At 68.5% G+C, this 55372-nt stretch carries 51 protein-coding genes and 1 pseudogene (1 of these 52 cut by a window edge); 29 read left to right on the top strand and 23 right to left on the bottom strand.

Annotation, left to right across the window (positions count from 1 at the left end; all coding sequences use genetic code 11):
- Positions 1-615: the 3' portion of an amino acid aminotransferase gene (locus AC1DK4_RS14280; protein WP_441618785.1), read on the top strand. Its footprint begins 582 nt before the window's first position; only the last 615 of its 1197 coding nucleotides appear in the window; the start codon falls outside the window, past its left edge; the stop codon is at positions 613-615.
- A 309-nt stretch (positions 616-924) separates the two neighbouring features.
- Positions 925-2166, top strand: coding sequence for a polyhydroxyalkanoate depolymerase (locus tag AC1DK4_RS14275; RefSeq protein WP_441618783.1), 1242 nt, complete (start codon positions 925-927; stop codon positions 2164-2166).
- Between the two features lie 97 nt (positions 2167-2263).
- Here AC1DK4_RS14275 and AC1DK4_RS14270 read toward each other — a convergent pair whose 3' ends face one another.
- On the bottom strand, positions 2264-2899 hold the full coding sequence (locus AC1DK4_RS14270; RefSeq protein WP_441618781.1) for a TetR/AcrR family transcriptional regulator: 636 nt from the start codon (positions 2897-2899) through the stop codon (positions 2264-2266).
- A gap of 204 nt (positions 2900-3103) precedes the next feature.
- On the opposite strand from AC1DK4_RS14270, the gene rsxB reads away from it, so the two are divergent.
- On the top strand, positions 3104-3925 hold the full coding sequence (rsxB, locus tag AC1DK4_RS14265) for an electron transport complex subunit RsxB (protein ID WP_441618779.1): 822 nt from the start codon (positions 3104-3106) through the stop codon (positions 3923-3925).
- The gene (gene nth, locus AC1DK4_RS14260) at positions 3922-4566 is read left to right on the top strand and encodes an endonuclease III (protein ID WP_441618777.1); all 645 of its coding nucleotides are present in this window, start codon (positions 3922-3924) and stop codon (positions 4564-4566) included. Before rsxB ends, nth begins: the two co-directional genes overlap by 4 nt.
- Before the next feature lie 64 nt (positions 4567-4630).
- Here nth and AC1DK4_RS14255 read toward each other — a convergent pair whose 3' ends face one another.
- Together AC1DK4_RS14255 and AC1DK4_RS14250 are read right to left on the bottom strand one after the other, a co-directional pair.
- The gene (locus AC1DK4_RS14255; protein WP_441618776.1) at positions 4631-5218 is read right to left on the bottom strand and encodes a malonic semialdehyde reductase; all 588 of its coding nucleotides are present in this window, start codon (positions 5216-5218) and stop codon (positions 4631-4633) included.
- An 82-nt stretch (positions 5219-5300) separates the two neighbouring features.
- On the bottom strand, positions 5301-6242 hold the full coding sequence (locus AC1DK4_RS14250) for a DMT family transporter (RefSeq protein ID WP_441618774.1): 942 nt from the start codon (positions 6240-6242) through the stop codon (positions 5301-5303).
- Positions 6243-6411: 169 nt separating this feature from the next.
- Between AC1DK4_RS14250 and AC1DK4_RS14245 the strand changes: the two genes are divergently transcribed.
- Together AC1DK4_RS14245 and AC1DK4_RS14240 are read left to right on the top strand one after the other, a co-directional pair.
- Entirely contained in the window at positions 6412-6843 is a 432-nt protein-coding gene (locus AC1DK4_RS14245; protein WP_441618772.1) for a DUF1841 family protein, read from the top strand.
- Positions 6844-7001: 158 nt separating this feature from the next.
- Entirely contained in the window at positions 7002-8333 is a 1332-nt protein-coding gene (locus tag AC1DK4_RS14240; RefSeq protein WP_441618770.1) for a phospholipase A, read from the top strand.
- A 37-nt stretch (positions 8334-8370) separates the two neighbouring features.
- Here AC1DK4_RS14240 and AC1DK4_RS14235 read toward each other — a convergent pair whose 3' ends face one another.
- Entirely contained in the window at positions 8371-8820 is a 450-nt protein-coding gene (locus AC1DK4_RS14235) for a thioredoxin family protein (protein WP_441618769.1), read from the bottom strand.
- A gap of 93 nt (positions 8821-8913) precedes the next feature.
- A complete protein-coding gene (gene grpE, locus AC1DK4_RS14230; protein ID WP_441643384.1) occupies positions 8914-9471 on the bottom strand; it encodes a nucleotide exchange factor GrpE in 558 nt (185 codons plus the stop codon).
- 274 nt (positions 9472-9745) lie between these two features.
- On the opposite strand from grpE, the gene AC1DK4_RS14225 reads away from it, so the two are divergent.
- Entirely contained in the window at positions 9746-9901 is a 156-nt protein-coding gene (locus tag AC1DK4_RS14225; protein ID WP_020201414.1) for a hypothetical protein, read from the top strand.
- 76 nt (positions 9902-9977) lie between these two features.
- Here the strand turns inward: AC1DK4_RS14225 and AC1DK4_RS14220 are convergent, their stop codons facing one another.
- The 3 genes from AC1DK4_RS14220 to hrcA form a co-directional block, all read right to left on the bottom strand.
- A complete protein-coding gene (locus tag AC1DK4_RS14220) occupies positions 9978-10373 on the bottom strand; it encodes an RNA-binding S4 domain-containing protein (RefSeq protein ID WP_441618765.1) in 396 nt (131 codons plus the stop codon).
- Positions 10374-10415: 42 nt separating this feature from the next.
- Positions 10416-11531 carry a ferrochelatase gene (hemH, locus tag AC1DK4_RS14215; RefSeq protein ID WP_441618763.1) on the bottom strand — a complete coding sequence of 372 codons (1116 nt, stop codon included), beginning with the start codon at positions 11529-11531 and terminating at the stop codon, positions 10416-10418.
- Positions 11532-11643: 112 nt separating this feature from the next.
- The gene (gene hrcA / locus AC1DK4_RS14210; protein WP_441618761.1) at positions 11644-12681 is read right to left on the bottom strand and encodes a heat-inducible transcriptional repressor HrcA; all 1038 of its coding nucleotides are present in this window, start codon (positions 12679-12681) and stop codon (positions 11644-11646) included.
- A 114-nt stretch (positions 12682-12795) separates the two neighbouring features.
- Here hrcA and AC1DK4_RS14205 point away from each other — a divergent pair, with 114 nt between their 5' ends.
- From AC1DK4_RS14205 to AC1DK4_RS14190, 4 genes are all read left to right on the top strand, one after another.
- Positions 12796-13713 (top strand): NAD kinase, encoded by a 918-nt coding sequence (locus AC1DK4_RS14205; protein ID WP_441618759.1) that lies wholly within the window; start codon positions 12796-12798, stop codon positions 13711-13713.
- 87 nt (positions 13714-13800) lie between these two features.
- Complete coding sequence (recN, locus tag AC1DK4_RS14200; protein ID WP_441618757.1) at positions 13801-15525, top strand: DNA repair protein RecN; 1725 nt, start codon at positions 13801-13803, stop codon at positions 15523-15525.
- A gap of 42 nt (positions 15526-15567) precedes the next feature.
- Entirely contained in the window at positions 15568-16011 is a 444-nt protein-coding gene (locus tag AC1DK4_RS14195; protein ID WP_441618755.1) for a hypothetical protein, read from the top strand.
- Positions 16012-16207: 196 nt separating this feature from the next.
- Positions 16208-17893, top strand: a complete 1686-nt coding sequence (locus AC1DK4_RS14190; protein WP_441618754.1) for a S8 family peptidase — start codon at positions 16208-16210, stop codon at positions 17891-17893.
- Positions 17894-17919: 26 nt separating this feature from the next.
- Here the strand turns inward: AC1DK4_RS14190 and rrtA are convergent, their stop codons facing one another.
- Positions 17920-18576 (bottom strand): rhombosortase, encoded by a 657-nt coding sequence (gene rrtA / locus AC1DK4_RS14185; protein ID WP_441618752.1) that lies wholly within the window; start codon positions 18574-18576, stop codon positions 17920-17922.
- Positions 18573-21413 (bottom strand): bifunctional [glutamate--ammonia ligase]-adenylyl-L-tyrosine phosphorylase/[glutamate--ammonia-ligase] adenylyltransferase, encoded by a 2841-nt coding sequence (gene glnE, locus AC1DK4_RS14180; protein ID WP_441618928.1) that lies wholly within the window; start codon positions 21411-21413, stop codon positions 18573-18575. Before glnE ends, rrtA begins: the two co-directional genes overlap by 4 nt.
- A 254-nt stretch (positions 21414-21667) precedes the next feature.
- Between glnE and AC1DK4_RS14175 the strand changes: the two genes are divergently transcribed.
- The 4 genes from AC1DK4_RS14175 (at position 21668) to aroG (ending at position 29929) form a co-directional block, all read left to right on the top strand.
- Positions 21668-26047 carry a YhdP family protein gene (locus AC1DK4_RS14175; RefSeq protein WP_441618750.1) on the top strand — a complete coding sequence of 1460 codons (4380 nt, stop codon included), beginning with the start codon at positions 21668-21670 and terminating at the stop codon, positions 26045-26047.
- A 70-nt stretch (positions 26048-26117) separates the two neighbouring features.
- Positions 26118-26894: a carbon-nitrogen hydrolase family protein gene (locus tag AC1DK4_RS14170; protein WP_477131600.1), complete on the top strand. Its 777-nt coding sequence runs from the start codon at positions 26118-26120 to the stop codon at positions 26892-26894.
- Between the two features lie 119 nt (positions 26895-27013).
- Positions 27014-28474 carry a metalloprotease TldD gene (gene tldD / locus AC1DK4_RS14165; RefSeq protein WP_441618746.1) on the top strand — a complete coding sequence of 487 codons (1461 nt, stop codon included), beginning with the start codon at positions 27014-27016 and terminating at the stop codon, positions 28472-28474.
- A 375-nt stretch (positions 28475-28849) separates the two neighbouring features.
- Entirely contained in the window at positions 28850-29929 is a 1080-nt protein-coding gene (gene aroG / locus AC1DK4_RS14160; protein WP_441618744.1) for a 3-deoxy-7-phosphoheptulonate synthase AroG, read from the top strand.
- A 99-nt stretch (positions 29930-30028) separates the two neighbouring features.
- On the opposite strand, the gene AC1DK4_RS14155 is transcribed toward aroG, so the two are convergent.
- Positions 30029-30427, bottom strand: a complete 399-nt coding sequence (locus tag AC1DK4_RS14155) for a c-type cytochrome (RefSeq protein ID WP_441618742.1) — start codon at positions 30425-30427, stop codon at positions 30029-30031.
- A gap of 11 nt (positions 30428-30438) precedes the next feature.
- Positions 30439-30786 carry a c-type cytochrome gene (locus tag AC1DK4_RS14150; RefSeq protein ID WP_441618740.1) on the bottom strand — a complete coding sequence of 116 codons (348 nt, stop codon included), beginning with the start codon at positions 30784-30786 and terminating at the stop codon, positions 30439-30441.
- Positions 30787-31189: 403 nt separating this feature from the next.
- Here AC1DK4_RS14150 and AC1DK4_RS14145 point away from each other — a divergent pair, with 403 nt between their 5' ends.
- From AC1DK4_RS14145 to AC1DK4_RS14135, 3 genes are read left to right on the top strand one after another with little or no spacing between them, the layout of a single operon-like run.
- Positions 31190-32068: an AAA family ATPase gene (locus AC1DK4_RS14145; protein WP_020201397.1), complete on the top strand. Its 879-nt coding sequence runs from the start codon at positions 31190-31192 to the stop codon at positions 32066-32068.
- An 18-nt stretch (positions 32069-32086) separates the two neighbouring features.
- Complete coding sequence (locus AC1DK4_RS14140; RefSeq protein ID WP_441618738.1) at positions 32087-32701, top strand: GNAT family N-acetyltransferase; 615 nt, start codon at positions 32087-32089, stop codon at positions 32699-32701.
- Between the two features lie 46 nt (positions 32702-32747).
- Positions 32748-33923, top strand: a complete 1176-nt coding sequence (locus tag AC1DK4_RS14135; protein ID WP_441618736.1) for a vWA domain-containing protein — start codon at positions 32748-32750, stop codon at positions 33921-33923.
- 60 nt (positions 33924-33983) lie between these two features.
- Here AC1DK4_RS14135 and AC1DK4_RS14130 read toward each other — a convergent pair whose 3' ends face one another.
- The 7 genes from AC1DK4_RS14130 to gcvA form a co-directional block, all read right to left on the bottom strand.
- Positions 33984-35141 carry a DUF1501 domain-containing protein gene (locus AC1DK4_RS14130; protein WP_441618734.1) on the bottom strand — a complete coding sequence of 386 codons (1158 nt, stop codon included), beginning with the start codon at positions 35139-35141 and terminating at the stop codon, positions 33984-33986.
- 4 nt (positions 35142-35145) lie between these two features.
- Positions 35146-36543: a DUF1800 domain-containing protein gene (locus AC1DK4_RS14125; protein ID WP_441618732.1), complete on the bottom strand. Its 1398-nt coding sequence runs from the start codon at positions 36541-36543 to the stop codon at positions 35146-35148.
- A gap of 58 nt (positions 36544-36601) precedes the next feature.
- A complete protein-coding gene (locus AC1DK4_RS14120; RefSeq protein ID WP_477131599.1) occupies positions 36602-37090 on the bottom strand; it encodes a periplasmic heavy metal sensor in 489 nt (162 codons plus the stop codon).
- Positions 37087-37494, bottom strand: a complete 408-nt coding sequence (locus AC1DK4_RS14115) for a hypothetical protein (RefSeq protein ID WP_441623969.1) — start codon at positions 37492-37494, stop codon at positions 37087-37089. The genes AC1DK4_RS14120 and AC1DK4_RS14115 overlap by 4 nt, the downstream gene beginning before the upstream one ends.
- Positions 37495-37506: 12 nt before the next feature.
- On the bottom strand, positions 37507-38061 hold the full coding sequence (locus AC1DK4_RS14110; protein WP_477131598.1) for an RNA polymerase sigma factor: 555 nt from the start codon (positions 38059-38061) through the stop codon (positions 37507-37509).
- An 80-nt stretch (positions 38062-38141) separates the two neighbouring features.
- Positions 38142-38249, bottom strand: coding sequence for a lipoprotein (locus tag AC1DK4_RS14105; RefSeq protein ID WP_441623973.1), 108 nt, complete (start codon positions 38247-38249; stop codon positions 38142-38144).
- A 171-nt stretch (positions 38250-38420) separates the two neighbouring features.
- Positions 38421-39323, bottom strand: coding sequence for a transcriptional regulator GcvA (gene gcvA, locus AC1DK4_RS14100; protein ID WP_441623975.1), 903 nt, complete (start codon positions 39321-39323; stop codon positions 38421-38423).
- Positions 39324-39490: 167 nt separating this feature from the next.
- Here gcvA and AC1DK4_RS14095 point away from each other — a divergent pair, with 167 nt between their 5' ends.
- The 3 genes from AC1DK4_RS14095 (at position 39491) to AC1DK4_RS14085 (ending at position 42424) form a co-directional block, all read left to right on the top strand.
- Positions 39491-40474, top strand: coding sequence for a Bug family tripartite tricarboxylate transporter substrate binding protein (locus AC1DK4_RS14095; protein WP_441623977.1), 984 nt, complete (start codon positions 39491-39493; stop codon positions 40472-40474).
- A gap of 12 nt (positions 40475-40486) precedes the next feature.
- The gene (locus AC1DK4_RS14090; RefSeq protein ID WP_441623979.1) at positions 40487-41368 is read left to right on the top strand and encodes an N-formylglutamate amidohydrolase; all 882 of its coding nucleotides are present in this window, start codon (positions 40487-40489) and stop codon (positions 41366-41368) included.
- Positions 41369-41617: 249 nt separating this feature from the next.
- A complete protein-coding gene (locus AC1DK4_RS14085) occupies positions 41618-42424 on the top strand; it encodes a BspC domain-containing protein (protein ID WP_441623981.1) in 807 nt (268 codons plus the stop codon).
- A 58-nt stretch (positions 42425-42482) separates the two neighbouring features.
- Here the strand turns inward: AC1DK4_RS14085 and AC1DK4_RS14080 are convergent, their stop codons facing one another.
- Both AC1DK4_RS14080 and yaaA read right to left on the bottom strand, forming a co-directional pair.
- Positions 42483-43625: a M14 family metallopeptidase gene (locus AC1DK4_RS14080; protein ID WP_441623983.1), complete on the bottom strand. Its 1143-nt coding sequence runs from the start codon at positions 43623-43625 to the stop codon at positions 42483-42485.
- Between the two features lie 72 nt (positions 43626-43697).
- Positions 43698-44483 (bottom strand): peroxide stress protein YaaA, encoded by a 786-nt coding sequence (yaaA, locus tag AC1DK4_RS14075; RefSeq protein ID WP_441623985.1) that lies wholly within the window; start codon positions 44481-44483, stop codon positions 43698-43700.
- Between the two features lie 39 nt (positions 44484-44522).
- Here yaaA and AC1DK4_RS14070 point away from each other — a divergent pair, with 39 nt between their 5' ends.
- Both AC1DK4_RS14070 and AC1DK4_RS14065 read left to right on the top strand, forming a co-directional pair.
- Complete coding sequence (locus AC1DK4_RS14070; RefSeq protein ID WP_441623987.1) at positions 44523-45038, top strand: putative toxin-antitoxin system toxin component, PIN family; 516 nt, start codon at positions 44523-44525, stop codon at positions 45036-45038.
- Positions 45039-45113: 75 nt separating this feature from the next.
- Positions 45114-46292 (top strand): pyridoxal phosphate-dependent aminotransferase, encoded by a 1179-nt coding sequence (locus tag AC1DK4_RS14065; RefSeq protein WP_477116721.1) that lies wholly within the window; start codon positions 45114-45116, stop codon positions 46290-46292.
- A gap of 89 nt (positions 46293-46381) precedes the next feature.
- On the opposite strand, the gene AC1DK4_RS14060 is transcribed toward AC1DK4_RS14065, so the two are convergent.
- On the bottom strand, positions 46382-47023 hold the full coding sequence (locus tag AC1DK4_RS14060; RefSeq protein WP_441623991.1) for a glutathione S-transferase: 642 nt from the start codon (positions 47021-47023) through the stop codon (positions 46382-46384).
- Positions 47024-47241: 218 nt separating this feature from the next.
- Here AC1DK4_RS14060 and AC1DK4_RS14055 point away from each other — a divergent pair, with 218 nt between their 5' ends.
- From AC1DK4_RS14055 to AC1DK4_RS14035, 5 genes are all read left to right on the top strand, one after another.
- On the top strand, positions 47242-48765 hold the full coding sequence (locus AC1DK4_RS14055; protein WP_441623993.1) for a 3-hydroxyacyl-CoA dehydrogenase: 1524 nt from the start codon (positions 47242-47244) through the stop codon (positions 48763-48765).
- A 100-nt stretch (positions 48766-48865) separates the two neighbouring features.
- Positions 48866-49645 carry an oxepin-CoA hydrolase, alternative type gene (locus tag AC1DK4_RS14050; protein WP_441623995.1) on the top strand — a complete coding sequence of 260 codons (780 nt, stop codon included), beginning with the start codon at positions 48866-48868 and terminating at the stop codon, positions 49643-49645.
- Positions 49646-49728: 83 nt separating this feature from the next.
- Positions 49729-50463, top strand: a complete 735-nt coding sequence (locus AC1DK4_RS14045; RefSeq protein ID WP_441623996.1) for a histidine phosphatase family protein — start codon at positions 49729-49731, stop codon at positions 50461-50463.
- Positions 50464-50579: 116 nt separating this feature from the next.
- On the top strand, positions 50580-51656 hold the full coding sequence (locus tag AC1DK4_RS14040) for a phosphotransferase (RefSeq protein ID WP_441623998.1): 1077 nt from the start codon (positions 50580-50582) through the stop codon (positions 51654-51656).
- Between the two features lie 287 nt (positions 51657-51943).
- A complete protein-coding gene (locus AC1DK4_RS14035) occupies positions 51944-52951 on the top strand; it encodes a Bug family tripartite tricarboxylate transporter substrate binding protein (RefSeq protein ID WP_441624000.1) in 1008 nt (335 codons plus the stop codon).
- A 104-nt stretch (positions 52952-53055) separates the two neighbouring features.
- Here AC1DK4_RS14035 and ggt read toward each other — a convergent pair whose 3' ends face one another.
- Positions 53056-54927, bottom strand: a complete 1872-nt coding sequence (gene ggt, locus AC1DK4_RS14030; RefSeq protein WP_441624002.1) for a gamma-glutamyltransferase — start codon at positions 54925-54927, stop codon at positions 53056-53058.
- 231 nt (positions 54928-55158) lie between these two features.
- Between ggt and AC1DK4_RS14025 the strand changes: the two are divergent.
- Positions 55159-55372 (top strand): annotated as a pseudogene (locus tag AC1DK4_RS14025) (hypothetical protein); the annotation flags it as partial.

Raw genomic sequence — 55372 nt, 5'->3', positions numbered from 1 at the left:
CAATGGCAACAGGTGGTGGGCCTGATCAAGGACCGCAACCTGATTCCCTTCCTCGACATGGCCTACCAGGGCTTTGCCGAGGGCATCGAGCCGGACGGCGCTGCGGTGCGCCTGTTCGCGGACTCCGGCCTGCCCTTCTTCGTCTCCAGCTCCTTCTCGAAGAGCTTCTCGCTGTATGGCGAGCGCGTGGGCGCGCTGTCGATCGTGACCACGGGCAAGGAAGAAGCCCAGCGCGTGATGTCGCAGGTCAAGCGCGTCATCCGCACCAACTACTCCAACCCGCCCACGCACGGCGGCACCGTGGTCGCTACCGTGCTGAACAGCCCCGAACTGCGCGCCATGTGGGAGCAGGAGCTCGGCGAGATGCGCGACCGCATCAAGCTGATGCGCCATGCGCTGGTGGACAAGCTGGCCGCCAAGGGCGTGCCGGGCGACTTCTCCTTCGTCAAGGCCCAGCGCGGCATGTTCTCGTACTCGGGCCTGACCTCGGCCCAGGTGGACATCCTGCGCAACGAGCACGGTATCTACGCCGTCGGCACCGGCCGCATCTGCGTGGCGGCGCTGAATAGCCGCAACATCGATGCGGTGGTCGACGCGATCGCGGCTGTGTTGTAAGAAGGCCCGGCAAAAGCGACGAAAAGGCGACTTCGGTCGCCTTTTTTGCATCTGACGTCCAAAATTTGCGTTCTTTTACGTTTGTCAGCGAGATGTACAGTACTTGTCCTATTGTCTTTTCCCGTTGCAGGCGTACCTTAGCGTATATGCTGCAACGCACGATCGTTCGCAAACGCGCATAATCAGCCACAGTCGGTAACACGTTAGCAACGACAGCAACGTCAGCAGCGTGAATAGTATCTTTGCGTCACATTTTTAACGTCAAGGCGTTGAATTCCAGCTTCGCCCCCAGCCTGATAGGTATCCGTCATGCTTTACCAGCTGCATGAGTTCCAGCGCTCGATGCTGCACCCGCTTACCGCGTGGGCGCAGGCCACGGCCAAGACTTTCACCAATCCACTGAGCCCGCTCTCGCTGGTACCCGGCGCCACGCGCCTGGCAGCCGGCTATGAACTGCTGTACCGGCTCGGCAAGGAATACGAGAAGCCTGCATTCGACATCAAGTCGGTCCGCTCCAACGGGCGCGACATCCCGATCGTCGAGCAGACCATCGTCGAGAAGCCGTTCTGCAAGCTGGTGCGCTTCAAGCGCTATGCCGACGATCCCGAGACCATCAAGCTGCTCAAGGACGAGCCGGTGGTGCTGGTGTGCGCCCCGCTGTCGGGCCACCATGCCACGCTGCTGCGCGACACCGTGCGCACCCTGCTGCAAGACCACAAGGTCTACGTGACCGACTGGCTCGATGCACGCATGGTGCCGATCGACCAGGGCACCTTCCACCTGTCGGACTACATTCACTACATTCAGGACTTCATCCGCCATATCGGCGCGGAGAACCTGCATGTGATCTCGGTGTGCCAGCCGACGGTACCGGTGCTCGCGGCCATCTCCCTGCTGGCCTCGGCCGGCGAGAAGACGCCCAAGACCATGACCATGATGGGCGGCCCCATCGACGCGCGCCGCAGCCCGACCGCGGTGAATTCGCTGGCGACCAACAAGTCCTTCGAGTGGTTCGAGAACAACGTGATCTACACGGTGCCGGCGAACTACCCCGGCCATGGCCGCAAGGTCTATCCCGGCTTCCTCCAGCATGCCGGCTTCGTGGCGATGAACCCGGACCGCCACCTGTCCTCGCACTATGACTACTACCTGAACCTGGTCGAGGGCGACGCCGACGACGCGGAAGCCCATGTCCGCTTCTATGACGAGTACAACGCGGTGCTCGACATGGCCGCCGAGTATTACCTCGACACGATCCGCGAAGTGTTCCAGGAATTCCGCCTGGCCAACGGCACGTGGGAAATCGACGGCCAGCCAGTACGCCCGCAGGACATCAAGGGCACCGCGCTGCTGACCATCGAGGGCGAGCTGGACGATATCTCGGGTGCCGGCCAGACCGCCGCGGCGCACGAGCTGTGCGCCGGCATCCCCAAGGCCCGCAAGCAGCACATCAACGCGCTCAAGTGCGGCCACTACGGTATCTTCTCCGGCCGTCGCTGGCGCGAGGAGATCTACCCGGAACTGCGCGACTTCGTGCTCAAGTACCGTTGAGCCACCGCCCGGTCCCGCGCAAACAAGAACGCCCGCGTTTCACCGCGGGCGTTTTTCATTCGTTTCCGGTCCTCCGGACCGTGCCTGGCGCAAAGGCTCAGCGCCGTTCCAGGTAGGACAGCAGCATGTCGGTATGCAACTCGGCAAAACGCTCGTGTTCGTCCTGCGAGGCCACGTCCCGGCCAATCACCGCGCTGATCGTGTAGCGGTTGGACAGCACGTAGTAACCCAGCGCCGAGATCGTCAGGTAGAGCTGCGGCACGTCGACGTTATCGCGGAACACGCCCTGGCGCTGACCCCGCTTGACGATGTCCGCCAGCACATTGACCACCGGATTGATCAGCTGGTGCAGTTGCGTGGACTTCTTCAGGTGCCGGGCCTCATGGAGGTTCTCGCTGTTGACCAGCCGGATGAACTCCGGATTGCGGTAATACCAGTCCCAGACGAAGCGGGCCAGCGTGCGGACCGCCGCGACGGGATCCTCGTCGACGATGTGCAATTGCTCCTCGGCAGCGCGAAACTCTGCGTATTGCCGCTCCAGCACGGCAAGGAACAGGCCCTCTTTGCTGCCGTAGTAGTAATACAGCATGCGCTCATTGGTCTCCGCGCGACGGGCGATCTGGTCGACGCGCGCGCCGGCCAGCCCGCCCTTGGCGAACTCTTCTGTGGCGGCATCGAGGATGCGGCGGCGCGTTCCCTCCGGGTCCCGCTTTGTTCTGGTTTCGTTTTGCATGCGACGGCTGGTGAATCGTTGCGCGGGATTATGGCACAGGGCAACCTGCGCGCAGCGGCCCCCGCGGAGGGCGCATCATCGCGCGTTTCTGCGCTGCGGCGAAATCGGGGATAATCCCTGCCGCGCGCCCGCTCCAGCCGGCCAGACCACCGGCACGAAAAGAGAGCGGCGCCATGCCGCACCCGCAAACCCCAAAATGCTGTCGTGACCGCCACCCCCCTTACCCTCGCCGATCGCCTCGAAGCCCTGCTGCCGCAGACCCAGTGCACCAAGTGCGGCTTCGACGGTTGCCGTCCCTATGCCGAAGCCATGGCTGCCGGCGAAGCGGCGTGCAACCGCTGCCCGCCTGGCGGCGAAGAAGGCATCGGCCGCCTCGCGGCGCTGCTCGGCACGCCGGCGCTGCCGCTGGACCCGGAGCGCGGCGTGGAACAGCCGCGCGCGCTGGCGCTGATCGACGAAACCCTGTGCATCGGCTGCACACTGTGCATCCAGGCCTGCCCGGTCGACGCCATCGTGGGCGCGCCCAAGCAGATGCACACCGTGCTGGCGGACTGGTGCACCGGTTGCGATCTGTGCGTGGCGCCCTGCCCGGTCGACTGCATCGCCATGGTTCCCGTGACCGCGGAGCGCACCGGCTGGGCCGCGTGGTCGCAGGCGCAGGCCGACGAGGCCCACGCGCGCTACGTGGCGCGCCGCGCCCGCCTGGTGCGTGAGCAGGACGAGAACGATGCCCGCCTGGCGGCCAAGGCCGCCGCCAAGCTCGAAGCGCTGCAGGCCGAAAACGCCCAGAGCGAGCAAGAGCGCCAGGCCCAGGCACGCAAGCAGGCCATCATCCAGGCCGCCATCGAGCGCGCGCGCCTCAAGCAGCAGGCCGTCAAGCCCCGCAATACGGAGAATGTCCCGCCCGCCGTGCAGGCCCAGATCGATGCCGCCGAAGCCCGCCGCGCCAAGGCCGGCCTCGTCGCCCCGGACCAGACCGGCCCGGATGCCCCGCCCGGGACCAACCCAGCCACCAAGGACGAATGAACGCCGCCAAGTGCCGCGCCCTGTTCGAAACACTGCGCGAAGTCAACCCGACCCCTGCCACCGAGCTGGAATACAGCTCGCCGTTCGAGCTGCTGATCGCCGTGCTGCTGTCGGCGCAGGCCACCGACGTGGGCGTGAACAAGGCTACCCGCAAGCTCTACCCGGTTGCGCACACGCCGCAGCAGATGCTCGATCTCGGCGAGGACGGGCTGATCGAGTACATCAAGACCATCGGCCTCTACAAGACCAAGGCCAAGCACGTCATCGCGACCTGCCGCATCCTGGTCGAGCAGCATGGCGGCCAGGTGCCGCGCGACCGCGAAGCCCTGGAGGCACTGCCGGGGGTCGGCCGCAAGACCGCCAACGTGGTGCTCAACACCGCTTTTGGCGAAGCCACCATCGCAGTCGATACCCATATCTTCCGGGTGGCCAACCGCACCGGCCTGGCGCCCGGCAAGAACGTGCAGGTCGTGGAGCACAAGCTGCTCAAGGTGGTACCGCACGAGTTCCTGCACGATGCGCACCACTGGCTGATCCTGCACGGGCGCTATGTGTGCAAGGCGCGCAAGCCGGAATGCTGGCATTGCGCGATCGAACCGCTTTGCGAATTCCGGCCGAAGACCGAGGCACCCAAGGTCTAGCATCCCCGCGAGAATGCAAAAGGCCCCCGCAGGGGCCTTGATGCGAGCAGCCTGGGCGCGAGGCTCAGACCACGCGGCAAGCCTCGTCGAACGACAGGCGCGGGCTGCGCGGGAACAGCTTGTCTGCTTCGCCGTAGCCCAGGTTGCAGAGGAAGTTCGCCGACCACTTGCCGTCGGGGAAGAACGCCGCGTTGACCTTGGCCGCGTCGAAGCCCCCCATCGGGCCGCAATCCAGGCCGAGCGCACGTGCCGCCAGGATGAAATAACCGCCTTGCAGCGAGCTGTTCACCAGGGCATCGCGAGCGATCTTTTCCGGCTGGCCTGCGTACCACGAGCGGGCATCGGCATGCGGGAACAGCTTGGGCAGCTGGTCGTGGAAAGCGTTGTCGAAGGCGACGATGGCCGTTACCGGCGCGGAACGGGTCTTGTCGACGTTGCCGGGAGCGACGCATTCGACCAGGCGGGCCTTCTCCGCGGCGCTTTTCACGAAAACGATGCGGGCGGGCGAGCTGTTGGCGGCCGTCGGGCCAAACTTCATGGCGTCATAGATCTGATGAAGCGTGGCATCGTCCACCTTGCGGTCTTGCCACACGTTGTGGGTGCGGGCTTCGGTGAACAGCTGGGCGATGGCTGCCTGGTCGATCGATTTCATGCGTCGGTTCCTGAACGAGAGGTGAGAGCCGGATTGTATCGAAGACGCCGCCCCGTCCCTCCAAGCGATTTGAGCAAGGGATTCAATTCTGTTGTACTTGCTCGGCGCCGCTACCCTTGCGCGTCAGCCACAGCACGCCGGCCAGGATCAGCGCGCCGCCCAGCGCCTGGGTCAGCCCGACCTGCTCGCCCAGCAAAAGCGCCGCCAGCACCACCGTCACGACCGGCTCCAGCGTCGACAGCATGGAAGCGCGCGCTGCGCCAAGGCGCTGCAAGCCGGCAAAGAAGGTCAGGATGGCCAGCACGGTCGAGAGCAGCGCGATCGCCAGCAGCGCCAGCCAGCCCCCCGCGGTTTGCGGGAACTGCGGCGGCGCCCCGGCCCCGGCGCGCAGGATGCCGACGGCGATATAGACCAGTGCCGCAGCCGTGCACACCACGGTGGTGGTGGCGAGCGGGTTGACGCCAGCCGTGATGCGCGCGCCCACGATGATGTACACCGAGTAGATCACAGCCGAGGCCAGTCCGAGCGCGATCCCCAGCGCCGAACCCTGGCCGCCGCCGACCGTCAGGCCGGCGCCCACCGAACACAGCACCAGCGCGATCACCGACGCCGCGCCCAGGCGCTCCTTGAGGAACACCGCGGCGAGGATGGTGACGAAGAGCGGGTACAGGTAGAGCAGCAATGCCACCAGGCTTGCCTGGGCATGATTGAGCGCCGTGAAGAAGCAGAACGACTGGCCGACATAGCCGATGCCGCCCATCGCCGCGAGCGCCAGGACCTTGCGCCAGCCAGGCAGGCCGACTCCGCGCGCCCGCATGGCCAGCGCCAGCGCGCCGGCCGCCAGCGTGAAACGCACCGCCAGCAAGCCATAGACATCGGATCCGGCATCGTAGGCAAAGCGGGCGAAGATCGCCATGGCGCCAAAGGCGCTGGCCGAAAGCGCGATCAGCAGCACCCCGGCGAGCTGCTCGCGTACGTTGCGGCCGGCTTGGAGACTGTCGGGGGAGGAGCGGGAAACGGACATGTCGGCGTGTGGATTCGGTCTTCCGGCGGGCGCCGGGCAAGCCGCATTCTATGCCGTGCAAATGCCGCGCGGGGCCGGATCCATGCCGGCGGCAATCGGGCGGCAATCGGGCGGGCGGCGCCGGTGCCGCCCTGCGGCGGAGGCCGGCCTCGTTTACAATGACGCCATCATGTTCAATCCCTCCCGCGAAGAAGTCCGCCGTTTTTTCTGCGATGCATGGCAGAAGCAGCGCGCAGGCAGCGTCCTCACCCCGCTTGAAGCCATTGCCGTCGACTGGATCGGCGAGCATCCCGAGTATCAGAACCTGCTGACCGACACGGAAGGCGCGCTCACTCAGGACTACACCCCCGAAGGCGGCCAGACCAATCCTTTCCTGCACCTGGCCATGCATTTGTCGATCGCCGAACAGGTATCGATCGACCAGCCGCCCGGCATCCGTCGCGCCTACGAGGCGCTGGCCCAGCGCCTCGACTCGCCGCATGAGGCGCATCACCAGGTCATGGAATGCCTGGGCGAGATGCTCTGGGAGGCGCAACGCACCGGCCTGCCGCCCGACGGCGAGAATTACATTGCCTCGGTCCAGCGCCGCGCCATGCGGTAGCGCCAGCAGCGTCTTGCCATGCCGGGCTTCCCGGCGGCGTACAAATCATCACAAAGTCGGCGCGCCGGGCATGTTAGGCTTTACCGCGTCGCAATAGATCATGCCGCGCTTGCATCACCTTTCCCGGGACCCGGGAAAACGCGCGCCGCTTCAACCACATGCAGCTTTGCACGCATAATGCCCGGACCGGCTCCTCGCCTGCGGTCCGGCGCCGGCTCGCACCGGCGACCCCGGCCCTGCTTCTCTCCCTTGCCCTCGCTGCCGCCTGGCCGCTGCCCAGCCGGGCAGCCATCGCGCTGCTGCAGCCACCGAAGGTGGTCGACGGCACCAGGCCGCTGACCCTGACCCTGCTGGTCAGCGCCGACAAAGCCAACCGGACGTTCCTGGTGCCGGAGGCCATCGACGTGGTCGCATCGGCGGACCTGCAGGCGCCGGTGCGCCTGCACTTGGAGCGCACGGCGCCTGGTGCCGCCACGATCCGGCTGCGCCAGGGCGAGCACCGCATCATCGAATACAGCGCGACCATCCCGCCCGCGCTGCGCGGGACCGTACGGCTGGATCCCGTCGATATCGATGCGGCGCCGGTACTGGTCACCCTGAACCGGGCGCCGCGCCCGGACGACCCGCCCGCGGCGCAGGTGGCGCAGGCCACGGCCGCCCCGGCCGGAAGCACGGCCGCCGCACCGACGCAGGGCGACCGCACCGCCACGCCTGCCGTCCCGGTCGTGCCAGTGGCCGCGTCGGCCGAGCCCGCGCCCGTCCAGACCGATTTGCGCGACCAGGGCCGGCTGACCTTCAACGATCCGATGTACTTCCTGGTCGGCGCGCATGACGGCGCCAACGCCAAGTTCCAGCTCAGCTTCAAGTTCCGCATCTTCGAGGGCGAAAACCCGTCTTCGCGCAGCCTGCTGGACAACCTCTACTTCGGCTACACGCAGTTCTCGCTGTGGGACCTGGCCGGAGACTCCCACCCCTTCCGCGACACCAATTACCGGCCGAGCCTGTTCTACTACCTGTCGGATACCGGGGTGCATAACCGCACGATCAGCCGTCTTTCGCTCGCCGCGGGCCTGGAGCACGAGTCCAACGGCCGCGACGGCGACCAGTCGCGCAGCATCAATACCGTCTTCGTCAAGCCGACCCTCTACCTGGGCGACTTGAGCAGCTGGCACTGGAGCGTATCGCCCAAGCTCTATTACTACCTGGAGAAGAACGACAACACGGATATCGCCAGCTACCGCGGCTACATGGACCTGAAGCTGGCCTACGGCAAGCCGGATTCATGGGAATTCGCGGCCACCATGCGCAAGGGCACGCAGAAGTACTATGGCAGCGTCGACGCCTCGGTGACCTATCCGCTCGCGCGGCTGATCCCGGGCACCGCGGGCTATCTGATGGCGGGCTATTTCGTCGGCTATGGCGAGAGCATGCTGGACTACAACCACAAGCTGCCGTGGCAATTCCGCCTCGGCTATGCCTTGTCGCGCTAGTCCCGCCGGGCAGCCCGCCACGCGCGCGGGCCGCGCTTCAGCCCGCCAGGGGCTTGCCGCTGGCCTTCAGGCGGGCATTGGCCACCGCCGCGGCGAACTGGCCATGACCGTGCCAGCCGGTGGCACGGCCGAGTTTCTTGCCCTTGTGGAAGAACATGAACACGGGGATTCCATGCAGGCCGAAGCGCCTGCCCAGTTCGGGGTGCGCGTAGACGTTGGCATGCAGCCAGTGCAGCTCTAGCGCGCGCACCGGCTCGGGATTGGCCAGCATGGCTTTCTTCGCCATTTCGCAATTGAAGCAGTCCACGCCCCAGAAGAACACGCACACCAGAGCATCATCGGCAGCCGCAATGGCGGCGTCGATATCGTCGCCGTTCACCTCGCGCATGCCGAAAGTTTCGAAGGCATGGTGATCCAGGTGCGGCGCCGCGTCGGCGGCGGCTTCGGCCGGCGCGCCGGCAGCGGACTTGTCTGACGAGGTAGACATAGGCTTCTCCAGCAATGAAAAACGCCCGGGCCAGTGGCACCGGGCGTTGCTCGTGCCGCCGGACAGGCGGACAACGAAAGCGATGCGCCGCCGTTACTTCGGGGCGGACACCGTCACCAGCGCCGGACGCAGCACACGGTCGGCGATCGTGTAGCCGCGCTGCAGCACCGACACCACGGTATTGGGTTCCTGCGGCGCCGGCACCATCGAGATGGCCTGGTGGCGATGCGGGTCGAACTTTTCGCCGACCGGATTCAGCTCGACGATCTTGCCCTTCTCGAAGGCGCTGGTGAGCTGGCGCGCGGTCAGCTCCACCCCTTCGCGCAGCTTGGCGATGTCGCCGGAACCGTCGGCCAGCGCGGCCTGCAGGCTGTCCATCACCGGCAGCAGGTAGTCGGCGAAGCTCTCGATAGCGAACTTGTGCGCCTTGGCGACGTCTTCCTGGGCGCGGCGGCGGATATTCTCGCCCTCCGCGGTCGCCCGCAGGAACATGTCATAGTGCTCCTTGGCCTTGGCTTCGAGCGTGGCCAGCTGGGCGGTCACGTCCTCCGCGGCGGCGTTCTCGGCCTGGCCGGCCGGCGCGTTGTTCAGCTCCTCGCCGGCGGCCGCCGGCGGCGTCGTGGTGGATGGCGTCTGCTTCTGTTCTTCCATGTCGATCCGTATCAATACAAGGACGCGGCCGGCCTGGCGCTGGCCGCGGGTGGTAAATCGGCAAATGTATCCTGCAATTGGTGACAGGCATCCATTATTTCAAGAGTGCACCGCGCCGGGGCACTGAAACACACGGTTACAAAGAGGTGCACATGGAAATAGGGGCCATATTGCTTTGCTGCAGCGCACCCCCTAAGATGAAACCGTATAAAAATGACAAAAATACCGGGGTCGAAGATGCATCACAAGTCGGGCCACACTCGAAAGGTTAGCCATGCATAAGCTACCTGTTCTGACGGTCTTCCTTCTCGCCGCATTATCGGTGATGACAGTCTTTATCTGCCTCTCCGGCGCCTTCACGCCGCGAGACACCGAATACGGTAGTGGCAAGGCGGTCTTCAAACACTACATCGTTCCCTTCGTTCGCTGATCCAGGCCGGTGAGCCGCGGCGCCGCATGCGATGGCGCCGCTCGCCGCCTCCTGAGTCCTCTCGGCTCCCCGACTCTCAGCTCCCGAATCCGTCCAGCAGGCGGCGATCCCGCTTGGTCGGCCTGCCCTGCAGCCGCGAGGCCGGCTCCACGTTGAGCCGCCGGTTTTCCGCTTCCTCGCGTCGTCGCGCCTGGCTTGCCTGCGTCTCCGCATAGAGCGTCTGCGCCACCGTCGCCGACCCGCGCGCGCCGGCGATGCCCCTGACCAGCACTTCCCAGCGCTGCTGATGCGCCTCGAGCACGATGGTGTCGCCCGGCTTGACCTCGCGCGAGTTCTTGCAAGGCTGGCCGTTGACCTGCACCTTGCCACGCTCCACGGCCTCGGCCGCCAGCGAGCGGGTCTTGAAGAAGCGCGCGCACCACAGCCATTTGTCGATGCGCAGGCGCGCGTCAGCCTCGAAAGATACGTTCATTCTGTCATCTCCATGCCAGGGGCCGGCTTTGCCGCGCCCGTGTCACGCCGCAGCCCCGCGCATCTGGGCCTGGGTGCGGCGAGCCTCCAGTTCGTGCGGGTGCGGCAGCCGCAGCGGCCATCCCTGCAAGTGCTGCAAGCCGATCTCCGCCAGCCCGGCGATCCAGCTCTCGGCATCGTTGAGGCAGGGAATGTAATGGAACACCTTGCCGCCCGCCACCTGGAATTCGGAACGTCCTTCCATGCCGATCTCCTCCAGGGTCTCCAGGCAGTCGGCCGGGAATCCGGGGCAGAACACGTCGACCCGCCCGGTGCCGACCTTGCCCAACTCCTGCAGCGTGGGTGCCGTGTAGGGCTGCAGCCATTCCGCGCGGCCGAAGCGCGACTGGAAGGTAACCTGGTACTGGCCGGCTTGCAGGCCCAGCGCCTCGCCCAGCAGGCGGCCGGTCTTCAGGCATTCGCAATGGTAGGGATCGCCCAGTTCCAGGGTGCGCCGCGGCACCCCGTGGAACGACAGGATCAGCTTGTCCCCACGCCCGAAATCCGGCGTGCCGTGCTGCGCCCAGTATGCCCCCACCTGCTGGTGCAAGGCGGCAATATAGGCCGGATGGTCGTGAAAATGCTTGACCAGCCGCAATTCTGGCTGATTCCGCCAGGTCGCCAGCACGCGGAACGCTTCGTCGAACGCCGTGGCCGTGGTGGTGCCGGAGTACTGCGGATACAGGGGCAGCAGCAGGATGCGCTCGGTGCCCTGGCGGCGCAGCGCCTCCAGCACGGAAGCGATCGACGGGTTGCCATAGCGCATCGCGCACGCCACCGTCACTTCGTGGCCCTGCTGGCTGAGCAGCAATTGCAGGGCGTGGGCCTGGCGTTCGGTATGCACGAGCAGTGGCGAACCGGTCATCTGCGCCTCGCGCAGCCAGACCGACTCGTATTTCACCGCCGAGGCGCGCGAGCGCAACGGCAGGATGATGCCGTACAGGATCGGCAGCCAGGCAGCGCGCGGGATCTCCACCACGCGCGGATCGGACAGGAACTGCCTGAGATAGCTGCCGACGGCCTTCGGTGTCGGCGCATCGGGCGTGCCGAGGTTGATCAGCAGGATCGCCGTGCGCGGCGCCTGGCCATGCTGATAGGCCGGTTCGGGGGTAGTCGTCATGGTGTTTCCGGTGTGGCGGGGCGGGACGCGCCAAAGGCGCGCGGCCGCCGGGTCTCGCCGAGCAGACGGGAGGAGCGGAACAGGCAGTCGGTGAGACCGGCCCTGGCCAGCACTAGTTCTGGCTCAGCGCGCTGGACAATAGCCTCGCGGTGATGTCGACGATCGGGATCACCCGTTCGTAGGCCATGCGGGTGGGCCCGATCACCCCCAGCGTGCCGACGATCTGGCCGTCGACCTCGTAGGGCGCCGTGATGACCGCCATGTCTTCCAGCGGCACCAGCTTGCTCTCGCCGCCGATGAAGATCTGCACGCCCTGGGCGTGGCTGGAGACGTCGAGCAGCTTGAGCAGGCCGGTCTTGTGCTCGAACACGTCGAACAGCCGGCGCAGCTTTTCCATGCTGGAGGACAGGTCCTCCACCTCGAGCAGCTTGCGCTCGCCGGAAATGAAGACATGATTGTCTTCTTCCTCCGCCATGGCGCTGCTGCCCGCTTCCACCGCCGCCTGCATCAGCTGCGACATATCCATGCGCAAGGCCTGCAATTCCCCGCGCAGGTGGTCGCGCACATTGTCGAAGCTCATGCCGGCGTAGTGCGAGTTGATGAAATTCGCGGCCTCGACCAGTTGCGACGCCGTGTACGGCAGCTCGGTCTGGATGATGCGGTTCTGCACGTCTCCCTCGGGGGTGACGATGATCAGCAGGATGCGCTTGTCCGACAGCCGCATGAACTCGACCTGGCGAAACGCCTGCGCGCGCCGCGGGGTCATCACCACGCCGGCGAAATGCGACAGATTGGACAAGGTATGCGCCGCCGACGTGATCATCCGCTGCGGCCCGAGCTGCTGCCCGCGCAACTGGCCCAGGATCTTGCCGGTCAGCTCCGCCAGGTTGAGCGCGCTGTCCAGCGGCTGGGCGGTCAGCATGGTATCGACGAACAGCCGGTAGCCGCGCGGGGTCGGGATACGCCCCGCCGACGTGTGCGGACTGGTGATGAACCCCATTTCCTCCAGGTCCGACATCACATTGCGGATGGTGGCCGGGGACAGATCGAGACCGGAGTACTTCGACAAGGTCCGCGAACCCACGGGTTGCCCCTCGGCGATATAGCGCTCGATCAGGGTCTTGAGAAGCGTTTTCGCACGTTCATCCATGATGCACCCGATTTTACGCAGGTTTTACCCGTTCGGGCGGCTCGTGCACGCCCGCGCACGCCCGGACGTGCCGCCTTGCTGACAATGGTCGCGGCGGTATGGTCTAATCCGGGCATGTCTTCGCTCCCCACGCCCGGCGCCGCTCGCGCGCCCTTTCGCACCGTCGCCCTGATCGGCAGGTACGCCACCGCCGGCATCGAAGGCCCGCTGGAAGAGCTTGCCGCCTGCATCCTCAAGAACGGCCAGGATGTGGTGTTCGAGCGGGAAACCGCGCTGGCCACGGGCCTGACCGACTACCCGGCCCTGCCACCCGGCGAGATCGGCAAGCATGCCGACGTCGCCGTGGTGCTGGGCGGCGACGGTACCTTGCTGGGCCTGGCGCGCCAGCTGGCCGGCTTTCAGGTGCCGCTGATCGGCGTCAACCACGGGCGCCTTGGCTTCATGACCGACATCCCGCTGGAAGACGTGCATTCGGTGCTGCCCGACATGCTGGCCGGACGTTATGAATCCGAGACCCGCATGCTGCTGGAGTCGCAGGTGGTGCGCGACGACGGCGTGATCTTCTCCGCGCTGGCCTTCAACGACGTGGTGGTCAACCGCTCCGGCATCTCGGGCATGGTGGAGCTGGCGGTCTCGGTGGACGGCTACTTCATGTACAACCAGCGTTCGGACGGCCTGATCGTGTCCACGCCGACCGGCTCCACGGCCTACGCCCTATCCGCCGGCGGACCGATCCTGCACCCCACGCTGTCCGGCCTGGTGCTGGTGCCGATCGCCCCGCACGCGCTGTCCAACCGCCCGATCGTGCTGCCGCATGACGCCGAGGTGTCGATCGAGGTGGCCACCGCGCGCGACGCCAGCGTCAACTTCGACATGCAGTCGCTGACCTCGCTGCTGCCCGGCGACCGCATCGTGGTGCGGCGCTCGGCCAAGACCGTCCACCTGCTGCACCCGCTCGGCTACAACTATTACGCCACGCTGCGCAAGAAGCTGCACTGGCACGAGTACCCGAGCGAAGACAACCGGCTCTGATCCGGCGCGGTCGCAGCCCACCGCGACCATGCCGGCCGGCGCCTCCCGCAGACCGCCCCCCAACCTGACCCTGACCCGTCGCCCACGATGCTGCGCAGCCTGTCCATCCGCGATTTCGTCATCGTCGACACGCTCGACCTCGACTTTACCCCGGGCTTTACCGTGTTCACCGGCGAGACCGGCGCCGGCAAGTCGATCCTGATCGACGCGCTGGCGCTGGTGCTGGGCGAGCGCGCCGACGCCGGCGTGGTGCGCGAGGGCGCCGCCCGCGCCAGCATCAGTGCCACCTTCGCCACGCCGCCCGGGCTCGACGCCTGGCTGGCCGAGCATGACCTGACCGGCGACGACGGCACGGTGCTGCTGCGCCGCACGGTCGATGCCGGCGGACGCGGCAAGGCCTTTATCAACGGCGCCGCCGCTACGCTGGGCCAGCTGCGCGAGATCGGCGACCGCCTGGTCGACATCCACGGCCAGCATGCCCACCAGTTGCTGCTGCGCCCGGACGCCCAGCGCCTGCTGCTCGATGCCCACGCCGGCCTCACCGCGCAGGCCGGCGCGGTCGCCGAGGCGTGGCGTTCGTGGCGCGCCTGCGTGCGCCAGCGCGAGACAGTCGAGCACCATTCGCGCGAGATGGCGCTCGAGCGCGAGCGCCTCGAATGGCAGGTCGGCGAGCTGGAGAAGCTCGCGCCGCAGGCCGGCGAATGGGAAGACATCCAGGCCGAATACAACCGTCTTTCCCACGCCGCCGGCCTCATCGAAGGCAGCCGCGCCGCGCTGGAAGCGCTGTCCGAAGCCGACGGCTCGGTGCTCTCCACGCTCAACAGCGTGGTGCAGCGCCTGCGCCAGCTGGCCGACGTCGACCCGGCCCTGGGCGATGTGCTGGCGGCGCTGGACCCGGCCCAGGTCCAGGTCGAGGAAGCCGCGCACTCGCTCAACCGCTATGTCGACCGGCTCGATCTCGACCCGGAGCGCCTGCAGGTGGTGGAGGCGCGCATGCAGGCGCTGCACACCACCGCGCGCAAGTACCGCCTGCCGCCCGAGCAACTGCCCGACGAGCTGCAGGCCCGCCGCCAGCAGCTCGACGACCTGCAGTCCGCCCAGGACCTGAACAAGGTGATGGCGCGCGAGGCTGCCGCCCGCGCCGCCTACCTGACCATCGCCCAGCACCTCGGCGCGGCCCGCAAGGTGGCCGCCGAGAAACTCTCCGCCGCCGTAACGGAAGCCATGCAGGGCCTGTCGATGGCCGGCGGCAGTTTCGCCGTGTCCCTGCACCCGCTCGAGGAAGGCCAGAGCCACGGCCTGGAGCAGGTCGAGTTCCTGGTCGCGGGCCATGCCGGCGTCAGCGCGCGCCCGCTGGCCAAGGTGGCCTCCGGCGGCGAACTGGCCCGCATCAGCCTGGCAATCTCCGTCATCACCAGCGAAGCCGCGCCCACGCCGACCCTGATCTTCGACGAGGTCGACACCGGCATCGGCGGCGCGGTGGCCGAAGTGGTCGGCCGGCGCCTGCAGGAACTGGGCCGTGCGCGCCAGGTGCTGTGCGTGACCCACCTGCCGCAGGTGGCCGCGCAGGCCGGCGCCCATCTGCTGGTCAGCAAGGAAACCAGCGAGCGCGGCGCACAGGGATCGGTCACCCGCTCCCGCATCCGCGCGCTCGACGCCGCCGGCCGCGTAGTCGAGACCGCCCGCATGCTCGGCGGGTCCACCGTGACCGCTACCACCATGCAGCACGCCGAGGAAATGCTCGCGCAAGGCGCGCGCAGCAGCGCCGGCCCGGCCCGCGAAGCGCGCCGGTCACGCCGCGCCGCCAGCTGACGGCGCCCGTCCTCCGGCCCAGTAACCACACAGGAGTCTTCCATGTCCCTCGGCAAGCAGCCGCACTCCCGCAAACCGGCCCGTCCGCTGCGCCTGACCGCCGCCTGCGGCGCGCTGGCCCTGCTGGCGCTCGCCACGCTGAGCGCCTGCCAGGCCCAGCGCCCGTCCGCGCCGCCGGCCAACAGCATCAGCGCCGACCGTGCCGTGGGCGACATCATGGTGCGCTTCACCGCGCCGCCGGTGATCGCCTCCGAAGACGCCGGGCGCCTGCTCGAATCCATCGCCGGGCCGATCCGCTTCGTGGTCAAGCGCCCCATGTCGGGCGGCGTCTGGCTCGTCACGGCGATCTCCGCCTCGGCCGACGCCACGCTCGACCAGGCCGTGGCCACCCTGCGCACCGCGCCGCGCATCGAGACCGCCGAGCCCGACCGCGTGCTCAAGCCCAACCGCACCCAGCCCATCGGCCGCGACATGCAGCCGGGCTGACGCTGCCGGACGGCGCGTTTCATGCCATTGTCAGCTTGCCGTAGTCGAATGCGGGCACTCGGACGTTGAGCTATCTTGAAGTTTTGTCGCTGTAACCGAGGTTTCCGGCGCAATCGCGCAAATGTAGTTTCCGGGGTGCTCCGGCGGGGTGCTCCGCCGCGGTCGGTCCGACGCGGACAAACGGGAGGAGGCAGACATGCAGCAACCGTTTCAGCATCGGAATGGCAGGACCTCGCATCTGGCACGGCGCGCCACCGCGCTGCTGGCGCTGGGCGCCAGCCTCTGGCTTGGCGCACCGGTCACCGCCGGCGCGGCCCCTGACCCGGCGGCGCGCCCGGCGCCACGCTACAGCGGCAACTTCATCGTGCGCTGGCGCGATGGCGCCACCGCCACCGGCACTGCCAGCGACAGCGCCACCACCGGGTCGCAATCCGAGCGCATGCTGAGTGTGCGCCAGAGCACCGGCGTGGCGCTCTCCGTGAAGCGCCAGATGGGCGGCAGCCTGCAACTGCTGAGCGTCGGCGACGCCGACGCCGCCGACCCCGAGGCCACCGCGGCCCGCCTGCGGCAGGACCCGCGCATCGCCGAGGTGGTGCCTGACCGCTGGCTGCGCCTGCACGACACCACGCCCAACGATCCCCAGTTCGCCCTCAACCAGCCCTACCTCAACACGCCCGCCGTGGTCGTGGGCGGCGTCAACCTGCCGCCCGCGTGGGACCGCACCCGCGGCAGCAGCAACCTGGTGATCGCGGTGCTCGATACCGGCTACCTACCCCACCCGGATCTCGCCAGCCGCATCGTGCCGGGCTTTGACTTCATTACCGACCCGGCCATCGCCAACGACGGCGACGGCCGCGACGCGAATGCCATCGACTCGGGCGATGGCGTACCGGCCGGCTTCACCTGCCCCGGCACCTCCACACCGACCACTACCGCCACCAACAACAGCTGGCACGGCACCCGCGTGGCCGGCACGCTGGGCGCGCTCACCAACAACGGGCAGGATATCGCCGGCGTGGACTGGAACGCCCGCATCCAGCCGGTGCGCGTATCGGGGCGCTGCGGCGCGCTGCTGTCCGACACTGTCGACGGCATGCGCTGGGCCGGCGGCCTGACCGTGCCGAACATAGCCAACAACCCCACGCCGGCGCGCGTGATCAACGTCAGCCTGGGCGGCGGCACCTGCTCCAGCGTCGAGCAGCAGGCCGTGAACGACCTCGCCGCCAACGGCGTGGTCGTGGTCGCCGCCACCGGCAACAGCGCCGGCGCGGTCGAAGCGCCGGCCGACTGCAGCGGCGTGGTCGCCGTCACCGCGCACGTCAACGACGGCGAGAACGCCAGCTATGCGAATGTGGGGCCGAAGGTCTCGCTGAGCGCGCCGGGCGGCGGATGCGGCAACTCCAAGGTGGTCACCAATCCCAACACCGGCGTCGCCTCATGCACGGTCTCGCAGTCGTTCATCCGCACCATATCCAATGACGGCACCACCACGCTGGGCAACTACGTCCTGACCAATTCCCAGGGCACCAGCTTCGCCGCGCCGCTGGTGTCGGGCGTGGCCGCGCTGATGCTCTCGGTCAACCCGGCATTGACGCCCGCGCAGGTCCTCGCCGCGCTGAAGAGCTCGGCGCGCCCGCACCCCGCGAACACCTATTGCACGCTGCCCGCCAACACCGGTATTTGCGGCGCCGGCCTGCTCGACGCCAATGCCGCGGTGATCGCGGCCGCGCAGGTCACGGCGAGCCCCCCGCCCACGACCAGCACGCCTTCGGGCGGCGGTGGCGGCGGCGCGCTGTCGTGGCCGCTCGCGCTCGGGCTGTGCGGCCTGGGCCTGCTGGCAGGCTGGGCCGCACGCCGCCGCGGACAGGCCTCGCCGCGCTGACCGCACGGCGGGCGCATGCGCAAGAGTCAGGCGGCCGGCGTCGTGCCGCGCCGCCGCTGCCACCACTCCTGCGCCAGCCACAGCGCCAGGCCGGCCAGCGCGCCGGCGGCATGCGAGACGCGCACCACGCCGAAGCCCCATTGAGGATCGAATACCACCGGCGCCAGCCACGACTGTTCCAGCCAGGTCTTCACCAGCACGCCAAGGCAGAGCATCACGCCGATGCCGCGCGACCAGCCGTCGCCCTGTAGCAGGCGCAGGCCGCCCCACAGCGCCAGCCCGTGCAGCGCGCCGGACAGCCCGCCGTACCAGCCCACCGAAGGCACCCGGCAGAGCACCAGTTGCACCGCCACGCCGCAGGCCACCAGCACGGCAAGCATGGCGAGCGTGCGGGCCTCGCGCCCGACCAGCAGCAGCAGGCCCGCTGTCGCCAGCAGGTCTGCCAGCCAGTGGCGCCAGCCGAGATGGACCCACATTGCGGTCAACAGGCGCCACCATTGCCCGCTGGCGCCCTGCCCCATCACCGCATCGCGCAGGTAAAGCCCGTGGGCGTGCAGCCAGGGGATGAAGGTGAATGCCGCGCTGAGCGCGGCGACGGCGGCAATGGCCGCGATGGCGGCCAGCACGCCAGGCGTGCCCTGCCCGCCCGGCCGGTGCCCGGCGACGGCCGGAGCCGGCGTCAATTGCCGCCGGCTCCGGCCGGCTCGCCGAAGACCGCCTGCCACAGCGCGCGCACGTGCGCCACCGGCGCCGCCACGTCGCCCGATGCCACGCGCGCCTGGTCGTGCCCGTCGAGGCGCAGCTGATGCTGGCGGGCGCGGAAGATGCGGTAGGCATCGCCCACCTCGCGCGCCAGCGTGGCATCGATCAGGCCCAGCTCTCCCGCGGTGCGCAGCAGCGCGATATTGCCGGCGTTGCGCGTCAGCTCGGGATGGTCGTGGCTGTGCAGCAGCACCAGGTATTGCACGGTGAACTCGATGTCGACCATGCCGCCGCGGTCGTGCTTGAGATCGAACAGGCCGCCAGCGTTGGGATGGCCGTCCGCCACCTTGCGCCGCATCGCGGTGATCTCGCCGCCGAGCGTGGCGGCGTCGCGCGGCTGCCGCAGGACTTCGTCGCGCAGGCTCTCGAAATGCGCGCCGATCTCCGGCTCGCCCGCGCAGAAGCGCGCGCGCGTGAGCGCCTGGTGCTCCCACACCCAGGCGGTGTTGTCGCCTTCGCGCTGCTGGTAGCGGCGAAAGCCTTCGAAGCTCGTCACCAGCAGGCCCGCCTCGCCGTTGGGCCGCAGGCGCGTGTCCACGTCGAACAGCGTGCCGGCCGCGGTATGGCTGGTCAGCCAGGTGATCAGCCGGCGCGCGTAGGCGGTGTAGATGTCGGGCGCGCGCTCGTGTTCGTCCTCGTAGAGGAAGATGATGTCCAGGTCGGACGCATAGCCGAGCTCCTTGCCGCCCAGCTTGCCGTAGGCAATCACGGCAAAGCGCGGCTGCTCGCGGTGACGCGTGGCCAGCTGGCGCCATACCGCCTGCAGCGTGACCTCGAGCATGGCGTCGGCCAGGTCGGACAGGCGGTCCGCGATCTGCTCCACCGTCAGCATGCCCTGCAGGTCCTGCAGCAGGATGCGGAAGGTCTCGGCATGGTGTTCGCGGCGCAGGATGTCCATCTGCGCCTCGATCTGGCCGTCGGCGGCGTCGAGGCGCGCGGCCAGGCGGGCGCGGAATCCTTTCCAGTCCTGCGCGCCCGCCAGCGCGTCGCTGTCGAGCAGTTCGTCGAGCAGTTGCGGGTGGCGCGTCAGGTAGGCCGCGGCCCAGCTCGACGCGTGCAGCGTGTCGGCCACGCGCGCCATCGCTTGCGGATACTCCGACAGCAGCGAGAGATAGGATGCGCGCCGGCTGATGGCCTCGAGAAAATCGACAAAGCGCGCGATGGTGCTGTCGGCATCGCTCTGGCGCGCGGCCAGGTCCAGCGCCCGGTTGACCAGCAGGTCGAAGCGCACCCGGCTCTGCTCGGACAGCGCGCGGTAGCGCAGCGACGCGCCGGTCGCGCGCAGCCGGTCGAGCAGGCCGGTGCAATCGGTGAAGCCGGCCTTGGCCAGGCGCTCGCATGGCGGTTCGTCCTGCTCCTCCTGGATCAGCGCGGGCCACAGCGCCTCGCACGGCTCGTTGACCTGGTCGGGGTCGGAGAAGGTGGCCTCGAACTGCTGCGCCACCGGGTCCTGCAGCGAAGCCAGCCGCTCCAGCAAGGCCGGCCAGTCGGCGCAGCCCATCATGCCGGCCACGGCCTGCTGCTCTTCCTCGGTGGTGGGCAGGTGGTGGGTCTGCGCATCGTCCCGGTATTGCAGGCGGTGCTCGAGCTGGCGCAGGAAGCGGTAGGCGTTGGCCAACTGCTCGGCCTGGCCGGCCGGCAGCAGGCCATGCTCCACCGCCACCACCAGCACTTCCAGCGTGGGCCGTATGCGCAGCGCGGGATCCTGCCCGCCGCGGATCAGCTGGAATACCTGGGCCATGAACTCGATCTCGCGGATGCCGCCGCGGCCCAGCTTGATATTGAAGGCGCGCTGGTTGACGCGCTGCCCGCCGCCCGGCGCCGCGAGGCCGCCGCTGCGCTTGGCCGCCTCGGCGCGGATCTGCGCATGCAGCGAGCGGATGGCGGCAATCACGCCGTAGTCCAGGTAGCGGCGAAAGACGAAGGGGCCGGTCAGGCTGGCAAGCTGCGCCGCGGCGCGCCCGGCGTGCGGCGTGTCCTGCGCCGACACCACGCGCCCCTTGATCCAGGCATAGCGCTCCCATTCGCGCCCCTGCACCACCAGGTACTGCTCGAGCATGCCGAAGCTGCACGCCAGCGGGCCGGCGTCGCCGTTGGGACGCAGGCGCATGTCGACGCGAAACACATAGCCATCGGCGGTGACCTCGGCCAGCAAGTTGATCAGGCGGCGGCCGAGGCGGATGAAGTATTCATGGTTGGACAGGCTGCGCTGGCCGCCGCGCGTGTCGCCGTCCTCGTCGTAGAGGAAGATCAGGTCGATATCGGACGACACATTGAGCTCGCGCCCACCCAGCTTGCCCATGCCGACCACCACCAGCTCCTGCACCTCGCCGCTGGATTCGCCGACCGGACGGCCATAGGTGGGCGCCATGTCCGCCTCCAGCACGGACATGCCGTACTGGATGCCGAGTTCGGCCAGGTCCGTCATGGCGCCGGTGACCTCGCCCAGCGTGGACAGGCCGCGCAGGTCGCGCTCGATGACCACGCACATCACCTCGGCGCGCAGCCGGCGCAGCGCGCGCTTGACGGCGTCCTCCACATCGGCCGACGGCTCGTGCAGCACCTTCAGCCGTGCCGCCATCCAGGCGCGCGTGAGCGGCTGCGCGCTCGCGCCGGCGACGATTTCCGCCAGTTCCGGACGGGCCTGCACCATGCGGCGGGTGTAGTGCGAATAGGCGGGCGAGTACAATGCCGTGCCGGCGCAATCGACCGGCACGAGTGCGGCGGCGGCCACGACGGCGTAAGGCCCCGTGGCCATGTCGGCTACGGCCTGCCTGGCGGCGCTGGAAGTGTTGCCGGGAGCATGTTCGCCACCGGCGCCGACCGCGGCGGCCTCGCTGGCAGCATTGCTTGCGTCGGGCGTGGGCGCGGCCGTGGAACTCGTCGGATCAGTGGAAGTCATTCCTGTTACTTGGAAGCGCGTGAGCCGGCCCCTTTTGCCGGTGCGCGCATCGTGCACGGCCGGTCAGGCACCGAATTGGAGAGCGCCTAGTATTGTCGGATAATCTGCGCATGTCCAGCCGCGCCACCCCACCCGCCAAGCCCCCCGCCACGGCCACAGCCGCGGCCGTGGCGGGTCAAGACACGGCCGCCGGCCCCTCCTTCCCGCGGCAGGCCGCGCGCCGCGCGCTGGCGCTGGTGCGCGCGCTCGGCCGCGGCGTGCTGGCGGTGCTGCGCCATCCCGTGTGGCGCGGGCTTGGCCGCGTACTGGTGCGCCTGGCGCTGGCGCTGCTGCTGGTGGCGGCGCTGGGCGGGCTGCTGATCCGCTTCGTGCTGTGGCCGCAGGCATCCGCGGCACGCACCTGGCTGGAGCAGCGCGGCTCGGTCGCACTCTCCGCCAGCCTGAGCATCGGCCAGCTCGATACCTACTGGGACGGCTGGCATCCCGCCTTCCATGCCCGCGATGTCAAGGCCGTCGACGCCGGGCAGCGCGTCCTGCTGGCCGCCGGCGCGCTCGACGGCAAGCTCTCCTGGCGCTCGCTGTTCAGCATGGACCTGCTGTTCCAGCAGATTTCCGCCAGCCATACCGATCTGCTCGTGCACCGCACCGCCGACGGCAAGCTGGAGGTTGCCGGCCTGGCGGTCGACACCACCGGCGCGCAGCCGCAGGACAACCGGCTGTTCGACTGGCTGCTGGCGCAGGGCAAGATCGAACTCAGCGACGGCAGGCTGCGCTGGCTCGACGAGAAGAACAAGCTGCCGCAGCTCGAGGTGGGCAATATCCAGTTCAGCGCCAGGCGCCTCGGGTCGCGCCACGTCATCCGGCTCGAAGCCCAGCCGGCCGCGCTGGCGCCGCGCCCGCTCGTGATGCAAGCCGACTTCCGCCACGACTACCTGCGCCGCGCCGGCGACTGGCACAACTGGCACGGGCAGGCCAGCTGGGACCTCGGCCAGCTCGAGCTGCCCGTGCTGCAGCGCTACACCGCCATCTTCGACCGGGTGACGCGCGGCACCTTCAGCACCGACGGCACCATTGAATTCCGCGGCGGCGAGATCAGTCGCAGCCAGGCGCGCCTGCGCGCCGATGGCGTGGACCTGCAGCTGGCCGGCGCGCCCGAGCCGCTCAAGCTCGCCAGCGCGCAGGCCTTCGTCCTGCACCGGGCCGGCCGTGACCACGATAACCTGCTGACGATCGAAACCCTGCTGTGGCAGCCCGAGCCAGCCGAAGGCCCGGCCGTGCCGCCGGCCAGGCAAGCGCAGGCGGCAACCCCTCCTGTTGCCGGCGCGACCGGAACCCCGCCCGGTGCGACGAGCAGCGCGGCGACCGGGCCGTCAGCCAGCGCGCCCGCCACCGAAAACGCCTGGCGCGAAGGCATGCGCAAGGTGATAGTGGGCTGGGCCACCGACAACAAGGGAAAGCTGCGCAAGTTCACGCTGAAGGCGCCGACCTTCGACCTCAACACGGTGCGCGCGCTGGCCACCTCGATGCCGCTCGATACCGCCTTGTCGCGCCAGCTGCGCGCGCTGCAGCCGTCGGGCCACCTCGACAACCTGGAGGTCAGCTGGAACCGCGACCGCCCGGGCATGCTTACCCGCCGCGAAGGCCAGACCCACTTCAATGTGCAGGGCACGCTGCGCAATGTCTCGGTCCGCGGCCAGCCGGCCAGTCCCGCGGTGAGTGCAAACGGCAAGCCGCGCCTGGGCGTGCCCGGCTTCTCGCGGCTGTCCGGCAGCTTCAGCTTTGACGACCGCCATGGCAGCGCGCGCCTCGAAGGCAGCAACGCCGCGCTGATATTGCCCGGCCTGTTCGAAGATCCGCGCGTGGCGTTCGACCAGATCACCGGCGAAGTGACCTGGACCCGCGACAACGGCAAGCTGGCGGTACGCACCGAGGGCGTGCGCTTTGCCAACGCGGATACCGCGGGCGTCGTGCGCGGCACCTGGCAAGCCGGCGGCGACGGCCATGGCGGCATTGCCGATCTCTCCGGCGAACTGAGCCGCGCCCAGGTCAGCCGCGTGCCGCGCTACCTGCCCCTGGGCCTGCCCGCCGCGACGCGCCAGTACCTGGCCGGCGCGCTCGTCGCCGGCGACGCCAGCGATGTGAAGTTCCTGGTCAAGGGCGACCTGGAGCATTTCCCCTTCCACAGCCCGCACGAAGGCGCCGGCGATTTTCGCGTCGAGGTGCCGATCCAGCGCGTCAGCTACCAGATTGCGCCCCATGTGAGCGCGGCGCCCGGCAGCGCCGCCGCGGCCAGCAACGGCGGCAAGGCCTGGCCGAACTTCACCGACATCAGCGGGCGCGTGCTGTTCGAGCGCGGTGGCATGTCCTTCGTGGCCCAGCGCGCTGGCGTGCAAGGTGTGCAGGGCGTCACGCTGCAGGACGTCAACGGGCGGATCGCCGACCTGGGCGATCACGGCCACCTCATACTCGACGGCAGCGCCGCCGGTCCCATGTCGGGCTTCCTGCGCTTCGTCGGCGCCAGCCCGGTGCGCGACTGGACCGGCCAGGTGACCAGCGAGATGCGCGCCCAGGGCAATGGCGAGCTGCGCCTCAAGCTCGACCTGCCGCTCACCGAGGCGAATGCCACCAAGGTGGACGGGCAGTTCCGGCTGCCCGGCAACGATGTCACGCTGAACCCGCAGTTGCCGCCACTGGGGGGCGCCACCGGCGTCATCGCCTTCAATGAGCACGGCTTCCAGCTCAACGACCTGCGCGCCCGCCTGTTCGGCGGCGAGATCCGCGCCGGCGGGGGCAGCCAGCCCGACGGCACGGTGCGCGTGACGGCCAATGGCAACATCGGCGCGGCGGGCATCCGCGAAGTGCTGGCGGGCTCGCCGCTGGCCGGGCTGGCGCCGAAGATCGAGGGCGGCACCGCTTACAGCGCCGTGATCGGCGTGCGCGAGCACCAGCCGCAGATCATGGTGAGCTCGGAACTGGCCGGGCTGTCGCTCGCGCTGCCGGCGCCGCTGGGCAAGAGCGCGGCCCAGGCCGTGCCGCTGCGCGTGGAACTGCGCCCCGCCGCCGCGCGCGCCGGTGTCGAGGAGCTGCTGGTGCAATACGGCAATGCGCTCAATGCGCGCTACCTGCTGCGGCGCAATGCCGAAAGCACGGAAGTGGTGGCCGGCGGCATCGGCATCGAGCAGCCGGCGCCGCAACCCGCCAGCGGCGTGACCGCCGCGCTCAGCACCGGCCGCTTCGACCTGGACCCCTGGCGCGCCCTGCTGGACGACGGCACGAACCGAGGCAAGGCAAGCGGCGCCGGTGCGGCGCCCTCGCCCTTCGCGCCCGAGCGCGTCACCGCCCGCGCGCGCACGCTGACGGCGTTCGGCCGCGAGCTGAACGACGTGTCGCTGGAAGCCACCCGCGAAGGCGCGGGCTGGGCCGCGCAGCTGGATTCACGCCAGATCGCCGGGAGCCTGCGCTGGCGCAACGACGCCACCACCACCCCGGCGGGAGCGTTGACGATACGGCTTGCGCGGCTGAACATCCCGGACAGCAACGATGCCGGCAACATGGCGGATGCACTGTCGGGCAATGCCAGCGAGCTGCCGGCACTGGACCTGGTGGCGGACCACTTCGAGCTGCATGGGCGTGACTTCGGCAAGCTGGAGGTCAAGGCGCACGCGAACGACAGCGGCGGCGACCCGGTGTGGACGCTCGAGCGCCTGGTGATCGAGCAGCCCGGCGCCACCTTCACCGGCAGCGGCAGCTGGCGCATGCCGCGCCGGCTGCGCGAAGGCACCAGCCCCGAGCGCCGCACCCTGCTCGACTTCAAGCTCGAGGTGCGCAATGGCGGCCAGGTGCTCGAACGCATGGGCCTGCCACATATGCTGGCCGACGGCCATGGCACCTTCGAAGGCCGGGTAGCATGGCGTGGTTCGCCGCTGGCCATCGACTACCCCACCCTGTCCGGACGCATGAATCTCAAGCTCGAGAACGGCCAGATCCTCAGCGTGGACCCCGGCGCGGCCAAGCTGCTCGGCGTGCTCAGCCTGCAGGGCCTGATGCGGCTGGCCACGTTCGATTTCCGTGGCGTGGCGGGCGAGGGCATGGTGTTCGACGAGATCACCGGCACCGGCACGATCGAGAACGGCGTGGCCAGCACCAAGGACTTCGAGCTCAGGGGCGCCCAGCTGCGGGCCTCGATGACCGGCAGCGCCAACCTGCCGCGCGAGACCCAGGATCTCGAAGTCACGGTGATTCCGCGCATCAACGCCACTTCGGCCTCGGTGGCGGCGGCCTTCATCAATCCGGTGCTGGGCATCGGCACGCTGGCCGCGCAGCTCATCTTCGCCGACGAATTCTCCAAGGCCTTCAGCCGCCGGTACCACATCAGCGGCGGCTGGGCGAACCCGCAGATCAACAAAGTGGGGGAGAATAAGGCCGGCGCCAGACCCGAGCTGCCCTCGTCCATGCAAGGCACGTCCAACCGTGTCTATCCGGCCCCGTAGGCGTGCCGGAGATCAGCGGCGCGGAAGAAAACCAGCGATGGCGCCCGTTCCAACGCCAAGGAAACCTAATATGACCGCAAATGCATCCGCCCCAGGTGCAGCGCCCGCAGTGCTGATCGCGCAGGCCGCGCACGGCGGCGCGGAACTGGTGTTGTTGCCGGAATACTTCTGCATGATGGGCCAGCGCGAAGGCGACAAGGTCGGCATCCGCGAACGTGACGGGGACGGCCCGATCCAGGCTTTCCTGGCGGACGCGGCGCGGCGCCACCGCATCTGGCTGGTGGGCGGCACCTTGCCGCTGTGGTGCGAGGACGAGGCGCGCGTGTACAACACCTCGCTGGTCTACGATCCGCGCGGCGAACGCGTGGCGCGCTACGACAAGATCCACCTGTTCGGCTTCACCCGCGGCACCGAGAGCTACGACGAATCGCGCACCATCCTGGCCGGCGATACGCCGGTGAGCTTCGAGGCGCCGTGCGGCCGCGTCGCCATGTCGGTCTGCTACGACCTGCGCTTTCCCGAGCTGTACCGCCAGCTGGCGGCGGGCGGCAACACCAGCTTGATTCTGATGCCGGCCGCCTTCACCTACACCACGGGGCAGGCGCACTGGGAGATCCTGCTGCGCGCCCGCGCCATCGAAAACCAGTGCTATGTGCTGGCCGCGGCACAGGGCGGCAAGCACGAGAACGGCCGCCGCACCTGGGGCCACTCCATGCTGATCGACCCATGGGGCGAGATCATGGCGGTGCTGCCCGAAGGCGAAGGCGTGGTGAGCGGACGGATCGACCCCGCGCGCCTGGACGAAGTGCGGCAGAACCTGCCGGCGCTGCGCCATCGGGTGCTGTAGCATGTACGGCAATACGCCTCGCTGCGCCATGGTGATACGCCATGGCGAACAGCGCTGAAGGCAGAATTTTCACGCGGTGGCGCCAACCGGCCGCCGCGGCACGACGACAAAGGAAAACCATGAACGCCGGCGATCTCGGAATCCGCAACCTCGCCACCGCCCAGCAATTGCTGCTGGCCCCCTACGGGCTCGACGAAGCCAAGCTGCAGCGCGCGCTGGCCGACATCTTCACGCACAAGGTCGACTACGCCGACCTCTACTTCCAGTACACCCGCAACGAGGCGTGGAGCCTGGAAGAAGGCATCGTCAAGTCGGGCAGCTTCAGCATCGACCAGGGCGTGGGCGTGCGCGCCGTCTCGGGCGACAAGACCGCCTTCGCCTACTCGGACGACATCAGCATGGATGCGCTGCTGCAGGCCGGCGCCGCCACCCGCACCATCGGCCGCGCCGGCAGCGGCCGCGTCAAGGTGGCGGGCAAGCTGGCCTCCCAGGGCGGGCGCAACCTGTACTCGCCCAACGATCCGCTCGACTCCATGGCAGCGGCCGACAAGGTGGCGCTGCTCGAACGCGTGGAACGCATGGCGCGTGCCAAGGACCCGCGCGTGGTGCAGGTCATGGCGGGCCTGGCCGGCGAATACGACGTGGTGCTGGTGGCGCGCAGCGACGGCGTCATCGCCGCCGACGTGCGCCCGCTGGTGCGCGTCTCGGTCACGGTGATCGCCGAGCAGAACGGCCGGCGCGAGATCGGCTCCTCCGGCGGCGGCGGACGCTACGCCTACGGCTATTTCACCGACGACCTGCTGCGCAAGTACGTGGACGAGGCTGTCGCTTCGGCGCTGGTGAACCTGGAGGCGCGCCCCACCCCGGCCGGCGCCATGACCGTGGTGCTCGGGCCGGGCTGGCCCGGCGTGCTGCTGCACGAAGCCATCGGCCACGGCCTGGAAGGCGACTTCAACCGCAAGGGCTCGTCGGCCTTCGCCGGCCGCATGGGCGAGCGCGTGGCGGCCAAGGGCGTGACCGTGGTGGACGATGGCACGCTGGCCAACCGCCGCGGCTCGCTCAACCTCGACGACGAGGGCAACCCGACCCAGTGCACCACGCTGATCGAGGACGGCATCCTCAAGGGCTATATGCAGGACACGCTCAACGCGCGCCTGATGAAGATGCCGGTGACCGGCAATGCGCGCCGCGAGAGCTATGCTGCGCTGCCCATGCCGCGCATGACCAACACCTACATGCTCAACGGCAACCGCGACCCGCAAGAGATCATCGCCAGCGTCAAGCGCGGCCTCTATGCGGTGAATTTCGGCGGCGGCCAGGTCGACATCACCAACGGCAAGTTCGTGTTCTCCGCCAGCGAGGCCTACCTGATCGAGGACGGCAAGATCACCGCCCCGGTCAAGGGTGCCACGCTGGTCGGCAACGGTCCGGAATCGCTCAAGGACGTCACCATGATCGGCAATGACATGCGACTGGATTCCGGCGTGGGCGTGTGCGGCAAGGAAGGCCAGAGCGTGCCGGTGGGCGTCGGCCAGCCGACCCTGCGCATCGAGAACATGACCGTGGGCGGCACGGCCTGAACCCCGCGGGGCACTGCCGGCGCCCGCGCGGCGCTTGCCAAGCCCCGCAAAAAGCGCTATAAAGATGCTTCGTTGCGCGATGGTCAACCGCCGCTGCCGGCAGAATCGGCAGGTCCGGCGCAATTTAATGCCATCCTCTGACGCGTTGCCGCAAAGAACATACGACACCCGAGCCTGATCCAATCCATGTCCGCCAAGTTTTACTTTTACTTTTTTAGCGATCTCACACCGCTGGCGGATGGAGAGGGACGATCGTAAGCGCCCCCAGGATTCAAAAAAAGCCGCCAGCGAACCTGGCGGCTTTTTTTATCCCGGCCCGCACCCAAGCTCTAGCCCAGACACCCAAACTCACGACCCACAAAATCCGGAGCCATCATGCTGAAGAACACCGACGACCTGCGCATTCGCGAACTCAAGGAACTGCTGCCGCCGGCGCACCTGATCCGCGAGTTCGCGTGCTCCGAAAAGGCGTCCGACGTGATCTACGGCGCGCGCCAGGCCATGCACCGGATCCTGCACGGCATGGATGACCGCCTGATCGTCATCATCGGACCCTGCTCCATCCACGACACCCGCGCCGCGCTCGAATACGCCAAGCTGCTCAAGGTGCAGCGCGATCGTTTCGCCGGCGAGCTGGAAGTGGTGATGCGGGTGTATTTCGAGAAGCCGCGCACCACGGTGGGCTGGAAGGGCCTGATCAACGACCCGCACATGGACGGCAGCTTCAAGATCAACGACGGCCTGCGCACCGCGCGCGAGCTGCTGCTGAACATCAGCGAGCTCGGCGTGCCGACCGGCACCGAGTACCTCGACATGATCAGCCCGCAGTACATCGCCGACCTGGTCAGCTGGGGCGCCATCGGCGCGCGCACCACCGAAAGCCAGGTGCACCGCGAGCTGGCCTCGGGACTGTCGTGCCCGGTCGGCTTCAAGAACGGCACCGACGGCAACGTCAAGATTGCCGTGGACGCCATCAAGGCCGCCTCGCAGCCCCACCATTTCCTGTCGGTGACCAAGGGCGGCCACTCCGCCATCGTGTCGACCTCGGGCAACGAGGACTGCCACATCATCCTGCGCGGCGGCAAGGCGCCGAACTACGACGCCGCCAGCGTGCAGGAAGCCTGCGAAGCGATCTCCAAGGCAGGCCTCGCCGCGCGCCTGATGATCGATGCCTCGCATGCCAACAGCAGCAAGAAGCACGAGAACCAGATCCCCGTCTGCGAGGACATCGGCCGCCAGATGGCCGCGGGCGACGAGCGCATCGTCGGCGTGATGGTGGAATCGCATCTGGTGGCGGGCCGTCAGGACCATGCCCAGGGCACGCCGGTGGAGAACCTCACCTATGGCCAGTCGGTCACCGACGCCTGCATCGGCTGGGACGATTCGATCAATGTGCTGGAGACGCTGGCCAACGCCGTGAAGGCTCGCCGCCTGGCCAAGGGCACCGGCAACTGAGCCGCGCCGCCCGTCCCCGAATGAAAAAGCCGCTGATATGTTCAGCGGCTTTTTTCTCCCCTGGCGCGGCGCACGGCGGCGCCTGCGCGGCGGCGCTTCTTACTTCTTCAGCACCAGCCCGCCCGGCAGCGATTCGATGTAGGCGGCAATGTCCTTGAGTTCGTCGCGGGTGAACGGACGCGGCTTGCCGTCCTTGCCGGTCACGCCCGGGTTGGCGTTGACCTGGCCGGCCATGATGGCGTTGGAGCGGCCCACCTGCGGGTTGGTGGTGATCTGGTAGGCCGCCAGCGCGTGGTACAGGTAATCGGCGTGCTGGCCGGCCAGCTTCGGGTAGTCCGGGCTGATCGGCGCGTTCATGCCGGCACCATGGCAGGCCACGCAGTTGCCCTTCTCCACCAGCGCCTTGCCGGCGGCGAGATCGGCGGCCGAGGCGGACATGGCCGAGGCGCCCAGCACGAGTGCGCCGAGCGCGAACGAAAGCGTCTTAAGCGTATTCATGGCGGGTCTCCTCACTTCTGGTTGTTGTTTTGCGTGCTGGAGGTCTGCTGCGCATAGTAGGCAGCCACGTCGGCGATGTCCTGGTCGCTCAGGGTGGCGGCAATGCCGCGCATGGTCGGGTGCTTGCGGTCGCCCTTCTGGTATTCCTTGAGCGCATTCTCGATGTACTTGGCGTTCTGCCCTCCCAGCAGGGGCACCTGGTACACCTCGGGGAACGAGGCCCGGTATCCCGGAATCCCGTGGCAACCAATACACATTGCGACCTTGTTCTTGGCGGCATCCACGTTGCCCTTGACTTCCTGGGCTTGCGCAGCCATGGCGGCCGCGCCCAGCACCACCATCGTGAGGAGCTTTTTCATTGTCGTAGCTGATTGGAAGTGTAAAACCCTGGGAGACCTGCCCGACCGGTCAGAAATGGCTTCGGAATGGGTCCGGCGGGGAAGCCGCATCTGCCTGCGGCTCGATGTGGCGCTGCCAGCGGGTCGGCACACTGTCACGCCCGGTACCGCCAGGCGAGGTGAGCACGGACCGGCCTCATTCTGCAACCATCTCTTTGAACGCCGCCTCCCGGCAGGGGCCGCGCGCAAGACTAGGCGGACGAACCGGACGGTGGAGAATAGGACTTAGGGGGGCGCGTCAAACCGCCGCATTGTACAGCACGCTGCACGCGGCAGTCCAGCCTGCCGCAGGCAGCCGCACGCGAACGGGAAAGCTCTTTTATACTGGCCCATTCCGACACGCACAAACCCCTCAGGTTGCCTCATGTCCAACACCACCAACGCCAGCCCGAACCAGCAGACCCGCTTCGAAGGCAGCCAGCAATACGTTGCCACCGATGACCTCAAGCTGGCCGTCAACGCCGCCCGTGCGCTGCAGCGCCCGCTCCTGATCAAGGGCGAGCCCGGCACCGGCAAGACCATGCTGGCCGAGGAAGTGGCAGCCGCGCTCGGCATGCCGCTGCTGCAGTGGCATATCAAGTCGACCACCAAGGCGCAGCAGGGCCTGTACGAGTACGACGCGGTCTCGCGCCTGCGCGACTCGCAGCTCGGCGACGACCGCGTGCACGACATCCGCAACTACATCGTCAAGGGCGTGCTGTGGCAGGCCTTCGAGGCCGACCAGCAGGTGGTGCTGCTGATCGACGAGATCGACAAGGCCGACATCGAATTCCCCAACGACCTGCTGCGCGAAATCGACCGCATGGAATTCTATGTGTACGAGACGCGCGAACTGGTCAAGGCCAGGCACCGCCCGCTGGTGATCATCACCTCCAACAACGAGAAGGAACTGCCGGACGCCTTCCTGCGCCGCTGCTTCTTCCACTACATCAAGTTCCCCGACGCGGAAACGATGCAGCGCATCGTCGACGTGCACTACCCCGGCATCAAGCGCGAACTGGTGGCAGCCGCACTCGAATCGTTCTACGAGATGCGCAACCTGCCCGGCCTGAAGAAGAAGCCCTCCACCTCGGAGCTGATCGACTGGCTCAAGCTGCTGATGGCCGAGGACATCCCGCCCGAAGCGCTCAAGAGCCCGGACAAGAAGGCCGCGATCCCGCCGCTGCACGGCGCGCTGCTGAAGAACGAACAGGATGTGCACCTGTTCGAGCGCCTGGTATTCATGAACCGCGCCAACCGCTGAGCGGACGCACGAACCCCCATGGCACGCTTCATCGAACCCGTCGCCCTGCGCGGCCAGCATGCGCTGCTGGAGCCGCTGAGCCCGGCGCACGAAGCCGAGGTGCAGGCCGCCGTCGCCGACGGCGAACTGTGGAAACTCTGGTACACGTCGGTGCCCGCGCCAGACAAGGTGCGCGCGTGGACCGACATCGCGCTGGAGATGCGCGAGCAGCAAGGCGCGATGCCGTTCGTGATCCGCGAGATCCGCGACGGCGCGCCCGGCGCGGTGGTGGGCGCCACGCGCCTGTTCAATGTCGACGCGGCCAACCGCCGTCTCGAGATCGGCCACACCTGGCATGCCCAGCGCGTGCAGCGCAGCGCCGTCAACACCGAATGCAAGCTGATGCTGCTCACCCATGCCTTCGAGCAGCTGCAATGCATCGCGGTGGAATTCCGCACGCACTGGATGAACCAGCAGAGCCGCACCGCGATCGCGCGCCTCGGCGCCAAGCAGGACGGCGTGCTGCGCAATCACCAGCGCATGCCCGACGGCTCCCTGCGCGACACGGTGGTGTTCTCCATCATCGCCAGCGAATGGCCGACGGTGAAGCGCCACCTGCAATACCGCCTGGACCTGCCGGGTCGCGGCGCATGAGCCGCTGACCATGTCCCGGAAACACTAAGCATCAAGCGAGTCCACCATGCTGATCGATTTCTTCTTCTCGCTGCGCCACGCCAAGCTGCCGGTATCGGTCAAGGAATACCTGACCATGCTCGAAGCGCTCAAGGCCGAGGTCATCTCGCCGTCGATCGACGAGTTCTACTACTTGTCGCGCATGGCGCTGGTCAAGGACGAGAAGCACTTCGACAAGTTCGACCAGACCTTCGCTGCCTATTTCAAGGGCGTCGAGAACCTGGTCGACTGGAAGTCCGACATCCCGCTGGACTGGCTGCAGAAGACGCTGGAGCGCGAGCTCTCGGCCGAGGAAAAGGCCAAGATCGAGGCCATGGGCGGGCTCGACAAGCTCATGGAGCGGCTCAAGCAGCTGCTCGAGGAGCAGAAGGAAAAGCACGAAGGCGGCAACAAGTGGATCGGCACCGGCGGCACCTCGCCGTTCGGCCACGGCGGCTACAACCCCGAAGGCATCCGCATCGGCGGACCCTCCAAGGGCAACCGCACCGCCATCAAGGTGTGGGAGACGCGCGCCTACAAGGACTACGACGACCAGGTCGAACTCGGTACGCGCAACATCAAGGTGGCGCTGCGCCGCCTGCGGCGCTTCGCGCGCGAAGGCGCCGATACCGAACTGGATCTCGACGACACCATCCATTCGACCGCGGCCAACGCCGGCATGCTCGACATCAAGCTGCGCCCCGAGCGGCACAACAAGGTCAAGGTGCTGATGCTGCTCGACGTGGGCGGCTCGATGGACGACCACATCAAGCGCGTGGAGGAATTGTTCTCGGCCACCAAGACCGAGTTCAAGCACCTCGAGTACTACTACTTCCACAACTGCGTCTACGACTACGTGTGGAAGAACAACCGCCGCCGCCACGCCGAGAAGATCGCCACCTGGGACCTGATCCACAAGTACAGCTCGGACTACAAGGTGATCTTCGTCGGCGATGCCACCATGAGCCCGTACGAGATCCTGCAGCCCGGCGGCTCGGTGGAATACAACAACCCGGAGGCCGGCGCGGTCTGGCTCAACCGCCTGATCGAGCAGTTCCCGCGCTTCGTCTGGCTCAACCCCGAGCCCGAAGGCCTGTGGCAGTACCGCCAGTCCGTGACCGTGATCAACCAGATCATGAAGTCCCGCATGTATCCGGTCACGCTGGGTGGCCTCGAGCAAGCCATGCGGGTGTTGTCGAAGTAAGCTGCCCGCGCCGCCAGCGCACCCGCTGTTGCGCCGGTCCGGAACTGCCGCGCGCCTGTCTCAGGCGCGCAGCAGTCCGTCCAGCATCCCCCCCTGCCCGCCCCCGTTGCCGAACAGCGTGCGCCCGACGCGCTCGCTGTCCAGCCCGAAGCCTTGCGCCGCCGCCGCGGCGATCAATCCGTCCAGGTTCGTCGTGGGTGCCAGGTCGCGCCCCTGGTAAAGGGCGCCCTGCGCCAGCCCCGGCCAGTCGGCCAGCACCCTGCCGCCCTTGACCGCGCCGCCCAGCAGCATCGCCGCCGCAGCGGTGCCGTGGTCGGTGCCGCCGGTGCCGTTGGCCGCGGCGGTGCGGCCGAACTCGGTGGCCACCAGCACCGTGGTGCTCGACCAGGCCGGCCCCAGTCCGTCGCGCAGCGCCGCCAGCATGGCGTCGAGCGCCTTGAGCCGGGCCGCCAGGCGCGGCGCCTGCGCACTGTGCGTATCCCAGCCGCCGGTCTCGATCATGGCGATGCGCGGCCCGTCGGCGCGCGCCAGGAAGCCGGCGGCGAGCCGGCCCAGGCTGGCCGGGTCCTGACGTGCGCCGGCATCGCCGGCCAGCCCGCGCGCCTGCATTGCCGCGGTCCATAGCGGATGCAGCTGCGCATCCATCTCGTAGAGCTGGCCCACGCGTGCGAGCAGGTCGTCGGGCGCGGCCGGCAAGGCCGAGGGTGCGTACGAGCCGACCGCGGCCGCGCCACGCAGCGCGGCCGGCACCGTCGGCGCGAAGGCGATCGCATTGTCGTGGCGCGCCGGCAGCAGGCCCGCCAGCCGGTTCAACCAGCCGTCCTTGACCTGGTACGGCGCGCTGCCGCCGGTCTCGAGCACGTTCTGGCCGTCGAAGTGCGAGCGCTCGCGGTAGGGCGACGCCACCGCCTGCACGAACAGCGCCTGGCCAGCGGCGTACATGCGCGCCGTTTCCGCCAGCGATGGATGCAGGGCGAAGGTGCCGTCGAGCCTGCTGGCCTGCGCGGGGTCGATGGCCAGCGCGCCGCGCAGGCGCGCATAGCCCGGGTCGGCATAAGGGACCACCGTGTTCAGGCCATCGGCGGCGCCGCGCTGGATCACGAAGACAAAGCGGCGCTCGGTATCGGCGCCGGCCAGCGCCAGGCGCGGCAGGGTCAGCATGGCGCCCGCGCCGGCGGCGACGCGCAGGAAATCCCGGCGGGAAAATTGGGATGTCACGATGTCACCTCCGTTGGAAATCGGGCGAAACCAGCAGCAAGGCCAGCGCGGTCTGCGCACTCTCGGCGCGCGCGATGGCGCCGGCGGTGGATGCCGACAGCGTGCCGGCAAGCAGCTTCGGCCCGAGTTCGCGCGCGTCGATGCGGTCGCCCGCGCGCGCCGCGAAACGCTGCGCCAGCTCCACGCGCCGCACCAGCGCATCGGGCGCGGCCCAGCTCGCGGCGAGGTCGTCGTAACCGGCCGGCGAACCCGGCCGCCAGACCGGCTGGCCCAGCTGCGCCAGCACCGGGGCGAAATGCGCAACGCCCCCCTGCCCGCCCGCTTCGCGCAGGCCCAGGCCACGCAGCGAGGACACGGCCCACTCCCACGGCGACTTGAACTTGGCCGGCGCGCTGGCCCACGCTTCGGGCGACTGGACCAGCGCGCGGTACACCTCCGGCAACGCGCCGCCACTGCGCATGTACGCATCGGACAGCCGCGCGACCAGCGCGCTCGGCGGCGTATCGGCCACGAAATGGCGCGCCAGCTTGGTGGCGAGATGGCGCGCGGTGGCTTCCGACTGCGCCAGGTCGTGCAGCACCGCGAGCGCCTGCGCCTCGCCCTGCTGCGGGTAATCGCGGCCCAGCATGACGCGGGTGCCGGGTTCGTGCACGCGCGGCCGGAACAGGAAGCTGCCCGCCTCGCCGTCCTCGCGCGCGCCGAAGCCGCCCACGCTCCATCCCGTCAATGCGCGCGCGAACTCGGTCACGTCGGCCTGGCTGTAGCCGCTGCGCACGCCCAGCGTGTGCAACTCGAGGATTTCGCGCGCCAGGTTCTCGTTGAGGCCGAGCTGGCGCTGCGGCGCGCGCTGCGCGGCCACGCGCGCGGCCATGCTGTCGGGCCCGATCGAGCGCACCTGGTCCAGGAAGATCTGCATGGCGGGATGGCGCTCGACGGCCACCAGCATGTCCTCGAAGCGGCCCAGCACATGGGGGCGGATCGCCTCGGCCTCGAAGGCGCCGGCCAGCGCCGCCACCGCCGGCTTCTCCACCGACACCGCGAAGTGGTTCGACCAGAAATGGACCAGGCGCTCGACGAACGGCGCCGGCGTGACCAGCGCGCTGGCCACGCGCGCGTCGACCGCGTCGCGATAAGCTTCGCGGGTTTCGCGCTGCAACTGCTGGCGCGCCACGGCCTTGGCGTCGGAGCTGGCCTGGCGCACTTCACGCTGCTGGGCGCCGAACTCGCCGGCCAGCGCGGCGGTACCCGGCTGCGCGCGCCAGGCCGCGGGACGCGCCTCGTACTGCGCGAACTGGCCGATCAGCCAGCCGCGCGGATCGGCCGGCAGCGCCTCGTCCGGCCGCGCACCGAGCCCGAAGCGGTTGACCGCGATGGCGGCAGCGGCGATGGTGTTGTCGTTCATGCCTTGCTCCTCTCCAGGCCAGGCCCGCAAACGCGCGGCCATTGCTTGTCTTGCCTGCTCATGGCGCGCCCTTGGCGGGCCGTGCCGGCGCGCTGCGCAACGGGCCGCGCTGCACCAGCGCATCGGCCAGCTTCTGGCGCTCGTCGGCCGACAAGGTGGCAGCGAACGCCACCACGCTGTCTTCGAGCTTGCTGCGCGCCGCCGCATCGGCCTCGCGCGTGCGCGCCAGCGCGGCGGCCAGGGCCTGGCGCTCGAACTGCGGCTGGCGCAGCAACTGCTCCACTTCGCGGCGCCCGTCGCGCGCGGCCTCGAGCTGCGCCTGGGCGCCGCGCCGCGCCGCGCGCAGGCCCTGCAGGAACTCGCGGCGCTGCGCGGCATCGAGCCCGTCGGCGGCGAAGCGCAGCCCGCGCGGCTGCGTGGCCGCCGCCGCGCGCTCACCCGTGTACCAACGGTAGCCGCCACCGCCAATGGCGCCGAGCAGGAACACGTTGACCAGCACCGAGACCGCCAGCGCCACCTTGAACCGCTTCGGCATCCCCTCGCTCATTCGTCGCTCCCGCTATGTGCCATACCGCCGAAGGCGGTGGTCGCGTAAGGCAGGTCGATCGCCGCGGGTGCCGGCAAGGTGGCCAGCACGGCCGACACCAGCAATGCGCCCGCTACCGTGCCGGCCAGCCCCGCGCCGGCCAGGCCGAGGCCCGACCACCACCACGGCGCGCGCGCGGGGCGCGCCGCCGGCGCGCCGGCGGCGATGCGCCGCATCAACGCGGCATCGGGAGCGGCCACCACATGCCCGGCCAGCAGGGCGTCGAGCGCCGCGGCCTGCGCCAGTGCCGCGCGATGCTCGGGCAGCGCGGCCATGGCCTGGCCCGCGGCCCGTTCGCCGGCCGGCCAGTGCGCCGGATCGGCACCGTATGCCTCGGTCAGTGCGCGAAATCTCTCGGGTGTCATCGCATTTCCTCATCAGGGCCGCTGGCCGCCCGCTGCCAGCATCTCGCGCAGGCCGCGCCGCGCGCGCGCCAGCAGGCTTTCCAGCGCTTCGGTGCTGACGCCCATCAGTGCCGCCGCCTCCTCGGTGGACAACTCCTGGTAGTAATGCAGGACCAGTGCCTCGCGCTGACGCGCGGGCAGCCGCGCCAGCGCCGCGGCCACGCGCGAGCCCTGCATGGCCGCCTCCATCGCTTCTTCCGGACCGGCCTGCGGCGTGGCCTGTTCGGGCACGTCCTCGATGGCCTGCCCGCGCTCGCCGCGCAGGCGGTCGTAGCAGAGATTCAACGCGACCTTGTACAGCCAGGTGTCGAAGCGGGCCCGCCCCGGCTGCCAGCGCCCGGCCTGCTTCCACAGGCGCACGAACACTTCCTGGGCCACGTCTTCCGCCTCTGCCCGGTCGCCTAGCATGCGCGTGGCCAGCGCCAGCACGCGCGGCAGCTTGCGCGCGACCAGCTCGCGCACGGCGGCCGCGTCATGCCTGCCGACCCGCGCCAGCAGGACATCGTCGTCCGGATCCTTGTCGCTCAATGGGTGTGGTCTCGCTGGGGATCGTTGCGCCCGCCATGGTTGCCCGTGCCGCGCCGCCCCCGGGCAGGCGCGGCCCCTCCTCAGTAAACGTAGACCGGCGCGCGGTGATAGTAGGCCGGCCGTGCCGGCACGACCACGCAACCTGCCAGCGAAGCGGCAAGCAGTGCCGCGATCAGCACGCGTTTCATATCGTCCCCCCTCCTGTCATCGCCGGCGGCGGCGTGGGCTTGCGCATGAGCATCTCCAGTCGACCGCCGCGCGACAGGCGCGGCATGCCTTCTGTCATGTCTCTTAAACGTGCGCCGACAGGAAATCCGTCGGGCAAAAGCGTAAGAATTGATTACAGCGCGGGACGACCCTCACACGACCACGTCCACCCCTTCCATCACCCACTGGCGGAATGTCTGCAGCGCCGGCAGGTGCTGCTTCTGCTCCGGATAGCACAGGTAATAGCCCTTCTTGCTCAGCACGCGCGCGGGATGCGCCACGACCAGCGCGCCGGTGGCCAGTTCTTCCTCGATCAGGCAGCGCGGGATCAGTGCGATGCCCAGTCCCGACATGGCCGCCTGGGTGAGCAGCGAGAACTGGTCGAAACGCGCGCCGCTCCATGCCTTGCGCGTGGCCACGCCCAGCTCGGCGAACCAGTCCGGCCATGCCTCGGGCACGGTCGTGTGATGCAACAGCGGATAGCGCAGCAGGGCCGAAGGCGCGCGTGCCATGTCATCGGGCTCGCCCGTGAGCAGGCCGGGCCGGCACACCGGCAGCACTTCGCGTCCGGTCATGTAGTCGGCCAGGCTGCCCGGCCACACGCCGTCGCCGAAGCGGATGGCGGCGTCGAGATCGGGCTGGGAGAAATCGTAGCCCTGCGCATGCGGCACGAACTCCAGGCTGACATCGGGATGCTTCTCGAAGAACTGCGGCAGGCGCGGAATCAGCCACTTGGCGCCCAGGGTGGGCATGCTGGCGATATGAAGGGTGCCGCCGCGCCCCTGGCGGGCGATCAGTTCCACCGTGGCGGCTTCGATCTCGGTCAGGCTGGGGCGGATGCGGTCGAGGTAACGCTGGCCGGCATCGGTCAGCATCAGGCGCTGGCGCACGCGCTCGAACAATTCCACGCCGAGAAAGGCCTCCAGGCTGCGCACCTGCTTGCTGACGGCCCCTTGCGTCACATGAAGCTCGCGCGCCGCCACGGTGAAGCTGTTATAGCGCGCGGCGGCCTCGAAGGCCTGCAATTCAGTCAGCGACGGACACAAGCGTCGCATAGGTTACCCCTCACTTCACTACCAAATGGAATGATCACGCGATTTTATTTCGTTTGCGGCCTGCGTGCACGAACAAGCAGAATCGGGGCAGGCAGCTTTGACTTACTTCCAAGACCTTTCCGCCCTCCGCTTCTCTCCTCCTCGCCTTCTCCTTCAGGAACCCAACCATGCAACGCCGTAACATGCTCCGCCTCCTTGCCGCCACCGGCGCCGTCGCCGCCGGCCTGTCGCTGCCGGCAGCGGCCCAGGGTACCTACCCGACCAAGCCGATCACGCTGGTGGTGCCCTTCCCCGCTGGCGGCACCACGGACATCGTGGCGCGCATCGTGGCCGACAAGCTCGGCCAGCAGCTGGGCCAGGCGGTGGTGGTGGACAACCGCGGCGGCGCCGGCGGCAGCATCGGCACCGCATTCCTGGCCAAGGCCGCAGCGGATGGCTACACCCTGGGCATCGCCACGGCTTCCACGCACGGCATCAATCCGGCGGTGTACCCGCGCCTGGCCTATGACGCCACCAAGGACTTCACCACCATCACCAACCTGGCCTCCGTGCCCAACGTGATGAGCATCAACCCGGCAGTCAAGGCCAACGACATGAAGGCCTTCATCGCCCTGGCCAAGGCCCAGCCGAACAAGATGGCCTACGGCTCGGCGGGCAACGGCAGCGTGTCGCACATGATGGGCGAGCTGTTCAAGATGAGCAGCAAGACCGAGCTGCTGCACGTGCCTTACAAGGGCGTGGGCCCCGCGCTGAACGATGCGCTGGCCAACCAGGTGCAGGTGCTGTTCGACAACCTGCCGTCCTCGCTGCCCTTCATCGAAGGCGGCAAGCTGCGCGCCCTGGCGGTGGCTTCGCCCAAGCGCGTGCCGGCCCTGCCCAATGTGCCGACCTTCGCCGAACTCGGCCTGCCCGAAGTCAACGATGCATCGTGGTTCGGCCTGATCGCGCCGGCCAACCTGCCGGCCGACCTGCAGGCCAAGCTGCACGACGCCACCGTGAAGGTGCTTGCGCAACCGGAAGTCAAGGCTAAGCTTGAGAAGCTGGGCGCGGTGCCGGTCGGCAACACGCCGGCGCAGTTCGCCGCACAGATCAAGAGCGAAGTGGCGAAGAACAAGCGCATCGCCGGCGCAGCCAAGATCTCCCTGGATTAACCGAAGCTCATCATGACGGAAGCAGACCGAAAGACCGGGCTCACTCCCTACCTCCTGCAACTGCCGCAAGGTGAGAGCAGCCCGCTCTTTCTCGATTCGCCGCATAGCGCCACCACCTACCCGGCCGACTTCCGGCCGGCCGCCGGACTGCCCCTGCCGCTGCTGCGCCAGGCCGAGGACACCTTTGTCGACGAGTTGTACGCCGACGCCCCCGCACGCGGCATTGCGCTGCTGTGCGCGGGCTTCCCGCGCAGCTACCTCGATGCCAACCGCGGCATCGAGGAAATCGACGAAGCCGTGCTCGACGCGCCCTGGCCCGGCCCGCGCCAGGAAACCTCCAAGACCCGGCTCGGCAAGGGCCTGGTGTGGCGCGTGCTCGATACCGGCGAAGCCATCTACGACCGCAAGCTGAGCGTGGCCGAGGTGCAGGCACGCATCGCGCAGTACTACCTGCCCTACTACGCGCAGCTGCAGAAACTCGCGGACCAGGCCGTCGCGCAGCACGGCAGTGCGTGGCACATCAACTGCCATTCGATGCCGAGCGAAGCGGCGCAGTACGCCACGGAACACCCGGGCCTGCAGCATCCGGACTTCGTGGTCGGCGACCGCGACGGCACCACCTGCGACACGCGCTTCACCGACCGCGTCGAAGCCGTGCTGAAGGAACTGGGCTATGACGTCTGGCGCAACCACCCCTACAAGGGCGTGGAGATCGTGCGCGTGGTAGGCCAGCCGGCACAGCGCCGCCACAGCCTGCAGCTGGAGATCAACCGCAAGTTGTACATGGACGAAGTGGGTCTCGTGCACAACGCGGGCTTCGGCAAGCTCAAGGCGGATCTCAATCATCTGCTCGACGAGCTCAAGGCTTTCGTCACGACGACCCCGGCCCGCTGATCCCTGGCGCCTGCCACGCCCATGCGCGGCAGGCGGCGCGGCTGTGCAATGCAGCCGCGCAGACGTGCCCGGCAAGCGGCATGGCGCCCGCATTCATCGCCATCGCGATCGCGGCAATACCTCGGAGAACGCAGCGGAAGAACCTAGGGTAGTACCTAGGATCGGGAGATTTCGGAACTTTGGGGCATGGCTTTCCTCTATCATGGCAGACCTTTGCCAACCCCTTTTGCCTCAAAGCAAGACGATCCCGTGATCCGACGAATCTCCGACCTGATCGGCCGCCGCCTGTGCGCGCTCGCTGCCGCAGTGGCAGGTGCGATCGCCCTGGCGGGCTGCGCCGATACCCCGCTCAACGATAGCGATGCCGTGGCGAGCACGCCAGGCACCGCCACCGCGGCCGCCAAGGCCGCCACGCCGGCGCCGGCCGCCACCCGTTTGCCGCCTTCCCCGTCCGCCACGCCGCCCACCAAGACCGTGACCTTGCCCGCGCAAGGCCGCGTGAGCCTGGCCGAGTACCGCGCGCAGATGCGCCAGCAACTGATGCAGACCGAGAACGCCAGCGCCGACGTGGCCGACTGCGCGGCGCACGCCAGCTGGGTGGTGCCGCGCTCGGCCAGCTTCGATGCGCTGAAGATTCCCACCGGTGCGCTCGGCGCCGGCCAGGCCACGGTGGAACCGTGGGATGGACGCTTCTCGCAAGGCAAGCAAGCCGTGCCGGTAAGCTCCGTGGTGACCTTCGCCGCCACCGCGCACAAACGCAATGCCGAGGCGCAGTGGGAACCGGTCAAGGTGCGCTGCGGCTATGCCGAAGGCATGATGCTGGCCTACGAACTGCTCGATGGCAGCGGCACCGTCATCAGCGAGCCGGCGGCCGCGCCCGCGGTACACGGCAACACCCGCCAGGCCGCCAGCGCCAAGGGGCACAAAGGCAGCAAGGCGGCCAAGTCCGGCTCGGGCAAGGCTTCCGGCACCAAGTCCACCAAGGCGTCGAGCAGCAGCAGCAGCAAATCCACCACCAAGAGCACCAGCAAGTCCGGCAAGAAAGCGCAGCACTGACGTCGCCTGATGCCGGGGACAAGGCAGGCCGCGTCCGACGCGGCCTGCTGCCTTGCGCTCAGTCCAGCTGCGCGAGGATCGCCTGCAGCATGGCCGCGCCCAGCAGCGCGCTGCGCGCGCCGTTCCAGCCCACCGACGGATCAGGCTGGTCGGCATTGTCCTTGAACGGCATCTCCAGCGTCAGCGACAGGCAGCCGAAGGTATGGCCGATGTACTTCGAGGCCAGCTTGAGCGCATCCGCGTTGTACTTGCTCGCCGCATAGCCGTACACATCCTGGAAGTCCGGCGTGGCGCGCTTGAATGCTTCGATGAAGCGCTGCTGCTCGGCGCGTTGCGCCTCGGTGAAGCCCGGCAGCATCTCGCTGCCGGCGACGAAGTTATAGGGCAGGCCCTCGTCGCCGTGGATATCGAAGAACATGTCGCAGCCGGTCGCCTCGATGGCGCGGCGCACGTGGTACACCTCCGGGCTGGTCTGCGGGTCCGGCGCCATCCATTCGCGGTTCAGGTTGGCCCCGGCCGCGTTGGTGCGCAGATTGCCGCGCGCGGCGCCGTCCGGGTTCATGTTCGGCACGATATGGAACACGGCGCGCGCCAGCAGGCTGCGCGCGACCGGGTCGCCGGCCCACAAGCCGGTACCGGTCAGGCGCTGCAGCACGCCTTCGCAGAACCACTCGGCCATGGTTTCGCCGGGATGCTGGCGCGCGATCATCCAGATGGTCTTCTTGCCCTCGCCGGCCTTGCCGATGGTCACCGCGGTCATGTCGCGGCCGTCCACCGTGCTGCCCAGGTGCGACAGGCTGGCCAGCGGCGAGCGCTGGCAGGCGGCCAGCAGCGACAGGTGGCGATCTTCGGAATACGGCTCGAAGTACGCCAGCCAGACGCTGTCGTGCTCCGGCGTGAACGAGACCGTCATGGTGCTGCCGTCAAAGGCAGTGGGCACGCGGAACCAGTGCGCGCGGTCGTACGAGGCCACGGCCTGGTAGCCCCGCCAGCCATCCGGGTAAGTGCAGTCGCCCGCATTCAGGAACTGCAGGCTGCAGGCCTGGCCGGCCGCGCCCTGCAGGCGAAAATGGAACCACTGGCGGAATTCCGCGTGCGAGTCGGCGCGGATGCGCAGCCGGATATCGCTGGCCTGCGCGAGCGATTCGACCTCGATGGCGCCTGCGTCGAAGCTGGCGGAGATATGCAGGGCTGGTGTCATGGCTTGTGGATTCTCGAAAGCGTGTGCAGGAGCGCGTCGGCGCCGGTGCGTGAGCGGGCAGGCGGTTGCCGCTCAGTCCTCCAGGCGCCGGCGGAACACCCAGCGCGCATCGTCCGACGCCTCATTGTCGAAGGCATAGCCATCCTCGGCGAAGCGCTTGAGCTTGGCCGGCTCGGTGATCCGGTGGGTCACCGCGTAGCGCGTCATGGTGCCGCGGGCGCGCTTGGCATGGAAGGAAATGATCTTGTAGCGGCCACCCTTCCAGTCCTCGAACACCGGCGTGACGATGCGCGCGCCGAGCACCTTGGGGCGCACCACCTTGAAATACTCCTCGGAAGCGAGGTTCACCAGCACCGGCTGGCCTTCGGCCTTCTGCGCCTTGAAGTCTTCCTGCAGCAGCCTGGTGACGTCGTCGCCCCAGAAGGCGTAGAGGTCCTTGCCGGCAGCCGTATCCAGGCGCGTGCCCATCTCCAGGCGGTAGGGCTGCATCCAGTCCAGCGGGCGCAGCACGCCATACAGGCCGGAGAGGATGCGCACATGCTTCTGCGCAAACGCAAGGTCGTCGGTGGACAGGGACGGCGCGTTCAGGCCTTCGTACACATCGCCGTTGAAGGCCAGCACGGCCTGCTTGCTGTTGGCGGCCGAGAACTCGGGGGACCAGTCGCCGTAGCGCGTGGCGTTGAGCACGGCGAGCTTGTCGGAGATATCCATCAGCGCGCCGATATCCTGCGGGGCGAGCTTGCGCAAGCGCTCGATCAGCACCGCCGAGCGCTCGATGAAACGCGGCAGCGTATGGGTCTTCAGACGCGCGGGCGTCTCGTAGTCGAGCGACTTGGCAGGGGACAGGACGATGAGCATGGCAAAATCGCGGCAAACACAAAGACCAGATTGTAACGAATGCCATCACACTCCACCGAAGCCACCGCCGCCGCCGCGCCGCGGGTGGTGCTTGACTCCAATATCTGGGTTGACCTGCTGGTGTTCGCCGACCCGCATGCCGAGCCCATCCGGGCCGCGCTGCGCGCCGGCGCCATCGCCGCCGTGATCCGCCCGGACTGCCGCGAGGAACTGCGCCGGGTGCTGGCCTATCCGCAATTCGCCCATTTTGGCGTCGACATCCCCGCCGCCATGGCTACCGTGGACAGCCTCACCACCCTCATGGCGATTCCCGCCGAGGCCGACACGCTGGCGGCGCGCCTGCCGCGCTGCCGCGACACCGACGACCAGAAATTCATCGAACTGGCGCACTTTGCCGGGGCCGCCTGCCTGGTTTCCAAGGACAAGGCCGTGCTCAAGCTCAAGGGTCGCCTGCGCCGCCAGAGCGGCGTGGACATCCTGCTGCCGCAGGCCTTTCCGGCCTGGCTGGCGGCGCGCGCGGGTGACGCCCCGCAGGCGCCGGCCGATCCCCGCTAGAATGCCGGGATCGCTTCCTGCCCATTGACCATCCGGACCGTTCCTCCCGACCGTCCCAGCCTGACGCAGCTTCCCATGTCCAGCCAAGCCTCCTTCCTGCCGCCCCCGCTCACGCCGCCGCCTTCGCGCCTGCCCAAGGTCGGCACCACTATCTTCACCGTGATGTCGGCGCTGGCCGCCGAGCGCAATGCAGTCAACCTCGGCCAGGGTTTCCCGGACTTCGACTGCGACCCGAGGATCGTCGACGCCGTCGCGCATTCCATGCGCTCGGGCCTGAACCAGTACCCGCCGATGGCAGGCGTGCCCAAGCTGCGCCAGGCCATCGCCGACAAGATCGGCAAGCTCTATGGCCACGCCTACGACTGGGACAGCGAGATCACGGTCACGGCCGGCGCCACCCAGGGCATTCTCACCAGCATCCTGTGCGCGGTGCATCCGGGCGACGAAGTGATCGTGCTCGAGCCGTGCTACGACAGCTACATCCCGGCCATCGAGCTGGCCGGCGGCAAGGTGGTATCGGTCGCGCTCGACGCGCCGCATTTCCGCGTGCCCTTCGACCGCATCGCCGCGGCCATCACGCCGCGCACGCGCATGCTGATGATCAACACGCCGCACAATCCCACCGGCACCATCTGGCGCGCCGGCGACATGGAGCGCCTGACCGCGCTGCTGGCCGGCACCGACATCCTGCTGCTGTCCGACGAAGTCTATGAACACATGGTGTTCGACGGCCAGCCGCATGAATCGGTCTCGCGCCATCCGGAGCTGGCCCGCCGCAGCTTCGTGGTGTCGAGCTTCGGCAAGACCTACCACGTGACCGGCTGGAAGGTCGGCTACGTCGCCGCGCCGGCGGCGCTCTCGGCCGAATTCCGCAAGGTGCACCAGTTCAACGTATTCACGGTCAACACGCCCGTGCAGCACGGCCTGGCCGACTACATGGCCGACCCCGCGCCGTATCTCGGCCTGGCCGACTTCTACCAGGCCAAGCGGGACTTCTTCCGCGCCGGGCTGGCCACCACCCGCTTCAAGCTGCTGCCGTCCGACGGCACCTACTTCCAGTGCGTGGACTACTCGGCCGTCTCGAACATGAGCGAAGCCGATTTCTCGATGTGGCTGACGAAGGAAATCGGCGTCGCGGCGATCCCGGTGTCGGCCTTCTACTCGCAGCCGCGCGAATCCGCCGTGGTGCGGTTCTGCTTCGCCAAGAAGGAGCAGACGCTGGCGCTGGCGCTGGAGCGGCTGAAGAATCTGTAAGGGATTTCCGGGGATTTCCCGGTGTTTCCGGGGCCTCGGGGTCCACGCCTCAAGGCCCGCGGCGGCGCACGCGGGGAGCCGCGCCCCCCTTACTTCCTCCGGCTGAGCATCAGCTCCGTATTTGCCTTGCGCTCCGCATTCACCCTCTGCACCGAAGGGCGCTCCGACATGCGCTTGAGATAGTCCTTGACCGGCAGCTCGGCCAGCATGTCGTCGCCGTAGATGATTTTCGTGCACGACGAGATCAGCGGCAGGTGCACGATCGCCGCGCAGTCGGCCAGCGTGAAGGTGTCGCCGGCGATATACGGCGAGAACTTCGCCAGCCTGGCAAACCCCGGGATATAGCGTTCGAGCAGCTTGCGCTGCCGCTCCTTGGTGCCGTCGCTCACCTTGCCGCCGAAGAAGGCCTCGGGGTACAGCTCGCGCGCGGTCAGCTCCAGGTAGAGCTCCAGGAAGGTCACCAGTTCGCGCACCTTGCCGGCCTGGTACGGGTCCGCCGGCAGCAGCGGCAATTGCGGGTAGGTGGACTCGATATAGGCGTCCAGCACTTCGGACTCGCACAGCGGGCCGCGATCGGTGATCATGTAGGGCACCTTGCCCAGGGGCGATGCATCGTGATCGGTTTCGCCGAGCCAGGCCAGCACTTCCTCGAACGGCAGGTTCTTTTCCAGCAAGGCCAGCTTGACCTTGTTGTAGTAGTTGCTGGCGGAAAATCCGCAGAGCTTCAGCATGTCGTCTCTCTCCTCGTTATGGGTGGCCACGGCGTGGCCCCGCAATTCATCGTCATACACCGTCCGGCGCGCAAGGAACCGGCAGGCATGTGGGCCATGGCAGACTCTGGCGGCTGCCTGTGGCCGATCAGCGCACGCCGCTTGCACCCGGCGACTGTCGCGGATGATGCAGAAAACGTACGATCGTGCTAATTTAACCACAACTTTCTGGACGGACTATGAGCACTTTCACCATCGACACCCTCGGCATCGTGGGCACCGGCGCCATGGGCCGGGGCATCGCGCAGATCGCCGCGCAGGCCGGCCTGACCGTCAGCCTGTACGACACCAACCCGCAGGCCGTGGCGGCCGCGCGGCAGTACCTGCAGGATACCTTCGCCAAGCTGACCGAGAAGGGCAAGATGAGCGCCGAATCCAGCGCGGCCGCGCTGGCGCGCGTGCTGCCCTGCAATGCGCTCGAAGACCTGGCCGGCTGCGACATGGTGCTGGAAGCCATCGTCGAGCGCCTGGAAGTCAAGCGTGAGCTGGTGGCCAGGCTCGAAGCCATCCTGCGCCCGGATGCCGTGATCGCCTCCAACACCTCTTCGCTGTCGGTCACCGCGATCGCGGTCGGCGCGAAGCACCCGGGTCGCGTCGCCGGCTACCACTTCTTCAACCCGGTGCCGCTGATGAAGGTGGTCGAGGTGATCGACGGCCTGTCGGGCGACCCCGCCGTGGGCGATGCGCTGATGGCACTGTCGCGCCGCCTGGGTCATACCCCGGTGCGCTGCAAGGACATGCCCGGCTTCATCGTCAACCACGCCGGCCGCGGCATGAACATCGAAGGCCTGAAGGTTGCGCAGGAAGGCGTGGCCGGGTTCGCCGACATCGACGCCATCATGCGCGAGCAGGCAGGCTTCCGCATGGGCCCGTTCGAGCTGATGGACCTGACCGGGCTGGACGTGTCGCACCCGGTGATGGAATCGATCTACAACCAGTTCTACCAGGAACCGCGCTACCGTCCGTCGCCGATCACGGCGATCCGCTCGGTGGGCGGCCTGATCGGCCGCAAGGCCGGCGCCGGTTTCTACCGCTATGCCGACGGCCAGAAGCAGTTGCCCGCCACCACCGCGGCGCCCGCCACGCGCCCCGCCAGCGTGTGGGTGAGCCGTGCAGACGAACGCGGCCACGCCATGGCCGTCAAGCTGATCCACGCACTCGGCATGACGCCCGAAGCCGGCAACCTGCCGTCTGGCGAAGCCCTGATCGTAGTCACGCCGCTGGGCCTGGACGCCACCACCTGCGCGCTGCAGGAAGGCCTGGATCCCGCCCGCGTGGTCGCCATCGACACGCTGATGCCGTTCGAGGCCACCAAGCGCCGCACGCTGATGACCACGCCGGCCACCACCGCCGACATGCGCGAAGCCGCGCACGGCCTGTTCGCGGCCGACGGCGTGCCGGTCACGGTGATCCGTGACTCGGCCGGCTTCGTGGCCCAGCGCATCATCAGCTGCATCGTCAATATCGCCAGCGACATCGCGCAGCAGCGCATCGCCACGCCGGTCGACATCGACCTGGCCGTGAACCTGGGCCTGGGCTATCCCAAGGGCCCGCTGGCGCTGGGCGACGCGATCGGCCCGCACCTCGTGCTGACCGTGCTGCGCAACCTGGAGCGCCTGACCGGCGACATGCGCTACCGCCCCAGCCCGTGGCTGTGGCGCCGCGCCGGCCTCGGCCTGTCGCTGCTGGCCGAAGAGCAGTAATCCCGCGACCGCAAGCCCCCAGGGCTTGCGGTCGTTTCGCATCTGATTGCGCTGTCGCGGCCATGCTCCGCGCCAGCCCCGTTTCCGCCACCGAGCCGCCATGACCGCACAGCTGCTTTCCGAACGCGTCGACACCACCCTGGTGCTGACCATCTCGAACCCCGAGGCACGCAACGCACTGCACCCGGACATCTACGCGGCGTCGCAGGAAGCGCTGGAGCTGGCCTCGCGCGACGACGAAGTGCGCGCGGTGGTGATCACCGGCGCCGACGGCGTCTTCTGCGCCGGCGGCAACCTCAACCGCCTGCTCGGCAACCGCGCCAAGCCGCAGTCGGTGCAGGCCGAGAGCATCGAGGTCCTCAACCACTGGATCGAAACGCTGCACGCCTTTCCCAAGCCCATCATCGCGGCGGTGGAAGGCCCCGCGGCGGGCGCCGGCTTCTCGCTGGTGCTGGCCTGCGATTTCGTGGTGGCCGCCAGCGACGCCAAGTTCGTCATGGCCTATGTCAAGGTCGGCCTCACGCCAGACGGCGGTGGCTCCTACGAGCTGGCGCGCGCCCTGCCGCGCCAGCTGGCCTCCGAGCTGATGATGGAGGGCAAGCCCGCGGATGCCGCGCGCCTGGCCCATTTCGGCCTGGTCAACCGCGTGGTGGCGCCAGGCCAGGCGCTCACCGAGGCGCTGCGCCTGGGCGAATCGCTGGCCGCGCAGTCGCCGCACGCGGTGGGCCGCATCAAGGGACTGATCAACCATGCGGGCACCGCCAGCCTGACCGAGCACCTGGCCGAGGAGCGCGACAACTTCGTGGCCGCGCTGCACCACAAGGACGGCGGCGAAGGCATCGGCGCCTTCCTGGAGAAGCGCAAGCCGCGCTACCGCTAGGCACCCGGGCAGCAGCGCATCCGCGCACCGAGCCACGCATGCCCGCGCAGACGGGCAACAGCAAAACAGCACCGGAGACACGCATGGAAATGCCGCCCTCGCCCCGCCGCCGCGTCTACCTGATGCGGCATGGCGCGGTGACCTACTTCGACGAGACCGGCCGCCCCGCGCTGCCCGAACTCGTGCCGCTGAACGAAACCGGGCGCGCCCAGGCCAGCGCCGCCGGCCGCGCCTTTGCCGCCGAACAGGTGCGCTTCGACCGCATCATCGTCAGCGGCCTGCCGCGCACCGTGGAAACCTCCGAGCGCGTGCTGGCGGAAATCCCGGGCATGGCCGACGCCGCGCTCGAAACCTGGCCCGCGCTGCAGGAAATCCGCGGCGGCAAGCTGGCCGGCATCGGCGACGACAAGCTGCGCGATGCCTTCATCGGCGCCTTCGAAGGCGAAGTGCCCGAAGACAAGCGCTTTCTCGACGGCGAGAGCGTGGGCGAATTCCTCGACCGCGTGCTGCCGCAACTGCAACGCCTGCGCGACGACCCCGGCTGGGACACTGCCCTGCTGGTGCTGCACGGCGGCACCAACCGCGCCATCCTCTCCCACGCCATCGCCTGCGGGCGCCGCGTGTTCTACGGCAGCCTGATGCAGACCGCCGGCTGCATCAATGTGCTGGACGTGGGCGACGCGCCCGCGGACTGGGTGGTACGCATGCTGAACTATTCGCCGCCTACGCCGGTGCACAGCGGCACGCGCCACACCACGATGGAAGTGCTGCTGCACCAGTACCTGCGCTTTCGCGACCTGCAGGCGCCGCCACGCTAGGCATGCCCGCGCGGAAACCGAATCGCGCAACGCAATACACTCTGCTCACGCAGACCCGAATCCAAGAAGACCAGACGACGCGGCATACCCGGAAACACCGAAATAACGGAGACAGCATGAGCAACAACGTTTCGAACTTCGAAGGCACGCGGCCGGTGGCCGAGCAGCAACGCTTCGACCTGGCCGCGCTGGAAGCCTGGATGGGCGAGCACGTGGCCGGCTTTGCCGGCCCGCTGACCATCGAGCAGTTCAAGGGCGGGCAGTCCAACCCCACCTTCAAGCTGATCACGCCGGGACAGACCTACGTGATGCGCGCCAAGCCCGGCCCGAAGGCCAAGCTGCTGCCCTCGGCCCACGCCATCGAGCGCGAATACCGCGTGATGGCCGCGCTGGCCGGCACCGACGTGCCCGTGGCGAAGATGTACGCCATGTGCGAGGACGAGGGCGTGATCGGCCGCGCCTTCTACATCATGGAATTCGTCGCCGGCCGCGTGCTGTGGGACCAGTCCCTGCCCGGCATGACGACGGCCGAACGCGGGGCCATCTATGACGAGATGAACCGTGTCATCTCCGCGCTGCATACCGTCGACTACAAGGCCATCGGCCTGGGCGACTACGGCAAGCCGGGCAACTACTTCTCGCGCCAGATCGAGCGCTGGACCAAGCAGTACAAGCTGTCCGAGACCGAGAGCATTCCCGCCATGGATTCGCTCATGGCCTGGCTGCCCGACCACATCCCGCAGGAAGATGCCGACCTGACCTCGATCGTCCACGGCGACTACCGGCTCGACAATCTCATGTTCCACCCCACCGAGCCGCGCGTGCTGGCCGTGCTCGACTGGGAACTGTCCACGCTCGGCCATCCGATGGCCGACTTCGGCTACCACTGCATGAGCTGGCACATCGCCCCGGGCCAGTTCCGCGGCATCGCCGGGCTGGACTACACGAGCCTGGGCATCCCGGATGAAGCCGCGTACCGCCGCACCTACGAGAAGCGCACCGGCCGGCCGATCACCGGCGACTGGAATTTCTACCTGGCCTTCAGCATGTTCCGCATCGCCGGGATCCTGCAGGGCATCATGAAGCGCGTGGTGGACGGCACGGCGTCGTCGGCGCAGGCACTGGATGCCGGCAAGCGCGCGCGCCCGATGGCCGAAATGGGCTGGGAGTACGCGAAGAAGGCAAAGCAATAAGGCCAGGCAACGAAGAAAGCGCTCTCGCTGCTCTCGCTGCACTCCAGCGCTGCCTGTTGCCATGAAGAGCCTCTTCCCCGACGGGGAAGAGGCTCTTTTCTTTCCGCACCAGTTGTCATATCACACGATATGTGTGGCAGCCTGCCCGCAGCCGGAAAGGTGCGACCCGGGAGGCACAGCCCGACATTATTGTCATAAATCCGCCCCTAGACCTTCCCCGGACTTCAGGCTATCATCAAACAGATACGACAACATACAACACCCATACAATAACGGAGACAGCAGCAATGCCGACCAGCCGCCGTACGTTCCTCTCCCAGCTCTCCGCCCTGGGCGCCACCGCCGCTGCGGGCGGCCTGGGCACCGCAGGTACCCTCCTGTCCTCCGCCGCACAGGCAGCCGACTGGCCCACCCACCCCATCCGCATGGTCGTGCCCTACCCGGCTGGCGGCTCGTCGGACATCATCGCCCGCCTGATCAGCAAGCAGCTCGGCGAAGCGCTCGGCCAGCCCATCGTGGTGGACAACCGCCCCGGCGCCAACGGCAATATCGGCGCGGCAATGGTGGCGCAGGCCGGCACCGACAACCACACGCTGCTGCTGTGCGACGTCGGCGCGCTGGCCATCAGCCCATCCGTCTACACCAAGCTCACCTTCGATCCGGGCAAGGCCCTGAAGGGCGTGTCGATGCTGGCTTACTCGCCGCACCTGCTGGTGGTCCACCCCTCCGTGCAGGCCAACAACCTGAAGGAACTGGTGGAGCTTTCCAAGCGCACCCAGCTCAATTTCGCCGTCACCGCCATCGGCAGCGCGCCGCACCTGGCTGGCGTGGCGGTGGCGCAGGCCACCGGCGCCAAGTGGCAGTACGTGCCCTACAAGGGCGGCTCGCAGGCCGTGGCCGATACCGTGGGCGGCGTGGCGCAGGTGCTGATGAACGGGATGCTGGCAACGCTGCCGCAGGTGCAGGCCGGCAAGCTCAAGGTGCTGGCGGTGTCCAAGAAGACACGCATGCCGCTGGTCGGGCAGGTGCCGACCATCGCAGAACAGGGCGTGCCCGGCTTCGAGTCCGGCACCTGGCAAGGCGTGATGGCGCCGGCCGCGATGCCCGATGCGCTGGTGGCGCGCATCAGCGCCGAGCTGATCCGCATCATCCGCTTGCCCGAGGTACGGGCCCAGCTGGCCGGCCAGGGCGCCGAGGTGGTGACCATGACGCCGCAGGAGACCAACAAGTTCTTCGTGGCCGAGCGGGCGCGCTGGGCCGCGGTGGTGAAGCAGGCCGACGTGCGGCTGGACTGAGCGGCCCCGCCAGACCCGCGCCTTCCCGGCAAACAAAAAGGCCGACTCTCCGCGAGTCGGCCTTTTTGCATGGGGTGCGCCAGCCGCATGCGCCGGCGCTGCGCTCAGTCTCCCAGCGCCACCCCTTCACGCCGCGGGTCGGCACCGCCCGCCCACGCCCACTTCCCGTCCGGGCGCTGGCGCCGCATGATGGCCTGCGTGCCGCTGGTCATCTCGATCTGCGCCACCTGGTGCCCGCGTTCCGTCAGGCCCTGCGCCAGCGCCGGGCTGACCAGTCCGGCTTCCAGTTCGGTCGGGCCGTTACGGCTGCCGAAGTTGGGCAGGTTGATCGCGGCCTGCACGTCCATGTTCCAGTCCAGCAGGCCCACCAGCGTCTTGGAGACGTACTCGATGATCTGCGAACCGCCGGGCGAGCCTACCGTGGCCACCAGCTTGCCGGTCTCGCGGTCGAACACCAGCGTCGGCGCCATCGACGAGCGCGGGCGCTTGCCCGCCTGCACGCGGTTGGCGACCGGCTTGCCGTTCTCGCTCGGCACGAACGAGAAATCGGTGAGCTGGTTGTTCAGCACGAAGCCGCGCACCATCAGGTGCGAGCCGAAATAGCTCTCCACCGTGGTGGTCATGGAGATCGCGCCGCCGGCACTGTCCACGGCCACGATCTGCGAGGTGGACACACGCGGCGGCGAGCGGTCCGGCGCCAGCGCGACGCTGGTGCCGGGCGGCACGCCGGGCTCGGCCTTGCCCATGCTCTTGTCGCCGATCAGGCTGGCGCGCTGGGCCAGGTAGGCCGAGTTGATCAGGCCGGCCACGTTGACCGGCACGAAGTCCGCGTCGGCCACGTAGAGGCCGCGGTCGGCATAGGCCAGCCGCCCCGCTTCGGACACCACGTGCACGGCATCGACGGTGGGTTCCAGGCCGGCCGGCGAGTTCACCTGCCGGGGCGCCATCGCGGCCAGCGCATACCTCGGATCCTTGGCCTCCAGCGCCTGCAGCGTGCCGAGCATCTGCGCGATGGCGATGCCGCCCGACGACGGTGGCGGCATGCCGCAGACCTTCCAGCGCTTGTAGTCGCTGCAGACCGGCGCGCGCTCCTTGGCGCGGTAGTCGCGCAGGTCCGTCAGCGAGAGCGAGCCCGGGTTGGCGCTGCCATTGACCTGCTTGACGATCTCGCCGGCGATCGGCCCGGTGTACAGCGCATTGGGCCCGCGCCGCGCGATCTCGCGCAGGGTCCGGGCCAGCGCCGGGTTCTTCAGCATGGTGCCGACCGGCTTGGCCTTGCCATCCGGCGTGAGGAAGTAGGCCGCCATCTCGGGCGAGTTCGGCAGGAACTTGTCGGCGGCGATCTGCGTATAGAGGCGTGGCGAGATCGGGAAGCCCTTCTCGGCCAGGTCGATGGCGGGCTGGAACAGCTTGGCCCAGGCCAGCTTGCCGTGCTGGCGGTGCGCCAGCTCGAGCGCGCGCAGCACGCCAGGCGTGCCCACCGAACGGCCGCCGATCTGGCCTTCGCTGAAGCTCATCGGCTTGCCGTCGGCACGCATGAAGAGGTTCTCGTCGGCGCCGGCGGGCGCGGTCTCGCGGCCATCGTAGGACTGCACGCGCTTGCCGTCCCAGTACATGATGAACGCGCCGCCGCCGATGCCGGTGGCCTGCGGCTCGACCAGGGTCAGCACGGCCTGCATGGCGATCGCCGCATCGATGGCGGAGCCACCGTCGCGCAGGATCTTGCGGCCCGCCTCGGTAGCCAGCGGGTTGGCCGCCGCGGCCATATGCCTGTCGGCGAACGTGGTGGTCATGCCCTGCCGGTAGCCCGAGGCCACTTCCGGCGCCGGCGGCATGGCGGTGGCCGGCGCGGCGGGCGCGGTGCTTGCCGCAGGCGGCGCGCTGGTCGGGGTCGAGCAGGCGCCTAGCAGCGCAAGCGCCGCGGCCGCCGCGAGCGGGCCGCGCCAGAGCGCCGTTGAATATACCTGGATTGCCATGCCTACCTCCTCCGGGGGGAAAGCCGCCATTGTAGGGCGTCGGCACGCGTGCGACACCCGCAGCAAACTGCGGGACAGCCCCGATGGACCGCGCGCGGCAATCGTGGGCCATCGGGCGGCGACCGGGCCGAGCGATTTTTTTTTCGCCGCGCCAACCCCACCGGCAAGCCTGGCTCGTTTCACTGGCAGCGCCCTGCCGCCGGCACCGCCGGCGCGGCCCTTTCCGGAGAAATGAACATGCACAAGCGCCTGGTAGTCCTGGCCGTTGCCCTGGCAATGGCCGCGTGTGGCGGACCGTCCCCCAGCCCGCAGGCGAGCCCCGCCGGCGACGACAACGGCGCGGCCGCCCAGCCGCCGGCTTCGTTGCCCGGGCGCAGCGCCGCGCACACGGCGACGCCGCCCGCGCCCCCTGCCGCTACCACCACGCCCGCCACCCCCGCCACGC

It is taken from the genome of Cupriavidus sp. 05N38, assembly GCF_056397345.1.
This window is presented reverse-complemented; position numbering and strand designations above follow the sequence as displayed.

What these genes read in the sequence shown, in the direction of transcription:
- AC1DK4_RS14070 (WP_441623987.1), top strand. Translation starts at nt 44,523, where the DNA reads ATGCCATCACACTCCACCGAAGCCACCGCCGCCGCCGCGCCGCGGGTG.
- grpE (WP_441643384.1), bottom strand. Translation starts at nt 9,471, where the DNA reads ATGGAAGAACAGAAGCAGACGCCATCCACCACGACGCCGCCGGCGGCC.
- AC1DK4_RS14250 (WP_441618774.1), bottom strand. Translation starts at nt 6,242, where the DNA reads ATGTCCGTTTCCCGCTCCTCCCCCGACAGTCTCCAAGCCGGCCGCAAC.
- AC1DK4_RS14220 (WP_441618765.1), bottom strand. Translation starts at nt 10,373, where the DNA reads ATGAACGTATCTTTCGAGGCTGACGCGCGCCTGCGCATCGACAAATGG.
- AC1DK4_RS14035 (WP_441624000.1), top strand. Translation starts at nt 51,944, where the DNA reads ATGCCGACCAGCCGCCGTACGTTCCTCTCCCAGCTCTCCGCCCTGGGC.
- AC1DK4_RS14060 (WP_441623991.1), bottom strand. Translation starts at nt 47,023, where the DNA reads ATGCTGAAGCTCTGCGGATTTTCCGCCAGCAACTACTACAACAAGGTC.
- hemH (WP_441618763.1), bottom strand. Translation starts at nt 11,531, where the DNA reads ATGACGACTACCCCCGAACCGGCCTATCAGCATGGCCAGGCGCCGCGC.
- AC1DK4_RS14040 (WP_441623998.1), top strand. Translation starts at nt 50,580, where the DNA reads ATGAGCAACAACGTTTCGAACTTCGAAGGCACGCGGCCGGTGGCCGAG.
- tldD (WP_441618746.1), top strand. Translation starts at nt 27,014, where the DNA reads ATGAACGCCGGCGATCTCGGAATCCGCAACCTCGCCACCGCCCAGCAA.
- AC1DK4_RS14135 (WP_441618736.1), top strand. Translation starts at nt 32,748, where the DNA reads ATGCTGATCGATTTCTTCTTCTCGCTGCGCCACGCCAAGCTGCCGGTA.
- AC1DK4_RS14240 (WP_441618770.1), top strand. Translation starts at nt 7,002, where the DNA reads ATGCAGCTTTGCACGCATAATGCCCGGACCGGCTCCTCGCCTGCGGTC.
- AC1DK4_RS14245 (WP_441618772.1), top strand. Translation starts at nt 6,412, where the DNA reads ATGTTCAATCCCTCCCGCGAAGAAGTCCGCCGTTTTTTCTGCGATGCA.
- AC1DK4_RS14090 (WP_441623979.1), top strand. Translation starts at nt 40,487, where the DNA reads ATGACGGAAGCAGACCGAAAGACCGGGCTCACTCCCTACCTCCTGCAA.
- AC1DK4_RS14235 (WP_441618769.1), bottom strand. Translation starts at nt 8,820, where the DNA reads ATGTCTACCTCGTCAGACAAGTCCGCTGCCGGCGCGCCGGCCGAAGCC.
- AC1DK4_RS14175 (WP_441618750.1), top strand. Translation starts at nt 21,668, where the DNA reads ATGTCCAGCCGCGCCACCCCACCCGCCAAGCCCCCCGCCACGGCCACA.
- AC1DK4_RS14115 (WP_441623969.1), bottom strand. Translation starts at nt 37,494, where the DNA reads ATGACACCCGAGAGATTTCGCGCACTGACCGAGGCATACGGTGCCGAT.
- AC1DK4_RS14155 (WP_441618742.1), bottom strand. Translation starts at nt 30,427, where the DNA reads ATGAATACGCTTAAGACGCTTTCGTTCGCGCTCGGCGCACTCGTGCTG.
- AC1DK4_RS14125 (WP_441618732.1), bottom strand. Translation starts at nt 36,543, where the DNA reads ATGAACGACAACACCATCGCCGCTGCCGCCATCGCGGTCAACCGCTTC.
- AC1DK4_RS14225 (WP_020201414.1), top strand. Translation starts at nt 9,746, where the DNA reads ATGCATAAGCTACCTGTTCTGACGGTCTTCCTTCTCGCCGCATTATCG.
- AC1DK4_RS14080 (WP_441623983.1), bottom strand. Translation starts at nt 43,625, where the DNA reads ATGACACCAGCCCTGCATATCTCCGCCAGCTTCGACGCAGGCGCCATC.
- AC1DK4_RS14170 (WP_477131600.1), top strand. Translation starts at nt 26,118, where the DNA reads ATGACCGCAAATGCATCCGCCCCAGGTGCAGCGCCCGCAGTGCTGATC.
- AC1DK4_RS14045 (WP_441623996.1), top strand. Translation starts at nt 49,729, where the DNA reads ATGGAAATGCCGCCCTCGCCCCGCCGCCGCGTCTACCTGATGCGGCAT.
- aroG (WP_441618744.1), top strand. Translation starts at nt 28,850, where the DNA reads ATGCTGAAGAACACCGACGACCTGCGCATTCGCGAACTCAAGGAACTG.
- AC1DK4_RS14095 (WP_441623977.1), top strand. Translation starts at nt 39,491, where the DNA reads ATGCAACGCCGTAACATGCTCCGCCTCCTTGCCGCCACCGGCGCCGTC.
- AC1DK4_RS14145 (WP_020201397.1), top strand. Translation starts at nt 31,190, where the DNA reads ATGTCCAACACCACCAACGCCAGCCCGAACCAGCAGACCCGCTTCGAA.
- AC1DK4_RS14255 (WP_441618776.1), bottom strand. Translation starts at nt 5,218, where the DNA reads ATGAAATCGATCGACCAGGCAGCCATCGCCCAGCTGTTCACCGAAGCC.
- AC1DK4_RS14275 (WP_441618783.1), top strand. Translation starts at nt 925, where the DNA reads ATGCTTTACCAGCTGCATGAGTTCCAGCGCTCGATGCTGCACCCGCTT.
- nth (WP_441618777.1), top strand. Translation starts at nt 3,922, where the DNA reads ATGAACGCCGCCAAGTGCCGCGCCCTGTTCGAAACACTGCGCGAAGTC.
- hrcA (WP_441618761.1), bottom strand. Translation starts at nt 12,681, where the DNA reads ATGGATGAACGTGCGAAAACGCTTCTCAAGACCCTGATCGAGCGCTAT.
- AC1DK4_RS14120 (WP_477131599.1), bottom strand. Translation starts at nt 37,090, where the DNA reads ATGAGCGAGGGGATGCCGAAGCGGTTCAAGGTGGCGCTGGCGGTCTCG.
- yaaA (WP_441623985.1), bottom strand. Translation starts at nt 44,483, where the DNA reads ATGCTCATCGTCCTGTCCCCTGCCAAGTCGCTCGACTACGAGACGCCC.
- recN (WP_441618757.1), top strand. Translation starts at nt 13,801, where the DNA reads ATGCTGCGCAGCCTGTCCATCCGCGATTTCGTCATCGTCGACACGCTC.
- AC1DK4_RS14065 (WP_477116721.1), top strand. Translation starts at nt 45,114, where the DNA reads ATGTCCAGCCAAGCCTCCTTCCTGCCGCCCCCGCTCACGCCGCCGCCT.
- AC1DK4_RS14055 (WP_441623993.1), top strand. Translation starts at nt 47,242, where the DNA reads ATGAGCACTTTCACCATCGACACCCTCGGCATCGTGGGCACCGGCGCC.
- ggt (WP_441624002.1), bottom strand. Translation starts at nt 54,927, where the DNA reads ATGGCAATCCAGGTATATTCAACGGCGCTCTGGCGCGGCCCGCTCGCG.
- glnE (WP_441618928.1), bottom strand. Translation starts at nt 21,413, where the DNA reads ATGGCCACGGGGCCTTACGCCGTCGTGGCCGCCGCCGCACTCGTGCCG.
- AC1DK4_RS14105 (WP_441623973.1), bottom strand. Translation starts at nt 38,249, where the DNA reads ATGAAACGCGTGCTGATCGCGGCACTGCTTGCCGCTTCGCTGGCAGGT.
- AC1DK4_RS14195 (WP_441618755.1), top strand. Translation starts at nt 15,568, where the DNA reads ATGTCCCTCGGCAAGCAGCCGCACTCCCGCAAACCGGCCCGTCCGCTG.
- AC1DK4_RS14150 (WP_441618740.1), bottom strand. Translation starts at nt 30,786, where the DNA reads ATGAAAAAGCTCCTCACGATGGTGGTGCTGGGCGCGGCCGCCATGGCT.
- AC1DK4_RS14205 (WP_441618759.1), top strand. Translation starts at nt 12,796, where the DNA reads ATGTCTTCGCTCCCCACGCCCGGCGCCGCTCGCGCGCCCTTTCGCACC.
- gcvA (WP_441623975.1), bottom strand. Translation starts at nt 39,323, where the DNA reads ATGCGACGCTTGTGTCCGTCGCTGACTGAATTGCAGGCCTTCGAGGCC.
- AC1DK4_RS14190 (WP_441618754.1), top strand. Translation starts at nt 16,208, where the DNA reads ATGCAGCAACCGTTTCAGCATCGGAATGGCAGGACCTCGCATCTGGCA.
- AC1DK4_RS14050 (WP_441623995.1), top strand. Translation starts at nt 48,866, where the DNA reads ATGACCGCACAGCTGCTTTCCGAACGCGTCGACACCACCCTGGTGCTG.
- AC1DK4_RS14270 (WP_441618781.1), bottom strand. Translation starts at nt 2,899, where the DNA reads ATGCAAAACGAAACCAGAACAAAGCGGGACCCGGAGGGAACGCGCCGC.
- AC1DK4_RS14140 (WP_441618738.1), top strand. Translation starts at nt 32,087, where the DNA reads ATGGCACGCTTCATCGAACCCGTCGCCCTGCGCGGCCAGCATGCGCTG.